Below are 57,543 nucleotides of genomic sequence, written 5' to 3'. Positions count from 1 at the left end.
CAGTGTCGGCTACCTGGAACAGGAGCCGCTCATCGATTCCTCGAAGACCGTGAAGGAAGTCGTCGAGGAAGGGGTGCAGGAAGCCGTCGACCTGATGAATGAATACAACGGCATCAACGAGCAATTCGCCAATCCCATGTCGGATGACGAGATGGACCAGCTCATCCGGCGGCAGGCCGAAGTGCAGGAAAAGCTCGACGCCATGGACGCATGGGACATGGATTCCCGGCTGGATATGGCGATGGACGCGCTCCGCTGCCCGCCCGGCGATACCCTCGTCCGGATCCTCTCGGGCGGCGAACGTCGGCGCGTTGCGCTTTGCCGCCTGCTCCTCCAAAAACCCGATATCCTGCTCCTCGACGAGCCCACGAATCACCTCGACGCGGAAACCGTGGCCTGGCTCGAACACCACCTCCAGCAGTATCCCGGTACCATCATCGCGGTGACTCACGACCGTTACTTCCTTGACAACGTGGCGGGCTGGATCCTCGAACTGGATCGTGGCGAAGGCATCCCCTGGAAAGGAAACTATTCTTCCTGGCTGGAACAGAAACGGGTCCGCCTGCAGCAGGAGGAGAAGGCGGAGAGCGAGCGCCGCAAGACCATGGAACGGGAACTGGAATGGATCCGCATGTCGCCCAAGGGGCGTCACGCCAAGTCCAGGGCCAGGATCAACTCGTACGAAATGCTCTTGCAACAGGACAATGAAAAACGGGCCCGCGAGCTCGAAATCTACATCCCGCCCGGCCCGAGGCTGGGGGACGTGGTCATCGAGGCCGCCGACGTCAGTAAGGCTTACGGGGACAGACTGCTCGTCGAAGGCATGAGCTTCACCCTGCCGCCGGGGGGCATCATCGGAGTGATCGGCCCCAATGGAGCCGGCAAAACGACCTTGTTCAGAATGATCACCGGCGCCGAACAGCCGGATTCCGGCACCATCCGGCTCGGCGAAACCGTCAAGCTCGCCTACGTGGAACAGACCCGCGACGTTCTGGATCCCGAGAAGAACATCTGGGAAGTCATCTCCGAGGGCCGGGACACCATTGAGCTCGGTACCCGCCAGGTGAATTCGCGCGCCTATACGGCCCGTTTCGGTTTCTCCGGAACGGACCAGCAGAAAAAGGTGGGGCTGCTTTCCGGCGGAGAGCGCAACCGGGTCCACCTTGCCCGGATTCTCAAGGAGGGGGCCAACGTCATTCTCCTGGATGAACCGACCAACGACCTCGACGTAAATACCATGCGGGCATTGGAGGACGCCCTGGAGAACTTTGCGGGCTGTGCCGTCATTATCAGCCACGACCGGTGGTTTCTCGACCGGATCGTGACGCACATCCTGGCCTTCGAAGGGGACAGCTCGGTCGTCTGGTTCGACGGCAACTACTCCGAATACGAAGCGGATCGCAAGGCACGCCTGGGAGCCGCAGCCGTCCAACCTCACCGGATCAGGTATCGCAGGCTGACCCGGGCCTAGAGGCGGCGCTTTTGCCTCCAGGGTTGAACGGGTGCGGGCTCTGCGCTCAAACGCGAACCATCCCAAGCACTTCCCTCATCTCCCGGGCTTCCTCTTCCCGGACGGGATACCTGCAGGGCGCTCCCTGGTAACTCCGGAACACCACGTGATCTTCGCCAATGTGCTCGATGCGGTTGGGCACCAGAGGCACTTTGCCGAGTCCGCCCGGCAGGTCGACCACCAACTGCGGCACGGCCATGCCCGAGATGCGGTTGCGCAAGCGGGCGACGATCTCCAACCCGCGGCTCAAGGGGGTCCTGAAATGGGCGGTCCCCCGCGTCAGGTCCATTTGCATGAGATAGTAGGGACGCACCCGCAGACCGAGCAGGGTCTGGAACAATTCGCCCAAAACGTGCGCGTCGTCGTTCACGTCACGCAGGAGCACGGTCTGGCTGCCCAAAGGAATCCCGGCGTCGGCAAGCAGGGCGCAGGCCCTGCGGGACTCCTCCGTGATTTCCCGAGGGTGATTGAAGTGGATGTTCAGAAACAGCGGGTGATGTCGCGCCAGCATAGTCGCAAGCTCGCCCGTGACGCGCTCCGGCAGAGCGCACGGAACGCGGGTGCCGATGCGCAGAACGGCGACGTGCGGTATGTGCCGCAGCTCCCCAAGGATCGTCTCCAGCCTGGATGGATCGAGGAGGAGCGGGTCTCCGCCGGAGAGCAGCACATCGTTCACCTGCGGGTTCTCGCGGATGTACCTGAGGCCGTCGCGCAGCAATTCCCCGGTCATGGGGAGCGGCGAGCTCCACCGTCGCTTGCGGGTGCAGAACCGGCAGTGAAGCGCGCATTCGTGGGAAACCAGCCAAAGCACGCGATTCGGATAGCGGTGAACCAGGTTCGGCACGGGTGAGAGTGCCTCCTCGGCCAGAGGGTCCTGCAGACCGGCGTCATCCGACAGTTCCATGGCGTCGGGCATGACCTGACGCCACAGCGGATCGCCCGTTTGCCGAATGAGGCCCTGGTAGTATTCGTTGGTGCGAAAGGGATACCGCCGAACCACCTCGGAGAGGGCCGCGCCGTCGGCCCCCGGGTCCCGACTCAATGCCTGCAAAGTGGAGATGATTCCGCAACTCTTCATGACCTTCCGCATTCCTCGTTTCCCTGATCGCTCAGCCGTTCCGGCGGCTTCGAGAGAGCGCCCGGGCGCCGACGTCCGGCAGCCTTCCCCCTGCAAAGCCATTGCTTCCGGCCAAGCCGCCCCTTCGCCCCCGCACATCCTTTAACCCTTTTTGTTTGTCACGCCAATGAATATCCGATAGAGTGCGATACCCGGCGCCCCGAACCGAAAGATCTCGACACGCCGGTCACGGATGAATACCGCCGGGAGCCGGGGCGATGGAAAGAGCGGGCATCTTCGATCGCGTCGGCCCGCGGTGCCGTTGGGACTTCGTCTCGAGCGGGGACGGGAAGCACGATCGCAATGCGGAGAAACAGCTCCGGCGAGGAATGAGGAATGAAGGACTGGGTCAAGGTCTACGGGAACCGGCGGGTGCTGAGCCTTCTGGGCCTGGGGTTTTCTTCCGGACTGCCGCTGGCCCTGACCGCATCGACCCTGCAGGCCTGGATGGCCACGGAGAAGGTGGACCTCCGCGTCATCGGGATCTTTTCGCTGGTGGGCCTGCCCTATACCGTCAAGGTGTTGTGGGCGCCTCTGATGGACCGATTCACGCCACCGCTGATGGGCCGGCGCAGGGGCTGGATCGTGATCACCCAGGTTCTGCTGGCTCTTGGAATACTCGCCATCGGCCTGTCTTCCCCATCCGCCGCCCCGTGGCTCACCGCGTTTCTGGCGTTGGGCATCGCTTTCTTCAGCGCCAGCCAGGACATCGTCATCGATGCATACCGGGCGGACGTCCTGCGCGAAAAGGAACTGGGAGCCGGCGCCGCCACGACGGTGGTCGGATACCGTATCGCGTTGCTCATTTCGGGCGCCCTGGCCCTGATCATTTCCGATTTTATCCCGTGGCACACGGTCTACGCCCTGATGGCGGCTCTTATGCTCCTGAGCACGACATTCACCGTCGTGGCTCCGGAGCCGGCCGAGGCGGTCGTACCGCCCCGGAGTCTCAAGGAAGCCGTGTGGGGTCCCCTGGTGTCCTATTTCAGGCGTTCCGGCGCCGTCGAAATGCTTTGCTTCATCATGCTGTACAAGCTCGGGGATGCCATGGCGGGAGCCCTGACGACGCCGTTCCTGCTGGACATCGGCTTCAGCAGAACCGACGTCGGGACGGTCAACAAATTCTTCGGCCTGATCAGCACCATCCTGGGCACCCTGGTCGGGGGCAGTATCATCGCCAAGATCGGCATCAACCGGTCCCTGTGGATTTTCGCCTTTCTCCAGGCCATTCCCCACCTTTCCTTCTCAGCCCTCGCCCTGGTGGGAAAGAACTATCCGCTCATGGTTGCCGCCATCGGGATCGAGAACCTCACCGGGGGGATGGGAACGGCGGCTTTCGTGGCCTTCATGATGAGCCTGTGCGACAAGCGGTTCACCGCGACCCAGTATGCGCTCCTCACTAGTTTCATGGCTTTGACCCGCGTTCTTGCCGGGGTCCCCACCGGATTCATCGTCCAGTCCCTGGGGTGGGCGATGTTTTTCGCCGTGAGCATGCTGGGTGCCGTGCCGGGCATCCTGCTCTTGCCCCGGTTCGCCCCATGGAACGCCAGGGAGCGTCGCGTCGAGCTCGCGTGAACGGGAGAGGTCCGGCGAGCCCGTCTTATTCTTTCCTGAGGGAACCTCTTGAATCCGTTCGGGAGATTATTCTTTTCACCGGTCAGTGAACGAAGTGCACGTTCCCCAGCCTGACACGCCTGAGGCCCGCGCGTCGGGCGGCAGCCATGCACGCGTCCGCCTGGGCGCGCGAGGTGCAGGGAAAGTCTTCCATAAAGAACTGCGGAGCGAATGCCAGGAGTGCGTAGGGAATGTCGGGATTGAGGCGGGCGATGAACGATGCGAGGCCGGCGACCTCTTCTTCTTCCACGTAGCCGGGGACCATAACCGTGCTTGCGATGAGCAACGGGGGATCGGGTCTCAACGGGACCCACTCGGCAAGCCGGGCGAAATTCTCCAGCACCCGTCGATTGTCGCACCCGCACAGCGCCCTGTGAATCCTGGGGTTCCAGGCCTTGAGATCCACCTTCACGCACCCGCCGGTCTCCATCGATATCCGCGCCATCGGTTCCAGCCAGGACGGGTCCATGCTTCCGTTGGTTTCCCAGCAAATCCTGAGGATACCCCCGGGGCGCTCCCGGCGAGCCGCTTCAGAAACCAGGAGGGCATAAGGGAGCTGGGGAGTGGGATCGCCGCCGAAAAAGCAGATGCAGCTCGTCCGGTCGGTCACCGCCCCGGTCAGTGAATTCACGGAATGCCACGCCCGCCTCGTTCCGGCGGTTTTCTTGAACGACCAGTTCTGGCAGTAGAGGCAGTTGAAGTTGCAGGCTTCGAAGAACACCGCCAGATTGTAGTACCCGACCTCGGTGCAACGGTCATTGGCGAACTCGGGATAGCCGGCCCCGGTTCCGCCGGGACAAACCCAGTCGGCGACGCAATTGGTGGGCAGGGGATCATAGTAGAAAGAGAGCCTGGCATGGGTACGGCCGTCGTTGTGAATGCTTGCGCTCGAACCGCTGCGTATTCCACAATACCCGGTATCCTCCCGGCCTATGCGGCACCGCCGGTAGCACAGATCGCAAGCGAATCCGCCGGGGTCTCCCGGCGCCCGAAGAGGCAGATTGAACACCTCCCTCGAACCCGCATGGATGGCTTCGAGCCTTGGCCGGCAGTCCTTCCAGCGCCTCCGGACGCAGTCGGGGCACACTTCGATGCCGCTTCCCACGCCGGACATGTCGCCGCCGCATACCGCGCACCTGGCATCGTTCTTCTCGAATTTCCGGGATTTCCTGGTAAACATCATGACTCAGCACTGCAGATCATTGTTCGCGACGGCACGCAAACCGACTAACATATCCTGGGAAGCTGCTCGCCGCGCAGCATGTCAACCAGCCGGTGACCGCCGATGCGGGTACGCATGAACACCCTTCCCGGATCGTCGGCCACCACCTCCCCGATGCGCCGCGCATCCTTTCCCAGAGGATGCTCCCTCATTGCGGCAAGCGCCGTTTCCGCCCCCTCGGGCGGCACGATCGCCAGCACTTTGCCTTCATTGGCCACGTAGAGGGGATCGAGGCCCAGGATTTCACAGGCGCCGGCAACGTCTTCACGAATCGGCAGAGCCTCCTCGAAAAGACGGACGCCCACATCCGACTGGGCGGCAATTTCATTCAGAGTCGTGGCCACTCCGCCGCGAGTCGGATCCCGCAGCACGTGAATTCCAGGGAAGGCATCGAGCATTTTCCAGACGAGGCCATTCAACGACGCCGAATCGCTCCGGATTTCGTTTTCAAACGCGAGCCCCTCCCTTTTGCAGAGCACGGCCATCCCGTGGTCTCCGATGGAGCCGTTGATCAAAACGGCGTCTCCGGCCCGGGCGTTCTGGCCGGCCACCTGGATCCCGGCGGGCACGACCCCGATTCCGGACGTGTTGATGAACACCTTGTCCGCCTTACCCCTGGGCACCACCTTGGTGTCTCCGGCGACGATCAGGACCCCGGCCTCGCGCGCGGCGCACGACATGGCCTCCACCACCTGTTCCAGCGTCTCGATGGAAAGCCCCTCCTCCAGTATGAATCCCACGGTGAGATAAAGCGGCTTCGCTCCACGCATGCAAAGGTCGTTGACCGTGCCGTGAACGGCGAGACTGCCGATGTTGCCGCCGGGAAACACTATGGGATCCACAACGTAGGAATCCGTCGTGAGAGCGATTCTGCCGTTTTCAACGTTGACCAGCGCGCTGTCGTTCAGCTCGAGCAGGAAATCGTTGCGGAACGCCCTTATGAAAAGCTCTCCCACTAGTTCGTGTGTGGCGCGCCCGCCGCTCCCCTGGTCCAATTGGATCGTTTTCGCCTGCATGTGTCACCCGCCCCCCGTCAACTGTCCGGCCCCGGCCGAACGTCCTGCACTCCGCCATCCAACCGCCGATCGCCGCCGTTATTTTCCCCTCGTTCGTCCGAAGCCCGACCCTTTCCTCCCGCGGGCCGCCGGGACGGCAGCGCATCAAGAGAACCGGTAATAGGCCCCGCACGTTCCTTCGCTGGAAACCATGCATGGTCCCTTGGGGTCCTGGGGAGTGCACACCTTTCGAAAGAGGCCGCATTCCGGCGGCGTCATCACCCCCCGCAACACCTCGCCGCAACGGCATCCGGCGTGTTCACGGACCTGGATCGCGGGCATTGAAAAACGCGAGCCCGCATCGAACTCCCGCCACCGCTCACGGATCCTGAGGCCGCTGCGCGGAATCACTCCCAGACCGCGCCAGGTGCAGTCCACCGGTTCGAATATTTCATCGATCAGGCGCCTCGCCGCAACGTTTCCCTCCCAGCTGACCGCGCGCCGGTACTGGTTCGCCACCTCCGCCTTACCGCTCTCGATCTGTTCGACCAGCATGCCGATCCCCTGGAGGAGGTCGAGCGGCTCAAAACCCGTGACCACACAGGGAATACGATAGTTGTCCACCACTTCCTGGTAGGCGCAGGCCCCGATCACCGTGCTGACGTGCCCGGGGCAGATGAAGCCGTTGATCTTAAGATCTTCGGCTTCCAGGAGCGCTCTCATGGCAGGAGGCAGAAGCTTGTGAGCCGAAAAGACCGAAAAATTCTCCAAACCCTGCGCCGCGGCCGTTCGGACGGCCGCGGCCACCGTCGGGGCCGTCGTCTCGAAACCGATCCCGACGAACACCACCTGGCGATCCGGATGCTCCCGGGCAATCCGGACTGCGTCGAGGCTGCCGTAAACGATCCGTACATCCGCGCCCTTGCTGCGCTCCACGTGCAATGACGAGGAGGAACCGGGAACCCGGAGCAGGTCCCCGAACGTGGTGATGGTCACCCCCGGTTGCTGCGCCAGCCAGACGCTCCGGTCGATGTCCTCGTTGGCCGTGACGCAAACCGGACAGCCCGGTCCGCTGATAAGTTGGATGCGCGCCGGGAGCAATTGCCTCAAACCCGAGCGAAATATGGCCACGGTGTGTGTTCCGCAGATTTCCATCAGCCGGGCGTCCCGATCGAAACGCCTCCTGCGCAGGGATTCGATAAGGGTCCTGGCCAGTTCGGGGTCTCTGTATTCATCGAGGTATTTCATTCCATAATGCTCCCGGTTTGCGGCTCATGACCGCCGACGAAGAAAATGATAACCCGCTTTTTCCGGCATTGGCAATGGCTTGAAATCCCATGGCCGGACTATCAGGAAACCGACCGAACCTCCATCGGGCAGGCCGGGTCCCGAGAGCGACAGTGTTTGGAGCACAGCCGCCATCCGGCGTTTTCACCCAACGGCAACGCTTTCGTTGCGCCGTTGCGGCGTTGCGTGAGAAAAATACAAGGCTTGAGCTCCCTCCCGACGCCTTTTATCACCGGCAAAAAACCGGCTCTCACCCTCTCGCGGCGTTGCGTGATCGAAACAAAGAACACTTTGTCTCACGCCACGGCGCTACGTCTTCAGCGCCCACACATCAGCCGTTGCGCTCCGATATGGGCCTGCCCGAGGGCGATGCACGCGTCGTTGGCCGGCACCTCCACGTGACCGTACACTTCCAGTCCCAACCGCCCCAGTTTCTTCTCGAGGTGTTCCAGGAGGTATATGTTCTGGAAAACGCCCCCGCTCAACACCACGCGCTGAAGCCCCGTTCCCGCGCAGACTTTCGCCGCGGCATCGGCGAGAAGCTCCACCAGGCCGTTGTGGAAGCGGGCCGAGATTTTGCCGCGCGGGACGCGGGCCCGCACATCCGCAATCACCCGGAGGACCATGGGCAGAGGATCGATGATCCAGTCTTCCCCTTCGCGCCTCAATTCGCCTTCGTAGGCTCCCGAATCGGGCTCCATGCACTGTTCGAACTCGATTGCGGCCTGACCTTCATAGTTCACCGCATCGCGGACTCCGACCAACGCCGACACGGCATCGAAGAGGCGTCCGCAGGAGGACGTCAGGGGAGAATTGACCCCGCGCTCGAGCATCTGCAGCAGCACACTAACGCTCCGGGCAGGCCATCGGTTGGTGAAATCCCGGAAAGCCTCTTCCGGATGAGGATCGAGACAGCGCAGGTAGCTCAACGCCATCCGCCAGGGCTCCTTGATGGCCTTGCTCCCGCCGGGCATGGGCACCCGGTGGAAATGGGCCGGTCGTTCGAAACCCGTGCCTTCCACGCGCAGGATCTCGCCGCCCCAGACCGTGCCGTCGGTGCCGAAGCCCGTCCCGTCCAGCGCCAGCCCGATCGCCGGGCCGTCCAGGCGCCGTTCGGCCATCACGGAGGCGATATGGGCATGGTGATGCTGAACGGCCAGGAGACGCACGCCGGTCTGTCTCAGTGCCCACTGGGTATTGAGATAATCGGGGTGCAGGTCGTGGACGATGCATTCGGGTTCGACTTCGAGGATGCGTTTCAGGTGCGCGATGGTGTGTTCGAAGGATCGCAGAGTCTCGAGGTTTTCCAGATCGCCGATGTGCTGGCTCAGAAATGCTTCCCGTCCGCGGGTGAGACACACGGTGTTCTTGAGCTCGGCTCCCACGCCCAGTACGCAGGGCACGGGGTCGCGCAGGAAGACGGGCACGGGCACGTAGCCTCGAGCCCTTCTCATGGGCCGCGGCGCCCCGTCGAGCACCCGGGTGACCGAATCGTCGCAGCGCATGTAGATGTCCCGATCATGGAGCAGCAACAGGTCGGCGATGCCCCTGAGCCGTTCGCGCGCATCTTCGTTGGTCATCACGATGGGCTCGTCGCTCTGGTTGCCGCTGGTCATGACCAGGGCCCGGTAGGGAGCCCCGTCAAAGAGCAGGAAGTGCAGCGGGGTGTACGGCAGGAAAGCCCCCAGGCAGCGGTTGTGCGGAGCGACGCTGTCGGCGATGTCTCCCCGCCCCGCATCCCGGCGTCGCTCCAGGAGCACAATGGGCCGCTGCGGGCTCCCGAGCAGTCCCGCCTCGCGATCGCTCAGGCGACAGGTGGATTCCACGGTCTCCAAATCCGGAAACATGACCGCGAAGGGTTTGTCCTCCCGGATCTTGCGCCCCCTGAGACGACTCACGGCCGCCTCGTTCCCTGCGTCCACGGCGAGGTGGAACCCGCCCAGGCCTTTCACTGCAAGAATGGCCCCCTCCCCGAGGCGGCGGATCGCCTCGGCGACGGCGGCTTCGCGTTCTCCGAGCCGCTCGCCTGCGGTCGTCTCGAGCCACACCTGAGGTCCGCATTCCGGGCAGGCATTGGGCTGGGCGTGAAATCGCCGGTCCGTCGGATCCTCGTACTCCTTCGCGCAGGCGGGGCACATGGGAAACCGGGCCATGGTGGTCTTGTCGCGGTCGTAGGGGATGTCCTTGATGATCGTGTAGCGCGGTCCGCAATTGGTACAGTTGATGAAGGGGTAACGGAAACGGCGGTCTCCCGGATCGAGCAGCTCGCGCAGGCAGTCGCCGCAAGTGCACACGTCGGGCGCGATCAAGGTGGCGCGAACGTCGAGCGACCGGCTCTTCACGATCCGGAAAGGCTCCATGGGGGCATAGGAGCGCTCGGAAACATCCATTTCGACAATTCGGGCAAGGGGCGGCGCCTTCCTCGGCACGTCGTCCAGGAATGCCTCGACGTCACCGGATCGTCCCGCCGCCTCGATTTCCACGCCGTCCGACTGGTTGCACACCCAGCCACCCAACCGGTGCATCGTGGCCAGCTGATAAATGAACGGACGAAACCCGACGCCCTGGACGATGCCGCGTATCCGCACGAGCACCCGGCGGCGGCCTTCCCCGGACTCCGCCTCATCCACCGGAGCCTCCACGCCCCGCGGGCCGATATTCGCTTGCAGGGAGTTCTTCACGACCGGTCAGCCCGAACGCCGGGCTTTGCGTTCGCGGATCTTGTCCTGAAGCCATGCGAACCACGGCTGCAAGCCTTCGCCCGTGCGGCACGAAACTTCGAAAATCCGCTGAGCGCCGTTCAACTGGAGGGCCTGTTCCCGAATCTTGGCGGGATCGCAGTCGATGTACGGGAGAAGATCGATCTTGTTGACCAGGAGCACCGAGGAAAGCTGAAACATGAGCGGGTATTTCAAGGGCTTGTCGTCCCCTTCGGCAACGCTCAGGATCATGACCTTGTCGTGTTCTCCGAGATTGAATTCAGCGGGGCAGACCAGGTTCCCGACGTTTTCGATGATGAGCAGGTCGAGACCCTTCAGATCGATGGCTTCCAGCGCAATCTGGATCATGTTGCCGTCCAGGTGGCACCCGCCGTCGGTGTTGATCTGCACGGCCTGCACTCCCTTGCGCTGAATCCGCTCGGCATCGAACGAGGACTGCACGTCACCTTCGATCACGGCCATTTTCACCCGGCCGGCGAGCCCTTCGATGGTCCGCTCCAGGAGGGACGTCTTGCCGGCACCGGGTGAGCTCATGAGGTTGATCACATATATGCCCGCCTCGTCGAACCGTCTCCGATTTTCCGCCGCCAGCCGTTCGTTGGCCTGAAGGATATTGCGAACCACGGGAACGTTAATCTGAGCCATCCTCTTCTCCTGTTTCCCCTTCAATGTTGACGATCGAGAGTTCTCTTCCGCTCACCAGGTCGGACACAGGGACGTCGCACCGAGGACACCTGAAAATTTGATCCCGGACCTCGAATTCAAGGCCGCATTCGCCGCACCGCGCAACGACCGGCAGGGTCACGATCTCGATCCGCGCCCCTTCGGCAATGCTGTCCCTGCTCACCAGCTCGAAACAAAACGTCAGGGCCTCCGGGACGACGGCGGCCATGGCGCCGACCTCCAGCTTGATCGCTCGCACGTTTGTGACGCCGTGCTTCAGGCTTTCTTCCATGACAATATCGAAAAGACTCTGCGCGATGGACAGTTCGTGCACGATAACTCCCCGCAGTTACGGGCAAAATGGAATCGATCAGGCTGCCGCCGAACCATAACACTCCGGGCGTCCGTTTGAAACAGATATTTGCCGGTCATCCCCGCCGGCCCGCCCCTCTTTACGCGGACTCCGCGCACGGCGTTCCGGGCCGCCAGGCATTTTTATAACCTATGGTGACTCTTTGGCAAGTCCGCAGACGACGGTTGGAGTGCGAAGACGACCGGGCGAGGCAGACGCATCCCCTGCCCCCGGTCGCGGGCATGGTGGGGGTGCCGACGGCTTTCCTGGTCCATAGCGACCTCGTGGGGGTCCGGAATGACGCGTGGGATCGAACGGCGGCGTGCCGACCTTTCGCCGGCCGGGAAAAGCCGGCGAGAAGCGGGTCGGGAAGTCTCGCGATCCGGCGGGAGTCAGCCCACCTGCCGGAGGAGAACGAAGTCGCGCAGCAAGGTGACGACACCGGGTGTCGGTGCGAAACGCAACTCGAAGCAGGGAATTTGCGCGACCAAGCGCTCGCAGGTGTCCAGTACTCCCGGCAGCCGATCCCTATCGTACCACGGGCAGGAAACCACGGGAAAAAGCCGTTTGAGCGCCTGCGCGGGGGACAACGGTTCCACGCGATGGGCCGAATCCCTGGCCAGGAAAAACAGCGCCCGAAGCTCCGCCCAGCCTCTCGCGGCCGCCCCCGCCTCGCCCGGCCAGGGTGTGCCGTAAGCACGCCACCGACCTTCCATCATGCGGAGCACGATCCGGTCGTCGCTCAGTGGTTTCGCTTCCGGAGCATTGGCGGCAATGATTCGGGCCATGGTGCTCTTCCCGGCCCCCGACATTCCCGCAAACACCAACCCCGCGCTGTCCAGGGAAAACCCCGCCGAATGAACAATGATGCCGCCGCGGCAAGCCATGTGGTTCATGAGCAGGATCTGGTCGAGCGGATAACGGACGGGATCGAACACAAGAGGCGGTTCCTCCGGCGCTCCAGGCATGACGTCGAGGCAGTGGACGCTCACCGTGCGCGTGCCGGAATCGGCCCGGACGAGGATGTGCTCCCGAGGCGGAAGTCCATTCCCGCTGAAGGAAAGAACGTAGCCCCCGTCCGCTCGATACATCTTCCACGTCTCGTCGTTGTCGAATACCTCTGGCAGTCCCTCGACACTTGGGGTCGAATCGGCAAAGACGTGTATCGAAATATCGCCGCGCGGACCGGTCCGGAGCCCCTCGAAATCGATAAACGGCCGATACGCGGGGTCGTCGGGGATCGCGATGCGGCAGCCGACGGCCGTAACCCGCACCTCGAGGCCGCCGATCACTTTCCGAACCTCACCAACTCTTGCCGGGGTTGGTGTGGGAACCGAGTCGGCCCGCCGGCTATGAACCGACACCGGAACAACTGCCTGCGCTGCAAGGCGAAGTGGTCGCCGCATACCCTCCGCTCACGGTCTTGCAGCCCGTGGCGAGAACTTCCCCGACGGTCAGATCGATGAAGGAGACGGTCGGTTTCTCATAAGCCTTCCTTGCCGGAGCGTCCCGGGCATCCGCTGGAAACGGCTGCCCGGGAGTCCGGCCGATCAAATCGTCTTTCATCCTCTCCTCCTACGCGCTCGAATCGCCTTGCAGGACCTGCAACCGGTGAGTTCCCAACTGGCACAGAAATCCCGACGGTATGCTCGCCGAGGCGTTTTCCAACTCGAACAAACCCGGGCAGTATCCGCACACCGGACGTTTCGCGCATTCAAAGCACGGTTGTCCTCTGACCGCTCTCAGCCCGGAGATCGCCGCCCCGGCCCTTGCGTGCGCCGCCCTGAAGCCTTCCGCAAGGGCATCGAACGCAAGCGAGCGAACCATCAGACAGGGGCGAAGCACCCCCCCGGGATCGATGTGAAACGCAGCACGACCCGCACCGCATTCATACAATGCCGACGGAGGCGACAACGCCGCGGCGCGTTCGAGGTATTTTCTGTAGCTCGAAATCCTCTCCTTTTCGGCCAGTTCCAGTTCCACCGCACGCCGCGGGTCGACCCGCTCGACAAGAGGGGCGGGAGTGCCGTCCAAACGAGGGCAAACCACCGGGTCCAACCGGAACCCGGTGCCGAAGTGCTTCGCCAGCGCTTCCACGGCGGGGATCTCCTGCACGTTGCTCCGCATGATCATCGTCTTGAGACCCGTCCGGATTCCGCCGTCCACCAGTCTGCCGATGCCTCTCAGACACCGTTCAAAGGATCCCGGCACCCGGGTGATTTTCTCGAAGGTCCCGCGCGTCGCCCCGTAGACGCTGACCTCGACCAGGTACGGGGGAACCTCCCTGAAGATTTCAATATGCCGTGCGTCGATCAGGCAGGCGTTGGTGAACACGGTGACGATCAGCCCCAGAGACCGGGCGTATCGGTAGATCGACTCGAAATCGGGTCTGAGCAGCGGTTCGCCCCCCGACAGGAGAACGTACAGGCACCCTGCTTCCGCCGCCTGCCGCAACAAGTCGCGAATCCGGGCGGCGCCCGCTTCCGGCCCGAGCGTTTCGTGGTCTCCATCGTGCGGCCCAAGATAACAGTGAATGCAATTCAGATTGCATCGATAGGTGAGATCGAAGGCTCCGAACAGCGGAATCCGATGTTCGACGGCAATGCGCGCAAGTTTGCGCAGGTGTTCGGCACCGTCGGGAATGGGAGATGAACGGCAGTCCACGACTGTCATGGCACCTCTTCGACCAGGTTGGCCGCGCTCAGCAGCCCCAGGAATTCTTCCAGGTCCGAGGCGGCATCCTGGGCCCGAACGATATAACGGTCCTGGAGCAAGCGCAGAATATCGTCGCGCGAATGCGTGCCGTCCAGCCGGCGCCAGATGAAATCGCCCACCTCGTTCAAAACGAACAGCCTCTGCATCTCGGCCGACCTGCCGCGGATGGGGACCAGCAGAACTTCGCCGTGAATGTCACGTCGAACGATGTTGTCCAGGCGACGCATTTTTCCTTCCGTCACGGCCTCACCTCCAGGGCAGGATCTCCCAGCAGTTCGAATGTCTCGAGGATGTACCGATGTCCCCCGCCGTTTGCGTAATTGCGCCCGGCCTCGGCGATGACCTCTCCCAGCGCGGCCCCGCCGATGCCGCCCAAGCCACACCAGAGACCTTCGTCAATCGCCAGCGACTCCTGGTTCTGCACCATCCCCGTCGGCGCCCAGACCGCAACGGCGCCTCCGGCCGGATGCTTGATCAGCGCCTCGGCAAGGCTGTCGTAACCGGGGATGCCGAACTGCCCGACGACGCAGGTCATGCCGAACAGCACGGGCAATCGGGGAGCGTTCGTCATGGAGGGGACGTCCGAGGCGGTGAGGATTCGTTCCCGGGCAAGGCTGTCCACCGCGGAATGTCCGATATAATTGATCGCGAGCACTCCCGAACTCAATGCTTCGAGAAGCTTGGAGCGCGCGGCCGAAGGGGACATGGTCGAGAGGTAGACCTTATCCCGGGTGAGCCAACTCGGCATGAGGGAAGCGATCCTGTCGCTGTCGCTCGGGAAGTCGCCCCCGCCGTCCGGGTCGTCGGCCACCAGCAGGGCCCTGCCGCGCCATGGTTCCCCAAGGCTCGCTTCGTACTGTTCCAGCTTGGCCACGTAGGCTGTGAGCTGGCTTGCGTCGGTTGCCGGGATACGGCCGAGCGCCACATCGGCGAGCCCGTCCTCGCCGGCGAAATCTGCCAGCCGAGCATCCGACGGTGCCAGGCCGTTGGGCGTATCCGCCATGAGCGGCGGGACCAGCGCATCGCGATAGCCCTTGACATTCTTGTAGTCGAAGCTGCCCTCACCGGCGAACACCACGAACTTCGGAGCGGGATTCCAGGAAGACGCCTGCGCCAGGAAATCCCGAATCGCATACGGGGTGACGATGCCCCACGAAAACGCGTCGTAAATCTGCTCGGTGGTGACGACCAGCGTCGTCAACCCTTTGGAGCGGCGCCGGTAGTCGGCCAGGGACGAGGCAGCCCCGCTGAGTTCCGGTGAAGTGATGACGATGTATTCTCTCCCCTTCCCGGCTTTGCGCTTCAGACCCGCCGACGTTCGAAGCCCAAGGTACGCGGGCTTTCCGGCAGCGGAAAGACAGACCGTCAAATAGGGCCGGCCCGCGGCCTCGGACGTGAATTTCACCCAACCGTTCCCCGCGCCCCCTCCGGTGGCCGCAGGGGTGAGGATACGCGGGAATCGCGGAACGGCAAGGTCCAGGACCAGGATCCGGGAGCTGGAGAACCCTTCGACCAGGATGGGCCCCGCCGCGTCGCTTCGAATCAGCAGCCGGTCGGACACGGCCCTGCATCGCCTTTCGTAGGAAAGGTCCAGGGAGTCGAGCGCAAAAAGGCTGTACGGCACATCGGAGTCGCGAACGGCGATCAGCTCGACCGAATTGTCCCCGTCCCGAAGGACTTCCGAGGGCACACCCAACGTCACGCTGTGCGGAACGCTTCCGGTCCAGGAATCTTCCCCGAGGATCGTTCCGTTCAACTTCACGATCGCGTGGTGCTCGTTGTGCACGCCGGTTTCGGTGATGCCCCGCAGGTTGACCGTGAGCGTTCCTCCCCCCGCCGCGCCGTCGGCTTTCACGGCGAATGAAGCGGCCTGGAGCGACGGGTCTCCCGCCACCAGGTATTCCCAGAGCCAGAAGTCGCTCTCCGGGTCGTGGAACAGCGACGTGAACAGCCGAACGTCCTGCTCCGCATGCAGCCGGTCGGTGAAAACGGTGCGGGGCGGGATCGATGCGATTCTCCGCGCCGGCAGCGAACGCATCGGAAGCCCGGCCCCCACCTTCAGAAAATAGACGTTGACGTCGGTGTAAATGCTCCGGATGCCTTCCCCGTAGAAGTAAAGCGATTCGCCGTCCGCCCCGGCCATGGTCGCGACGCGGCGCCCCCTGTTCGAAAGCATCACTTGCCGAGCGCGGATGCAGCCTCGAACGGTGTTCACGGGAAGTCCCAGAGCGGCGGCAATCTCCGTTGCATCCAGGCGGTAGAGACCGGGGTCGCGGACGCCGATCTTAAGGGAGCGGGGCGTGTTGCCGGCCGGAACTGCAAGGTTCAAATCCGCGCCGGCATTGAAACCGGGAATTCCATCCCGTTTGACCCGTGTGGGCGGGACCTTGCCTTGCCGTGCATAGCTCTGTCCATCGGGCAGCATGCCGTCCGATTCCGCGCCGGGCCCGTCGACGACCGGTTTGACGGAAAACGGACCGTAGATCCTGCGGGACCCGCCGAATTCGATTTCCTCCAGCACGTAGGAGAGTGTCTTCCCCGGGGATGCATCCAGGTCCGCGGCGTAGTATCTCCCTCCCTGAGGTTCCCCGAGCAGCGCGGGAATAAGGCCGTCATTGACCCGGGTTCGAGCCCCGGTGCGCGGCTCCACGCGGTAGAGATTGAATCCGGCGGTCTGGACCTCGGATGCCGTCTCCCATATAACAACCACCCGGCCGTTCCGGAGGTGTGCGGTGAAATCTGAAACCACGGCCTGTGTCGGGCTTCCCCACATGGGAGTCGTGATCGGGTCCGTCAGGCTCACCCCTCGGCCGATGTCCCCGCTTGTAAAAAGCTGAATGGGGTTGTGATCGTTGGCGCCTTCCCGCGTGGCCGGCATCATATACAGCGTGCTGGCGCAGAGGTCGGGGACGGTAGAATCTTGATAGGCACCCACACGCTGGAAATAGGCGCAGCTCACCGCCATGTCGACAAACGTGTACGTACCGCCTCCGCAGGCAATCCCGTCCACGGTGCGGACGAAACCCTCGCTTCTCGCCGTGTAGGTGCCCGCAGACGTTCCGTCGATATCCCACAGGTACTTTTTGACGATGCAATTCGGGTTGACACCGGTTTCTTTGCAGTCGTAGTCATCGCTCGTATAACTGTCCCAACCCGCGGCCGCCGTCTGCCCCGCTGCCGGCACCTGGAATTCGAGCCCGTGGGTGGTGTAGTCACCACTCTCTGAATCCCACGCCAGGGAGTACTGGGGGAGAGGATCCGTGCCGGGGGTTCGCAGATGCACCCAAACGGTGTCGTCGTATGTCCCGGAGCCGACGGTGCCGCTGTAGTTCATCCTCACGCGGAAAAACAGGAAGGGCTGAGATCCGCTGTTCTTCTTGACAAAGTAGAGGTTGGGACACGTGCCGTCGCCGACGAGCTGGATCTGCTCCCCGATCGCCGCATCGTTGTTGGGCTCGGTTTCCGTGCCCATTACTTTCCAGTCGCCGTCCTCCGGCCACGTGATGCCGCTGCACGTGTCGGGATACTGGCACAGCTCGGCGGCGGAAACGTGCGATACAAGCGGATGGAATCCAGTTGTGCCCACAAGAAGGATTATCCACAACAAATTCTGCACTATTCCCCTGATACTGTCTCTCAACATATCTCCCTCCCGAAATCATTTTCTGGCGGTCAATACGTGATGCAAACTCGAAAATGGCGGAGGGCACTCCTTTTTGTCATTGCCGTGAAAGGAACCGTCCCGGTTGTTCAGGTTGTCACTGCTCCAGTATTCCCCGGGAATGAGGTTCCTATTGGATTGCTCGACAGACTCTCCGCTGTCCGGTCACGTCGACTGTGACATGATCCGCTTCAGAATCTTCGCTGATGGATAGAGAACGTTGATCAAGAGCAGAACGAACCGATGTATCTCAGACATCAATATTTACTTTTTATTTTAATGCTGTTGACGACCCATTGTCAAATCCGTTCTTTGAAGCACTCGTTTTTTCTGATTTTCGGATCGGATATGGACCGGATGGTGCTTTTGAACTATGCGTCAAATAGGTGTAGGAGCGGCAGGGTGCTGATACGAACTGACCTGGATAATCAAATCCCCGGTGAGTGTGTTTTCATGTTCTGCAGGTTCCGCAGGCGTCGGGGGCATGCAGAATTTCGTGCAAAATGGCAATAATGTCGGGAGGGCGTAAAGCCCTCCTTTTGCAGGTCGGACCGGCTCACCCTCTCCGACGGTCTCTCAGGCGCGGGGGCGCGGCATGGCACCCCCCGCCGCAGCGTCAGGCGAACCGGTGTTGTGTAATCTTGCCATCAAACGCGAATCGCTCGGGGACCCAGCCCCTCGAGCAACGGTCCAAGAGGAGAACGGTTCGGCTCGATCGGGCATTCATCCAGCACAACGCCTGCGCGGCCACGATAGGTTACGGCCTGTTCGTCGTAACCCATCGATTTCCGAACGCCCGGGCGCTGAGGGCAGCGGTTCGCGCGTCCACTGCCGTGTCTCCGGGCAGCCCCTTTACCGATGTCTTCGACCTTTATTAGCGGGTTCTTTTGAAGTTGTTGTTAACATTTATAGTTTGCATCGCAAATTACCTTATGCTATGGTTTGGCCAAGGGTGTCGTTCGGCGGGTTCATGCGCCGAGAGCGACCTTTCGACCTCTTGTGAAAAAGCCAAACCTCCCGCGAGGGGGGGACGGAAAACCGCGGGTCTCACGTAGACGGCCGGGTTGCCTGAAAGACGGCAGCCCGGCTTTTCTGTTTGTGGACGGGGTGCTTCAAGCGTCGAACAGGCGGAGAGGTTACAAGGATGCGAACAAGGAATCTGTTAGGTCTGAAACGGTGAGAACACCCATAATGCAAGGAGGTGGACAGAGATGAAAAAGCAGATTACATGGGTTGCACTTTTTGCGGCATGCGCTTTCATTATCGGCGCGGGGACCGCAAACGCTCAACTCCTTGAACTATTTATTCCAGACATCCCGGCGGTTTGCGAACCCGTCGTCTGGGACCTCACGGCAGGGCAGCACAACAACGCAGGCACGGTTGAGGTCACAAACGATTCCACTTACCTCTACGTAACCTACAACCTGACATGGCCGGACGCTACATTCGGCACTCTCCATGTGTGGGCGGGGAACGACCTGAGCTCAATTCCTACGAACAATCAGGGAATCCCCGTGCCGGGCCAGTTCCCTTACCAACACAACGCCGCGGGCCTGACCAGTTATACTTTCGAAATTCCTCTGGCATCATTGAACGCCGTGGATGTTGATGGAAAGCCGGTGTGCGACTTGTCCTTGTATGTTTTCACGCACGCCGAGGTCTACATGGACAGTGACGGCGACGGGTGCAAGGAGTGGGAGACTGCCTGGGGCGGTGACCAGCCCGTGAACGTCGAAGAGCCGGGGCGCTGGTACTTTTTCGGCCAGTACGCGATCTGCTGTGGCGACTTCCCGCCCCCGCCGGTATGCTGGTCCGAAACCGCCTTCGCCAAGGGAACCCACGTATTCGCCTCCACCGCCAAGGCAAACCCTGAAGGGCTTCCGAGTCTCGATCTGACCAGGCAACGCTGGGGCTGGGCCATCAACCTCACGCAGCAGGTCACCGAAGAAGAGTACCCCATTTATGCGGGGGCAGGTTTGAACGACACCACCAAGGGGGTGGAGGTCGGAACACTCTACGTGACGTGGGACGGCTCGTCGGCAACGGTCAGGTATGCCTTGCTGCCGGACTACAAGCTCCAGGAAGTCCACTTGTACGCGTCCGACCTGAAACCGACAAAGATTGCACCGGGCCGGTACGGCATCACCAGGTACTATGACGCCGGCGCATCCGGTGACACATTCTCCGGGCTGACACTGACCGACACAAACGGTGACGGCGTCTGGATCATCGGGCACGCGGTGGTCTCCAAGGGCACCTGCCCGGAGGGCGCACTCAACTCCTCTGAGATCAACATGATCCCGGTACGGCAAACAGCTCCGGCTCCCCAGTTGCTGCAGAAGCCGGCGACGGCCCCCGCTACCCCGGTGTTGAACGAATTGCGGGCGGTTCCCGTTCGCTGATAAACGCCTGGTGGGGTAGATCGCTTGCTCGATCACTCCGGCATGTAACGGGAAGGGGCAGGTCAGGGACCTGCCCCTTTTTTCCTGGTGGTGGTAGTGTTGTTGGATGCCTGCCTGGCGGGATGCTGTACCCGGTGCTCGCAACACATGGAAACGGGTACGGCGACCGGCATTTTGCCGCATTCCCGGGAGTAACCCGCAATCCGATCGCAATAACCGTCGCCGGGCAAACAGACCTCTCGATTCATCGCCTCTTGAAAACACCGGTGTTCTTCCATGCCATCCCGGCGCACGGTATCGCCCGAGGAGAGAAGAAACGGCGGGGCGAAAGCCCGCTGCGTCCCTGTGCGCCTGGCCCGCCGCAGCTATTTTATGATGCTGAATTCCGCGCTCGTCGCCGAGGAACCGTTGGTCTTGCTCGCGACCTTGATCCGGTAGGTCCCTGCCGCCTGCTGCTTGCCGATCCTCCAGTTGTAAGAGCCGATCCCGCCGGTGCCGATCTTGGCCTTGGAACTGATCGCCGTTCGAGCGCCGGTAGCGGTGTTCACGGCCTCGATGGTCACATAGGGACCCGGGCTGCCCGTGTACGTCCACTTGACGAGCAGGGCCCCCCCCACCTTCACGATGGAGCCGGCGGTCGGAGATATGACGGAGGTTATCTTGTTCTCCGTCGCGGCGAAATTCAGGCTGGACGCTGCATCGGTGAAATCCAGGAACGCCGGGCTGAACGTGCAGCCCGTTTTTGATGGCGTCGCCCGGTATTCCGTCCCTTGCTGAAACCCGCTTTGTCTCCACCCGCCCTGGAAGTCGGTGACGACAGGGGCGGGGATCGTGCCGGCCCCGGAAACTCTGCTGAAACTGATGGTCACTCCCGAAAGTCCCACACTGCCGGAAACCGCCGTGCCGGCCACTTCGAAATCCGCCGCCGGGTTGATGGAAAACGGTCCGCTCGTGCCGTAGGCGGAACTGCATGCCGTGCTCGTGACCATTACCGAAAAGTTCGGCCCCTGAAGATCGGAGTCGACCAGCCACGAGAATGATCCATCCGCCAGGAGGGCATTTGCCTGGATCGTCCGGACGCGATTCCCTGCCTGGTAGAGATCGATACTCGCGTACGGGCCGATGCTCCCCGAGTCGCTCCAGGTGATGGCGTGCATCGTTCCCGCCTGCAAGGTGGCCGATTCGGCCGGAGAATCCACGGTGATGGCCCCGTTGCAGGCCGTCTTGGAGTACGCCAGGGTGGTCCCCCCGAATTTCACGCAGTTGCCGACCTGAGAGTAGGCGATTCTGAAATACCCCGATTCACCCCACGCGGCTCCCCAGCTGTTCTTCACGATGAAATACCCCACCGGGTCGGCGGCATCGGCATCCCGATAGCCCACCAGCGCCACCGCGTGATAGCCCACGAGGGGGTTGACCGTTTGATCGCAGGAAATGGCCTCGTAAATGCCGCTGCCGTAGTAGCGGTAGAAGTCATTGTAGACCGCGTAGGTCGCCACGAGAGGGCCATGGGTGTTCAGGGCGTTCTTCATCGCATCGACGGTGGCCGATACCCCGCTCCAGGCGTCGATCCGGAAGCGGGTTTGATCGCAGTCGGGGTAGGAACCCGGGTTGGGGCAGGTTGTGCTGCCGATGTTGTAGGCGTAACAACCGGAGGGGAATTCCCGCAGCAATCCCGTGGTGGCTGCATAGCTCGAGGCCGTGGTGACGTACCCGCCGTTGCAGCTGCCGGCGCCGCTGCAGGTGAGCATGACCTGCTCGGACAGATCGTAGGCACTGCCGGGATCAAGGGGTTCGATCGGATCGTTGTTGGCGATCTGGGTCGCGGACTCAAGGATTGCCGTCGTTGCGAAAGCCCAGCAACTGCCGCAGCTCCCCTGGTTCTTCACGCGGGACACGTAGTTGCCCGGGGCAACCCCGAACGCGTTGTCGGCGCCGATATTTCGCCAGTCCACGGCGGTCGCCAGGCCTGTGGGAACATCGCCTGCACCTTCGGCAGGCGGGACGGCGGCGGTGAACCCGTCCCTGAGGAGTCCGAGTCCCTTCCTTTCGGGGTTGAGGTGTCGCTCAGCAACCCACTTGAGATTCCTGTCTTTTATTCTTTTCTGCACATCGGCCAGTTCTTCGGCAAACGCACCTGCGCTACCGAAAAACGTGGCATAAAACAACGCGAAACAAGCCACAGCAAGTCGTTTCAAGTGCATACTCCCCTCCCCGGCACCCATGAGAGACCTTGTTCGCCCCTTCGTGCGAACTCCTTGCGGTTCGCACTCGAGGCTCATCAAATAATGTTTTTTGCCCTTTTTCGTGTGATGGGGAATAAAGTGCAGCATCTGTGCCATCCGGAAAGCCCGTTTGGAGGCTGTGCGCCGCGCAAACCGGAATCACGCGTGACAATGGCTCCGCTCGGGCGCGGCCGCTGTTCCGCAAAGCGGGTAAGACGTCCCGGCATTCGAAACCGTCATTGGAATGACACGGTTGTAACTCAAGAGCCGCAGGCGACGACCGGGCATTGCGGCAATGGCTGAAGGCCGCCTCGGCGGCGCGCCGCACGGTGTACGGGACGTGGCGTTGGCCGGCAGGCCCTGGATGCGAAGGTCGAGGTTGGGGAAGGCATCCGTCGGCCTGCTTGAGGCTGACACGCCCGGAACGCGCGGTTACGGGCGGCGTTGTGGGGGCGTGTTTGCAGAGCCGAAAGGGCATACCGGCGGAGACAGGGGCGGCGAGCGCCCCGGCCGGGTTGCGGCGGCGCACGGGAAAGCCCCAGGTGCGCCCCTGTTTGCTCCGGCATCCAATTCTCTGGTGAAATCGTTCAAATTATGGCATACAGACGGGCAGTGGGAGAACGGAGAAAGAGCGGCGGCCGGCGGGCTTCACGCCTGCCCGCAAGGCGGCCCGGAGTCCGGGAACGATACCGTTCCGAGGAAGGCACCGACCGATACCCAACGGCTTCACACGATCGGAGGATACCGACACATGGCTGGCAGGCGACAGGGAACGGTGGAGAGAATCACCAGCGAAACCAAGATCATGGCCGATCTCACGGTCGACGGGGAAGGAAAAGCGGAACTGCGCACCGGGGTTCCCTTTCTGGATCACATGCTGTCGCTTTTCAGCGTGCACGGCTTCTTCGATCTGAAGCTCCAGGCCGAAGGCGATCTCGACGTCGACGCCCATCACACCGTGGAGGACATCGGCATCTGCCTGGGAGGCGCCCTGGCGAAAGCCCTCGGGGACCGCAAAGGGATCCGGCGCTACGGACATGCCGTGGTGCCCATGGACGAAGCCTGCGCCTCGGTGACCCTTGATCTTTCCAACCGCCCGTTCCTGGTCTACCGCGTTCCCACGCTCGCGGCCCGGGTGGGGCGGTTCGAAACCGAGCTGGTGCCGGAATTCTTCCGCGCGTTCTGCCAGCACGGCGGCGCCACCGTTCATGTCCAGGGTCTGTACGGAAGCAACACGCATCACATCCTGGAAGCGATCTTCAAGGCACTGGGGCGCGCATTGGACCAAGCCACACGGTTCGATGAACGGCGCTCGGGCATTCCGTCCTCCAAGGGAACCCTGTAGGCGGGGCACGGGAAAGCGAGCGGGCCGCGTCGCGCGTCGGGGGAAATTTATTCTCGCACCCCGCCGGGCCAGATTTCCGGGAAAACCACGACTCCGAAAGACCTCACTGCCTGGAACCGAGGCTTATCCTTGCCGGCCGGTCCGGCGCCTCCGCATCCCGGCCATCCAGATTGTACTGGTACACCGTTTGGGTCGGGAAAGCGAATTCGATCCCCTCCGCCTCGAACCTTCGCATGATCTCGAGACAGGTCTTCTGCACCCACTCCTGGAACTTCCAATGATCGGCCGGGTGGTACCAGGCGAAGATCGACAGGTTGAGGCTCCAGTCGTTGAACGCATTGAAGTGCACTCGAGGCGGATACTCAGGGCGCATGCCCTCATGGTTCTCCAGGATTTCCCGAGCGATCCGCACGGCCCGTTCCACCTTTTCGGCCGGCGTGCCATAGGTGAGCGTCAGGTTCGTGTGCCAGCGGATATAGGGCCGCCGGCCGATGTTCTCCAGGGTCGAGTTGATGATTTTTTCGTTCGGGATGGAAACCAGGTGGCCGCTCAGCGTCCGAATCCGCGTGCTGCGAAACCCCACGTCTTCGACGAAGCCTTCGTGCTTGTCGATGGCGATGCGCTCTCCCACCTGGAACGGCTTGTCGAGCAGAATCGTCAGGCTTCCAAGAAAATTCGCAATGGAATCCTTTCCGGCCAGGGCGATGGCCAGACCGCCGATCCCCAGCGACGCGATCAGCGGGCCGATCTCGATCCCGGTCAGGTTCTGGACGGTCATGATGCCGCCGATGACGATGACGAAAACCCGGAATATTTTGCCGACCAGCGGCACCAGCATGTCGTCGATGCTGTTCTTGCGCGAGTTGGCCCAGCGCCGCAGCTGCATGTCCACCACGTGGATGAAGCGGTAGACGAACCAGAACAGCGCTATGGTGCCGCCGATGTCGGCCGCCTTGCCGGCCATGCGATGGATGACGGCGTACGCTTTCGAAGATTCGAAGGTGCTGAGGATCGGGGACAGCGCCCAGTAGATGCCGTAGACCCTGATGAAGAGGGACAGGGGTCTGGACAGGGCGTCGAGGAACAGCGGCCACCAGCCCAGTCCCGCCTCTTCATCGTTTCTTGCCTTCATCTGCATCGCGATCAGGTGGCGGACGGTACGTTCGACGGCCGCGACCACCAGGAGCAGCAACAGGCAGACCAGCAGCTTGAGCCACGTGATGCCCAGGAAAGCCTTGGCGTTGATCCACTGGCCGACCGTTCGGGAGGCCCCCTTCCCTGCTTCGTCGATCTTCTTGCCGAGCACCTGGCCCGCTTCGTCGATGGCCTCGGTGTTGATGGGCGTCGGAGCCTCCGTCGCACTCTGGTCTGGAGCGGGCTCCTCCTTTCTCTCCCGGCTTTCCGGTTTTTTCTCCCGATCCGGGGCTTTTTTCTCGGGCGCGGCCGCCTTGGAAGTCGCACCGGAAACCTTATTCTGAGATTCGGCCTGTTTTTGCTGGGCTTCGGCCCGCCCCGGGACGACGGACGCCAGTGCAAACATCCCCAAAGCCAAAGCCCAAACCGAGAACAACAGGGCAGCACGCCATTTTCTCGTCATCGCATCATCCTCCATCCCGGCAGCGGCACGGGACAGCGCCGCTCGCGCCGATTTGTTTCCGTCACGGTGTTTGCGCGACTATAGAGGATTGACCGGCCGATTTCAACCGGCCGGTCCGCGAAGAAGCATCCCCGCTCGCAAAGCTGTATGAAAGTGTGGAACCGGAAGGCATTTTCGTGCAAAGATAGTGTTGCGGGAAATCATCCTACCCGAGCGGCTTGGGTCGGCAGGCTCCCCCAGCTGCGAGGACATGGACATCAGCAACATCCGCCCGCGCGAGCACGATCCTCAGTGAGTGTCGCCCCCATGCCATGGGTGCGTGGGACATCCGCCCGCGACGCCCGCGCACACACGACCCCGCGGCGGTTGCTCGGCGCTCTTCGGGCGGGTGCGGATTCGATCGCCTGCACCGGGGTCTTCCGTCGATGCAGGACGCAATGAGCTGATACTGCTCCCGTAAACGGGATAATGGTGAATGTGACGGAACCGCCTTGACAGCCGGCACACATTGGCGTATGTTTAACAAGTTGTCGCGGGGTGGAGCAGTCCGGTAGCTCGTCGGGCTCATAACCCGAAGGTCAGTGGTTCGAATCCACTCCCCGCTACCAGAAGAAAAACAGGGGCTTAGAGAAAATCTGAGTCCCTTTTTCTTTTGGATGATTCGCGCATTTCCAACCCTATTTCCAACCTTGAGGAACAACCCCCCCCGTGAACACCACAACCGACCAAAGGTAATTGAAAGGGATTTAAAATCCCTTGGCGCTTGTCGCCGTGCGGGTTCGAGCCCCGCCCCGGGCACCAGTTTACAGGGATCTCGACTTTTTGATAGTCCGGGAAGGTCCGTTTTATCCCGCTATTATCCCGCTTTTTGAAATGACGGGCTCCATTCACAGGGGCATGATCGAACTTCGGGGGATGGCCCAGCGTGCCGGGTTCACTCCAAGCGAACGAGTCGCAATCAAGAAAGCGATTGTTGACGCTGTGGAAGAACGACGCGGGAATCCAAACCTAAAATCAAATCCGGTCAAATGCCCGGAATTGGAAAAGGGCGAAGAGACCCGCTCCATCGCCGCCAAGCGTGCCGGGTTCACGAGTGAGATGACGAGCCGCCGGGCGGAGCGCGTGGTCAATCGCGGCATCCCGGAGCTTGTCGGCTTGCGAGGATACCCCTAGAATCAACGATCCCCCGCCCGGACGTGTGTTCGGTCGTCCAGGCAGGGAAAATCGATTCTAGGCGTATTGAGGCACGGGTTGGATGAGATTGTGGGCTGCTGTATCCAGCGCCTCACGAAGAGTAGTCCCATCCCCATAGGTGTACCGCCCGACGACGTAGACGAGCCATTTTTCCTGAGTCCCGTACTCGTCTACGTTGATCGTGTGGACTATGCTGAGGTTCTCACCCTTGAGTATTTCGGGCACAGGGGGGCTCATTCCACCGACTTGCAATGTCTTTTCCATGACTCACCCTCCAAATAAAAATCGCGGAAGAGCTGTCAAGGCATTCCTGCCCGCCCATGCGTCACCACATGGGCACTCTTCCGCGCGTTTGATTGTCGAGCATGAGCACAAACGGCCATAACGGCGGCCTCCGGGATTTTTTGACATGCTCAGAATATCACATCCGGGAGGCTGTTCAACAACAAAGTGGGCTCAGGTTCACTCCTCTCTGAATTGATTCATTGTTGCCATTCCAGCCGCCGTGGTTTTCTGACGTTGCGTGGCGGATTCGGCATACCGTCGCAGCAGGGTTTTCCCTTCCGGCCCTAACCACTTGTAGGCCGCCATCATGGGAAATCCGTTGTAGACCGCAGCCCCACCTACGGCCATAGGCCCGGCAAAGAAAGACCCCGGAGTCGCAAGTGCGCCCAACTTTCTTGCCCCTTCGATGAGACCTCCATGTTTTGCTTCGGCAGTGGGGAGCATTCCTTCACCTTTGGTTATCATCTTCGTCCATGTGCCCATGCGCTTGTGGAGCCCCGGATTAAACGCCTCGATCTTCGGTCCAAGGGTTTCCCATTGTTTTGCCCACTTGGCCGGATATAGAATTTTGCCAGTTCGATCCATTGCGGCGTCAAGGCTGTTCTCCAGGAATCGCGCAAGGCCCATGTTGAACACATCTTCGGGCATCGCCGCCTTGATTGCCTGAAGCCCTTCGATGTCCCCGGATGTGAACGCGGTTCGGATGATTCGTTCCGGGGCTGGAAGTGCCATGGATTTTCCAACCCCGGGGATCTTCATCTGCGGGTCGTACTGGCGCATGAGCTTCACAAAGAGGGGATTGTTCGACCAGTTCTGCATGACATTTTTGTATGCGTCATCGGCTTCCTGACGGAGTGCCGCTAGTGCCGATCCCCTTGCATTGTCGAACGCCAGGAGGTCAGAGTTTATGCTGTCCCGCATGGCGATTTTCACTTCCGGGCTTAGAGCCCCGGCTTTCTTCCCGCCAAGCATCTTAGAGATTTCTTCCGTGGTGAGACTGCCCCGGTTCAACAGCACATCAAACCATTGCCTGTCAGCCGGAGAGCCGGTTTCATAGAGTTGAGCGGCAAGGTTCCTGGATTCAGGTAGACCGATTTGGACTCCGGGAGCGCCTTCCTCGAACGCCCTGTATGCCTGTTTTGGCTTCTGAGCGAGTTTTGAGAGTTCCTCACCCCATTTTTCCCCCACGGCAAGATTTGTTTCAAGAACCGGGGCAATTTCCTTTACGAACGCTTCCCGTTCTGCGAGTGCCCAATCATTGAATTGGCGTTTGTACCGATCCACCATCCACTTGCCGCCCGGTGTGGCCTCCACGATGCTCTGTAGCCATGGGCGGGACTTCACCACCATTTGTGGCAACCCGTACATCCGCGCCGTTTCTTCAAGCACATTGCCGACCACGGGAGCCGTGAATTTAGCGAGACCGGCCACACCTTCGCCCAAAGCCCCCGCCGCAGCGCCTTCCCCGAGTGCGCCCGCAGTACGCGCCGCAATGGTCGGGTCAAGACGGTCCGGGATGCCCATGAGTGGCAAGGGTTCCATATCCGGTGGAGCGTTCCCGCGTGCCGTGTTGTTCATCTGCGAAAGAAGGTCGCCCACCATCGCACCAGCCCCGGAGCCCGCAATGTTTCCCAGAGGCCCGAGCGGGGAGCCAAGGATTCCACCGACAACCGCACCCTTCATGCGCGGGTCATCTGGCAGAACGGCATTGATATCCGCGCCTGGAAACGGGGATGAAACAGCGTTCCATGCCGCGTTCTGCTCGTCGCCCACACCGAAGCCGCGCTCCAGGAACGATTTGGGCTGTTCGGGTTGTGGAGCCATGGCCGGTTGAGCCGATTCTCCATATACCTGAGTCCTGATAACCTGCGTGATCTGCTCTTCGGGCATATCGTCCGGGAATTCCAGTTCCATGTTCTTGTCCGGTATTTCGACAATCATGTTTTTCTTCCTTTCTGGTCTGGTGCACCATTAGAACCTCTCCAGCGCCTGCCGCTCCCGCTCGATTGCTTCAGCGGGCTTCGGCATGACTTCGGGGAGGTAGATTATGGGCTTGTTGTGTTCGGTCGGCATGGAAATGTCCACCCTCTTTACCGAGACCACACTGTAGTAGAGTGTGAGCGCCTTCAACCGGACACGCTCGTTTTCGGATCGGAAGGCCAAGCGCGCCAATTCTTTTGCCGCACTTGTGCCCGCAAGTTCGCCTTCCCGCCTGAAAGCCTGAATCAGCGCGTCGACTTCTTTTTCTCCGGGAAGTTTGCGTTTGCGCCCGGCTCCAGGTCTTGCCCCCCCGCGCTTGGGTTGTTCGATGATGTCTGTCATTGTGATGCTCCCTTTTTAAATGCGTTGCATTTCGCTGGACGATGGATTGCATTACCTCAAAATTTTAATTGCCAAATTGCCCCGCCACGTGGACTTTCTCAGCAAGGAAGTGGTTTCTAGCTCTGTGTCGCAACCGCTCTCTTGTCTCCGCGCTGTAGTTCGGGTTCTTCCCCATGCGGAACGGATGCAAACTGCAGGTCGTCGTCTCGCATGCCCGAACTTCGGGGTTGCTCTGAACACAGTCAAGGCATCGCGCCCGAATCGCCCGCAAGGGTGAGGGTTTCCTTATCCTCGGCATGTGTCCAGCACGGTAGGCATGAACGGGGCATGTCTCCGCCGGGCAGAGTCCAACCTCACGTGAGCTTTCGAGACAGCACCACAAACAATGGTGGCGAATCGCCTGAAGGGGAGTCATCGGACAACCTCCTTTCCGTTGCGGTTGGTAAATTTTGGGATTTCAAAGTTTTGAGTTTGTGCGAACCCACGAGGAGTACTAATGCCGGGGGGTGTCGGACCCCTCCCCCCAGGGGGGCAACCTGACATTTTTTCGAAACGCCAAGGTTCTCCAGGTGCCAACTCCACCACGGTCAGGGGCTTCGGAAGGCAGTCAAGAACCGCGTAGCCGTTCCCGCAGTCATCCAGGATCATCCGACCCACAGGTGAGCCTCGTTCATTCAGCAAACGATAAGTTGTCATGGCGATTTCCTTTCTCGAAGAGCCGAGCGGCGCGCAAGATGTTGTGGCCGTACTTCGCCAACAAGCTGTACGTCATGCGCTCCCCGCCCGCTCGATTGCCGCAGAACAGGAACGGCGTGCGATACCTTGTTGAGAACGCCGCGATAGTTTCCACCGCAGCGTTGACTGTCATCCGCGAACGAAACCGACTGGCCAGGATGTTCGAAAGCGGGGCTTCGATGACCACACTGAAGAAGTCGAGCGCCTTTGCCCGGCATAGCTCCTTCTCAAATCGTTCACGATCATGGCTCAAGCATCCGATCAGATCGTCCAGCGATTTTCGCTCGATTGCAACCCGATCCTCGAATCCCGCAAGGGAGTAATCGCCGGTCGGCAAGGTGCCCCGCTCGGTTTGCACGTCGTAGCCCTCGAAGCCGTAGGGCGTTTGTTCACGGGTGTCGATGATTAGGCGCATGGGTTCTTTTCCCAATCAACAGTTCTTGATTGTCCGAAAGGGCAGAAGCAGCCTTGCACGCTTTTCCCCAAAACTTCCCTACAAACATCCTCGATGATGCTCAAGAATTCGTCCATCATCTCCGGCGTCATCCACGTTTTGCTGTGTAGCTGGAAAATCCAATCGAGCAGCATTGCCGGTGTGGTGCATCTCTCCAGGTCGATTTCATAGACATGCCGCCCGTTGTGGTTTCTCACTTCGATGGTGAGGTTTCGTTTATCGAAGGTGACCATGGGTTGTTCCTTTTTTGTTTCCATCTTCGGAAGTTTCCAAACCCAAAAGTTTCCAGTTTCCACCCCTTATAGGGGGTGGTGGAAACTTACGGGTGAGTTTCCAAAAAGTTTCCAAAAAGTTTCCATTGGCTGTTCGCGTAATTCCTTGCCTGGAGCGGGTTTACGGGTTTTGCCGTGTGGCCGAGTTTCCAAAAGTTTCCAAGCAGGAAACTTTGGCCGAGTTTCCATAAAAGTTTCCATTTTTTCACCCCTCCAAGGCACCAAATCCCAACTGTGTCAGCTTGTTTTTTTCCGTCATCCAGTGGGCTTTGATGGCTGCCGCTCGAACCTTGGAAACCTGCCCCTTGCTCACTTTGAGCAAGTCGGCAACGTCGGTCTGGCACATGCCTTCGTCCAGGTTCTTCAGAATTTGCATCTTCGTGGCCTGTTGTGCCGACTTCCATGTCCATTCCTGCGTGTCCCCAATGGTATTCATAAGCTGGAATTCCGTGTCGGCAATCAGGGGTAAGTGTTCGGTTGGGATTCGGGACTTCGTGAAGCTGGCGATGAACCTTGCGCCTTGCTCTGCCAGATAGTCATGAGGCTTCTTCAGGGATATGCACACATCGGCGTGGTCTTCCCGGCCCGATGTGCCGCGTTGCTGTCCGGTCTTGCCCTCGTGGTGAATCAGGATGGTCGTGATTCCTGCAAATCGAAGCTGGAGCAGCCAAGCGCCTATGGGATCCCAGGCTTCTTTGGAATTTTCATCGATGCCGCCTGTCACAGAGGCTAGGTTGTCGATCACGACTATCTTGACGTCGAGGTCCAGCAGGCTCTTTTTGAAGCCGTCGCGCCACTTCTCATCGAGCAAGTTTGCCTTCGGAAGTCTGAGACTGTACGCGTAGGCATCCGAGTAGACGAGCAGCCTGGATTTCCTCCCGGCGGTTCCCATTTCGCGGAGTCGCTTCTGCACGTCCACTGTGGCCATTTCGCCGTCGAGGTACAGACAATTCACGGGTTCGCCCGGTGTCCACGGCCCGAACGGTTTCCCCTTTGTGACGGCATCGAGGGCTCCTAGGATGAACCCCGACTTGCCCACACCCCGCCAACCGACGATGAAAACAATGGACTGCTCATTGATCCATGGGTGCAGGTAGGATTTTTTCTCGGGAAGCTGGAGCGAGACAAAGGCGTCGGCGTCAAGGATAGCATCCTGGAAGCAAACCGGGTCCGGTTGCTCGGGTGGAGCCTCCTGATTGGGTTCGCTCCCGTTTCCCCGCGCTCGCTGTAAAAGTCCAAGCAGTGTGCCGACATCGAAGCTACGGCCCTCAGACGGACAGTGTGCTGTATCCGCGTCTACCGTCAGGGTTGCTCTGCCGCACGAGGGACAGGTGAATGTTCCGTCGGCCTTCAAGTTCCCCGGCCATGCCGCCAAGAGGGTGTCTGTGATGTTCATCGGCCCCCCCCCGTCGCCCGTCGCAGTTCAGCGAGTTCGTCACGGATTTCGGCCATGCTGGATTCAACCGTCGCCCGGAGTGCTTCGTTGAGGGTCGCAACCAGCATGGCAAGGAACATAAGCTGCCGGTCGGTCAGCATTTCCGCGCCCTTGCCGTAAGCCAAGAGTTCGTCGTTCACAGTCGGTCCCCCGCTCATGACTAGTCCCCCACGTGGACAAGGCAGCGTTCCATGAAATTCACGACATCGGAAAGGCGATACCGGACGGAACGCCCAATCTTCGCGTACCGGATGCCCCGGCCTTTGGAGCGCTCGTTTCTGAGCGTCGGCAGTGCGCGGCCAGTGAGGAGGGAAACTTCGTGCTCATTGAGCCAACGGGATTCTTGCAGGTCTTGCGGTAGGCTTGTCATAAAAAAACCTCCATCTGTCGATGCAGAGGAGGCTCTAGGCGTGCTCTGGCGATTTTTAAATGGGGAGGCCCACTAGGGCGTGCCCTTTAGTAACCGTATTTCTGAATATACTAGGGCTTCACTCGAATGATGTCAAGGATGCTCTTTTCATCCTGTTTGGCGTCCATGATACCGGTGATGATCTCCCCGGCCAAGTCTGAAGCGTTCCTTAGCGCACTATCCCTTAGATGGGCATAGCGTTGGGTCATTGTCGGGCTTTTGTGGGTCAAGAGCCGTTGAAGGGTGTAGAGGTCAACTTTGCCGCTCGATGCCAGCATGGATGCGTAGGCGTGCCGCAAGCCGTGCAGGGCTCTAAACCCTTTCGGGAGTCCGGCAGCTTCCTTGATTTTGTTCACGGATTTGTGGATATCAATACGTTGATGCCCACCACGCCCAGGAAAAACAAAACCGCTGTTGGTTCTTCGATGGCTTTGAAGGATCTTCCGCGCTTCTTCGTTCACCGGTATAGTTTGGTCGACACCGCCTTTCGGCCCCCGGATATGGATGAAGCCGCGTTCGAAATCAAGGTCCGACCATTTCAACCGGAATAACTCCCCCCGCCTCATTCCGGTGAAAAGAGCCATTTTCATAAGGTTTGCCGCTATGAGGTTTTCATCCTTCTCGATGGCATCCATAAGTTTTGCAAGTTCATCGGGGGTCAAATCCTCTGTTCGAAGATTGTTCACCTTGGGTAATTCGATGGCAAAGCCCGCGCCGGTACAAAGATTCTTTTTCACACCGAAGTTGATAATCCGGCGCAGCAATTCCAGGACATTCTTGACGGTTCCGGGCTTGAGTGGGTCAACGCTCTTCTTCACCGTTCCCGGTTTCGAGTCTCCGGGGGTTTTCTGAACGGCGGGCTTGCGTGCTTTCTTTAGCAGTCCAATTCGCAAGCGGTCGACATCGAGCGCCCCTAGTTCGTGCGGTTGCTTGTCGCCGAAGATGGGTTTTATGTGCTTCTCAAAGCGGTTTTCGTCCGTCACGATCCCTTTCAAGCCGGGTGTGCCGCGTTTGTATTCTTCCCATAGGCGGGTGATCGTCCAGCGGTTCGCTTCGGCTTCTTTTACGGCATGCTCTTGGGCTTCGCGCTCTTCCTTGATTTCCTTCCTGGAAGGACGTTTCCCCTCGATGCGTTCCGCCCGGATACCTGCCGCCCGCGCCGGGGTCATGTCGTCCACGAACTGCCTTCCAACCTTTTCCTCCAGGACTTTGCCGTCTTGCTTGAACAGGATGTAATAGACCTTCTCCGCTCCCTTTCCGCCGATGCGGTCAGCTTCTCGATAAAAGACTCCCGGATAATTCGTTTTGTGGCGTTTCATGGCTTCCCCCTTGGGTTTGCGGGGTTGGAAAATTCCAACCCTATTTCCAACCTTCATGATACATTTTAGTGTAAAAAGGGGTAAAGTCAAGGAAGAAGTCAATTTGCGAAATGGCTTACAGAGCCACGTTTTAGGAAGGTTACGGAAAGTGTGGTAAATATATCCCTTCGTTCTCATAACCCGAAGGTCAGTGGTTCGAATCCACTCCCCGCTACCAGAAAATCAAGGGGTTACGCCGATTCAGACGTAGCCCCTTTTTCGTTGGTGTCCATATTGGTGTCCATCCCGCCATTTACTTCTCCCTGATCGATCCACTTTATTTGCTTTCTGCCTGCTCGGGAGATACAAAAGGTTTGCTGGCAATGATCGCAGGCCAGACCGTCTCCAGCACCCCCTTTTGCCACTGAACCAAATAAGTTGGCAACGAGTTCTGTTGTCCCTTATTTTCGTAGGATATAAACCTTACGGGACCGAAGGCAGTCATCATGTTCGTTTTCACAAGGGCTTCACGAATGCCTCGCGGCGTAAGTTCCTTCGACCTTTTGAGCGCGTCTGCAAGAACGTAGATGGAAGCGTATGCCTCAGCACCATGGTAGTCTGTTTCGGTTCCGTATTTTTTCCGGTAATTGATGGAGTATTCCCTCGCTCCTGGATATGGGACTTGCGGTGTCCACAGAGTCGCCGAAAGACATTTTCCGCAGCACTGCCGGCAAGCTCGTAGAACTCCGGCAAAGTGAAACCGGCACCAGCACCAGCAAATACTTTGGGAGCAAAATTCAGCTCTTTGGATTGTTTCATAAGCAGGGCTGCTTCATGAACATAAGAGATCATATAGACCACATCAGGCTTGGCTGCCTTGGCCTTACCGAGCAATGGCTTGAAATCCACGGTGCCCGGCTCATAGCCTTCCTGCAAGACTATCTTCCACCCCAACTCAGTAGCGTGCTCGGAAAACTCAATGGCGCCCGCGCGACCAAACAGGCCACTGTCATGCAGTATGGCAACGCTTTTGTACTTCAGCTCTCCATGGAGAAACTCAATGAGGGTTTTGGAGTATTCGCTGATGGGCTGGTTGATACGGAACACATAGTCCCAATCCCTCTCGGTGATCATGTCCGCCGCCCCGGTCGTGACCAGGAAAGGTATGCGCAGGCGATTTGCCAAAAATGCCACGGCAAGTGTAACATCAGAAGAGTATCCGCCGGTCAGAGCGACCACTTTATCTTGCACGACCAGTTTTTCAACCGCTGATCGACCTGTTTCGATCCTAGACGCATCATCTGCGAACACGAGCTCAATCGGCCTGCCGTTTACTCCGCCAGCAGCATTGATCTCCTCCAGCCCCATATTAAAAGAGTTCTTTTCAATATTTCCGAATTTCGATAGATTTCCCGTCAGCGGAAGTACCACTCCTACCCTGATGGGAGATTCTTGAGGTCCTGCCATCGTGGCTTCTACCCAGGCTACAAGGGCCACAGCTACTATCAGACTGATGATTATTGTGAGCTTTTTCATTTGTCTCTCCCCTAAGGCATTCAACATCAGGCACTGCCTAATCTAGCTTTCATACACGACCAACCTTTCTTCACCCTGCTCTATACCCTCAGCAAGAACGCGCCAATCAAATAGCCGACCAGCGTGGCCGTTACGACGCCAATCCATCCGGGGATCATAAAACTGTGATTTAGAAGATATTTGCCGATGTGGGTTGTGCCGGTCCGGTCAAAGTAGATTGCCGAAAGATCGGTCGGGTAAAAGCAGAAGAAGAAGTACGCGTAACAAGCCGGTATCATTCCTATAAGGAGATTGATGGGGATGCTGAGTGCAAAACCTATGGGCACCATGATCAGCAGGGTTGCCGCCTGGCTTTTGACAAACGCGGAAACCGCAAACATCGCAACCGCAAAGAGCCATGAGTAATGGCTGACCATCGACTGCATGGTGTCAACCAGTACTTTTTTGTTCGTTTCTATAAAGGTTTCGCTCATCCAGGCTATGCCCATGATCGCAATTACTGCCACCATTCCCGCCCTGAACACCGAAGAGGCGGCAATCTCCGCTGCCTTGACACGCGAGTAGAGCATAATAACAGCACCAGTCGTGAGCATGACGATCTGCACGATGATGGTCATTGAGACCGGTTTATTGTCAATAACGGGTGCCAGCTTAAACATTGCGACAAGAACTATCGCAATAACCCCCGCAAAAAAGAGCAAAACAGAAAGCTTTGCCTTCAGTGATATGCTTTCATCCAGGAGGGTTGCCCCCTCCTCCAACTGAGCGCGGAAGTCCGGATCTTTCATCCGCTCCTGGAACTCGGGATCCTTGTCCAGGTCTTTGCCACGTCTAAGGCTCCAGAGCGCAGCCACAAAGATGCCTATAGCCGTTGCCGGGATGGTGACGGAGAGAATGTTCACCAGGGTGATGTTATGCCCGACTTTGAGGGCCATAGCCAGAAAACTGGTTACCGCCGCTGCGATCGGACTTGCCGTGATGCCCATTTGCGAGGCAATGGAAGAGACCGCCATGGGGCGTTCAGGGCGGATTCCGGTCTTATAGGCAACGTCCGCAATAATTGGCTGCAACATATAGACGGCATGGCCGGTTCCGACCGCCATGGTCAGAAAGTAAGTGCAAAAAGGAGCGAGAAAAACGATGTTATTAGGATGTTTGCGCAGCAGCTTTTCCGCCAGTTGCACCATGTAGGTCAGACCGCCGGCTGCATGGAGGGTGGAAGAGGCCGCCACCACGGCCAGGATGATGAGCATAACATCAATTGGAGGAGAGCCCGGCTTCATTCCGAAGGCAAAGGTGAAGACGGTCACGCCGGTACCTCCGATGAGGCCGAGTCCAATTCCACCAACGCGAATACCGATGTAGATTGCTAGCAAAAGAACAGCAAATTCTACCCAGAACATAGTTTGTCTCCTCTCCTTTCGCCTGTGCGTTCAGATTTCCCGAATTCTTTGAGGTTGCCTCCTGCCGTCACCTTTGGATCTCGATCAATCTTTCATTACATTAACAAGCCTATCAGCAACTTCATTGCTTGTAAATATTTGGAATATTTAGTTTATTTATTTCTTAAAGATGATTTTGTTCATTTTGCTCACGATGCGCGGAATAGGTCCGGGGCGCCCTGGGGCGCCGCCCGGGAGGTGAATGGTTCGAAATAAGCGGTGGAATCAAAAAGGAGTGGAGAAAAGAAGGTGAGGGAGGTCTCAGGATTCAGGTAAAGACTGAGTGGATCGCAAAATCCCGCTGGGATTTTGCGGCCGGAGTTCCGGATAAGCTCAGGTGACTCGGAAATAACGCCTTTCGGGGCGGCCAACTACACCATAGAGGAGGTCCGCAGCCAGGAAGCTCTCACTTACCAGGTATTCGAGGTACCTGCGGGCTGTGGAGCGGCTGAGGCCTATTTGCTCTGCCACTTCCTCGGCGCTGAAGTCTTTGTCGGAAGATGATTCAAATACCTGCCTGATTTTACGCAGCGTGAGCCGGTCAATGCCCTTGGGCATTTCCGGGTCTTCGAATCGTCTGCCTATTTCGGGGTGAAACAGCCGGTCGATGTCTTTCTGGTCTAGGGACCCTCCTGCCCTCATGCTGCGGAAGTAGTCCCGGTATCTTTCCATCGATGCTTGGAAGCGAGTCAGGACGACAGGCTTAACATTATAATCAAAAACACCGCCGCGAATTGCTTCCTTTAGCGAGTTCATCTCGCGGGCGGCAGTGATAAGAATCACGTCGGCCGGGACTGCCCGTGCTCTCAGTTTCCGGAGCAAATCCAACCCGTTTCCTTCGGGGAAAAACAGGTCAAGCAGCACCAGGTCGGGGGCAAGAACCTCGGCCATATCCTCCGCGTCGGCTATCGTGTTCGCTATCCCTACGACCTCGAACCCGTCGATTTTCTCGGTGAAACGGCGGTGTAACTCGGAAATGCGCAAATCGTCCTCAACGATCAATACCCGGATGGGCTCTTTTGTTGCCATCAAACCGTTCCCTTTTGCCCGGACAGCATGTTCTTGTCGTACAGTCCGGCGCAATTTTTCGGGATAGTGACCGTAAAAAGCGCCCCGCCCAGTTCACCCGTGGAGAAAGTAACCGAGCCTCCGAGCGCCGCAACAGCTTTTTGAACGAGATAGAGCCCCATTCCGCGTCCCTGACCGATGCTTGTGGTAACTCCCTTTTCAAACAATCTGTCCGCAATTTCAGGGGGGACTCCCGGGCCGGAATCTTCAACCTCGATAATCAAATCCAAGCCCAGGTCGGTAAAGAAGAGCCGGACCTCACAATCTTGCCCGTACGAGCGCACCGCCTCGAAGGCGTTGTCCAGCAGGTTGCCGATTATCGTGACCAGGCTTCCCCGCTCGATCTCGGCCGGCAGATCGGAAAAGGAACTGTCAGGCTCAAGTTTGAGTTCTACCTTGAGTTCGCGCGCCCGGTTGAATTTCCCAAGAATCAGGCCGGCAATGACGGGATCGGGGACCGCTTCAGCCAGTGTCTTTACGAGGTCTTGATACCCGCTCGACTCGGTAAGAATGAGATCAAGCGCCTCATGGTGCGCTCCGATCTGGATCAGCCCCGCAATTGTGTGCAGCTTGTTCGAGTACTCATGTGTCTGTGCACGCAGCAACTCAGAGTATTCCTGCATGTGCAGGAGCTTTCGCGCAAGATTGTCGATTTCGTCTTTGGGGCGAAAGGTCGCGACCGCTCCGGACCCATTACCGGATACTTCGAAGGGGAGCACGTTGACCACCATCGTGCGTTCTGCGACAGAAATCTCCTGGTCCAGTATTTTTTCTTTTTGCAGGAGCGCATTCTCCATTTCACCGCATGGGCAGAGATCGGTCAGAAGACACCCTGCCAGTTCCTCATCGGGGGACTGTCCCAGATAGCGCCGTGCGGCCTGATTTACAAATCTGAGGCGCCCTGCCCTGTCAACGGCCACAACCCCTTCGCGAATGGCCTCAATTATCGCATTTCGTTCCTCGAACAATGTGGCGATCTCGTGCGGTTCAAGCCCGAAGATGGCGGATTTGAATTTCTTGGCAATGACCGCAGCGCCGAAAACTCCAAAAAACAGGACGACCGCCGCATATCCCAGAATTTTCCGCTGTTGGACGCCGACTTGTTTCTCTATTTCCGTATCCAGGTACCCTACAGCCACGAAGCCGATTACCTCCCCCTGATCTCCGAGTACCGGGACAAAGGCACGCGTCGAAGGTCCCAACGTCCCCACAGCCTGTGAGACATAGGCGCTTCCCATCTCCACGACGGGATGAAAATCGCCCCCCGCAAAGGTCTTCCCGATATTTTCCGGATTGGGATGGCTGTATCGGGTCCCCTGGCGATCACAGACGACGACATATTCCGCTGCAGTGGCCTGGCGAATTTTCTCCGCGAGTTCCTGAACAGCCGCGGAATTTTTGGTTTGAAGACCTTCGCGCATTACCGGGTTGCGGGCTACCGATTGTGCCAGGACGAGTGCTTTCTGACCTATTTCGCTCAGCAAAATACGGCGGATTGAATCGGTTGAAAGCAGTCCGATAAAAACGACCAGGAGACAGAGAAGTGCGATGACCAAAAGGGTCAGCTTGAGCTGCAAGCCAATACGAATCAGGCCGGATAGTTTCGGATACCCGGAAATCAACCGATTCCTCCCCGATGGCAGACCCATGGTGAGTTTAGAAACCAGCAAGCCCGCAAATGAGAACGCATTTGTGCTAAGGCTGCATAGTACCAGTTTTAAGCTTGGGTGGCAATTCTGTGCCACGGGACATTCTGTGCCACGGGGCATGTGCTGTGGTGCATCGGATTGCTGTAGAAAAGGGGGCAACCGTAAGTCAAACTATATCTCCTCATTGTACGTAACAAAACAGATGATTGATCCCAGAACGATCTGTGGCGTTATATGCCTGTTATTGTTGGTGAAAAACAGAAAGAAGGCAGAAAATAGCCCCTGAACTTTTTTCAGAAGAGATAAAACCGCGTCAATGCCAACCCGCCCCTTCGAAATTCGGTTTCACATTTGTCAGGGGGCGAGTCCAAAATCTTGCCAGACAGACTTTGGAGAAGCTTTCGGCCAAGCTTCGAGAACGAGGCCTGCCTGGAACTGAGTTTGCCGAAAACTGCCTTTCCCATCTGTATCACCGCAACCGGCGCCCCAACACGCTCGAGCTCAATTACACGTCCATCAGGCTCTTCCTGGAGTTTCTGAAAAAGGAGAGGCTGACTCACCTTGAGGGGGTGAGCGGAAAGCATCTCGAGGCCTTTGTCGAGCACGAACAGGACCGGGGAATGAAGCCCATTTCCATTAATGGGCGGCTTGACTCGGTGAAGGCATTCCTCCGGCATCTCATCGAAATGGAAATTTATGGGTTTGGATGAGAATCTAAGCCCTTTTTCTTTTTTTTGCGCTGACCGGAATCTTCCCGCGCCGTTTCGAGTGACACATTTCTGACAATGAGCATGCACTTGGAACCACACCAATAGTCTCTATTTGTATGACCGTTTGATGGAATCACGTGCCGGGCAAGACAGTCACCTGATATTTCCGCTGAACATGGTCTTTTGAGATTGACAGGATTCGATATCATTGAGATCTTCCTGGGTTGTACCCCGGAAGCGAGTCGGGACCGTGCAGATTTTCCCACGAGGATTGGTACTTTCATTGAAACAACCCAATTCGTTAAAGGTCATTTCGAAATATGACGCCATACGATGATGAGAAAGTATATGGCGCAAGGCCAACCGGTGTAATACTCATCCTCCTGGGAATCTTGACGATCGGAATCGGGACCGGCGTAACCGTTATCGCCAGCGATACTCTGCTTGCATTCCTTCTGATGGGCCTGCCCACATTGTTCCTGGCTTTGATTGAGCTGCTCACGGGCTTTGCGACTTTTGCCGCTCGCATTGAAATGAGTCGAAATGACCTGACCATCGCCGCACCGGCGTGGCGTGCCTGTCCCTTGCCGCCCGTGCGACGGTTTCGCCTCCGGTGGGACGAAATTCGTGCAGTCAGGCATCGTGCGGAAGTCTACCACCTGCTGCCTGGAGAAGGCCTGCCCTTCCCCGTCGATGTATACGCCGTCGATACCGAAAAAGGAACAATCGTGCTGGGAGGCAAATCCCTTCGGGGTCTCGCCGAAGCCATGAGGGAGATCGCCCTGCGGTCGGGCCGCGGCATGCGGGAAGAAGAACCCGTTCGGGCAGGGATCTTTCGCAGTCTCGTCAAAGGCCCGCCGGCATGGCCTTGAGCGGTGATAGCGCACTTCGTCTGAAGATACCCCGGCCCGACACATTTTCACATTTCGCTGTGCGCCCCAGATTCTGGAGATTTGTGAAAAGTGTAGGTTTGACCCCGTAGTCCCGCCTACTTCTGCCGCTCCAGCAGGCTTCGAAAGCGGCCCCCCTCTTTGTGCGCGAGCGATTCCCACGTACCCGCCTCGGCCACCCGCCCGCCATCCAGCACCACGATACTGTCCGCTCTTCGGATCGTGGAAAGGCGGTGGGCGATAATCACCATGGTCAATTCCCCGTGAAGCCCCTCGATGGCCTCCTGGATGCGCTGCTCGTTTTCCGTGTCCAGGGAACTCGTTGCTTCATCCAGAAGAAGCAACGTCGGCTTTCGCAGCAGCGCCCGGGCAAGGGCGATCCTCTGCCGCTCCCCCCCGGAGAGCCGGATTCCCCGATCGCCGAGCACGGTATCCAGGCCGTCGGGCAGAGCCGACACGAAGTCCTCGGCGGCGGCAAGCCGGATCGCCGTCCAGATCTCCTCTTCCGTGGCGTCCCGTTTGGCCCACAAGAGGTTGCCGCGAACCGTGTCGTGAAAAAGAAAAGTCTCCTGAGGAACATAACCGATGGAACTGCGCCAGTTGTGCACCCATTCGCCCTCGAGCGGCCTGTCGTCGATGAGAATCGTGCCCTCGGTCGGGTTGAGAAGCCCCAGGATGAGATCGGCGAGAGTGGTTTTACCGCTCCCGGAAGGACCGACTATCGCCATCGTTTCGTGCGCCCGGATCACAAGATCGACTTTGCGCAGGGAAAGACTTTCCATGCCGCCGTCATAAGAAAAGGACACCCGGCTGAATCGGACGGAGCTTTCGAGCCGCAGGGGCCGAACCACCGAGGGAGCAGGCGATTCAGCCGCAGCCTCGAAACGGCTCAGCATGATGCTCGCCTCCCGGAAGGCAGGCAGGGAATTGCTGATATGCTGCATGAAATGCTGTATGCCGGATACCTTCGGCGAGAGCCGCGCAAACACGAAGACCACGAGCAGGAGGCTGGTCGCCGGGATCGTAACGAATTTTGCCGCCAGGTAAAAGAAGGAGCTCAAAGCCACTATGGCCCCTATCTGGTGATACATCCTGGTGGCGGCGTCCACCTGGAAGAAACGGGTGGCCTTTGCCGCGAGTTGGCTCGTGATGGCGGAGAAGCTCCCGGCGTGCTCGCGTTCGAGGTTGTAGCTCTTGGCGATTTTCATGCCCCCGAGGTGCTCGGTCGCCAGCCAGTACATGTCCTCCACCTTTTTCTGCAATTCTTCGCTCAAACGGTGAGCCTGCTTGTTGAGAGGCTGCAGAATCAGGAAGATGATCGAGACGCATGCCAGCGTGAACATCGTCATGATCCACGAAACGGTCATGGCCACGCAGATGTATATGACGGTAAGAACGATCGCCGCAATGAGCTCGAGCAGTCGTTGGGTGGCCAGCCCCGCCCGGATCAAGTCGTTGGTCACGACGCGAATCACGTCGGCCCCGCTCGTCTGCGTGAAGCACAGCCAGCCCACTCGCGCAAATGCCGCGTACAGACGGTCCTGCATGTACTGCGTGTAACCCATGATCAGCCGGGCATTCAGGCTTTCCTGGTACCGGCCGATCATGGCATGCACGCTCAGAATGACCACGTAGACGGACAAGACTGCCGGCAACGTGAGAGGCAGCCCGCTCGTATCGAAAAGCTCCCTCACTAGAAGGGAAATTCCGTCGGTCTTCTCCGCTCCCCCAAAACCGATCAGATGCAGGAAGGGTATCAGCATGATCAGGCCGACGCCTTCACTGAGACCGAGCAGAACCATTATAAGGAGGGATATCCAGGCCTTTGCGCCGGCATACCGGAGGAAGGACAGAAGGTAGGATTTTGCAGTTGCACTGCCTGACGGTTGCATGCCGATCCCCGTGCCGGGAACAGGGCCGCCGGGCAAACGCCCCGGCAGTCTATTTGCGCTTTCTTTGGAATTGACGCGTCAGCTGGAACAGCCAAAGATTGAGGGGGGCACAGCGATTCCACGCAAAGCCCGCTCGGCGCCATATGCCGTGATCGAGCCTGTGTACGCGTCCCTTCTGGAAAACCAGGACGGCCCTGCCCAGAATGTCTCTTCGCGTAAACGGCCCTTCACAATTTTTCTGCGCATCGCCGCGCAGGAAATACATTTCTCCTTCAATCCGGACGATGCGGTGCACGACGTAGCGCTCCCCTTGGGGCATGAGAGCGCGCTGCGCCAGGACCACGTCTCCCGCCACCGGCGGAGAGCGGATGGGTTCGATTTCCACCACATCCCCGCCGCGGATGAAGGGGAACATGCTGCTGCCCATGGCGGTCATGCGCACGCGCTGATTGCTTTCAAGAGCGGCCAGGACCAGCGGCATGAATTCACGAGCGGGGATGATCATGTGCCGGGCCCCACGCAATGGTGCGCCTTCGATTCGAGCCGACCACGAAATGCAGCCCCGATCCTCTCGAAAAGCCGTCGGCGACAGCCGGCGAATACGCCGGGCGGGCTATTCATAGCGACTCTTTCTCGCGCGGGCGATTTCGCACAGGTACGGCACGGCCTCGGTCAGCGTGCCCGTCTCCGACATCGACCATGCCGGGCATCGCCCACAGTAGGAAAAGGCGTCACAGGCACTGCACTCCGATCCGGCCGGAGGCGCGGAATCAACGAATTCCTGCACCTGTTTCCACGCCTCGGGAAAACCGATCTCCAACGGCCGGGCGGCCGGGTGGGGCAGAAGCAGGCATGCGTTCATTTCTCCCGCCGCATTGACCGCGAACGCGGCTTTTCCCGCCTGGCAATAGAAATTGTCGTGCCTGCCGGCGGCCGTTTCCCTGAGCGCCGCCTCCGTCCATTCGTCCGCCGTGGCGCTGTCCGTGGCCTCGAGCTCGATGCATTCCTCGGCGGACAGGCGGCAGTCTTCCACATCCGAGTTAGACCCGTCCGGACGTCGGGTGAGCAGCCAGGACGCGGAGAACGGCACGCCCCAGCCGTGCGCCATGCCGCGCATGGCCTCCAGTTCCCACACGTTCTGCCTCGTGACGGTGGTTTTTAGCCCGAAAGTGATGCCCTGAGACAGGAGGGCTTCCAGGCCGGCCCTGCAGGCGGCAAAACTGCCCGGCCTGCCGGTGACCGCCTCGCAGGTCGCCGCGGTCGCTCCGTAAAGGGTGATCTCGACGCGGCTCGGGGGTGCCTGGGCCAGGCGCGACGCGATGTCCTTCGTAATCAGCGTGCCGTTGGTAAAGAGGGCAAGGGACAGGCCCATACGTGTAAGTGGCTCATATATCTCAAAAAAGTCGCGACGCAAAAAGACTTCCCCGCCTGTGAGAAGCAGGAAGACCATGCCGTGATCCACCGCCTGGCGGGCCAACTCCAACCACCCCGAAGCCGGAAGCTCCCTTGCGGCCTCCGCCATGTCTCCCGCGGATTTGCGCACGTAGCACATCCGGCAGGACAAATTACAGCGCCCGGTCAGCTCGAAGGCCCCGTGGGCGGGTTGGCGGTGTACGGCGGCCCGCCTGAGCATCTCGCTGACCAGCGCCCCGTATTGTGTAGGTGTCTGGGTCATGTCTTCAGCAACCCCAACCGCCCGAGCTCGTTCAGGAAAGCCTGGACATCGCCACGGGCACTGTCCTCGTCGATGTCGAACTCCTTCACGACCTCCGTCACCAGATACTCGAGGGAACGGTCCTGCGCGAGGAGCTCCCATACGATACGCCCCGTTGCATTGAGGGTTATCAGGGCGTTCATATCCAGCACCTTCGCACCGAGCGGCACCAGAATGTCCTGGCCCCCTACATTTCGCAACGAGAAGTCTTCACTTCTTTTCATGTCCGAGTCCTCTGCAGTACACCAAAACGCCCGCGACAAATCCCTTTGCGCAGGCGTTCCCTCGGGCTGACTTGATGACTACCGGCGGTGGGACTCACTCGGTGAGCCCACAAACTTTGATCGTGCTGAAATTGCAGCCCAGCACCCGCTCCTCCAGCTGGACCTGGACGACGGTCGCCTTGGGCGGCTCATAGGACTTCTTCCGGGATCCTTGATCTTTCATGGCTGTCCACCTCCTTTATGGTGCATTACGGCATGTATGGCAGAAGGGATACACGTGCGGCAATTATATGAAATCATATTCTCTTTTGTCTGTCAAGTTAAATTTGAATGTGCTTGACAGTGTCCACAGCGGGTGATAACTTGATTCCGAGTGGCCTTACCGATTTGATATCACAAGATATTTCAGCCATCAAACAGACGGCCCCTATCGCCTGAAACATGCTCTGGACCGTGACGTTGCCCGGTGGAACCGCGCGCGCCGGTCCGGCCGGCAGTCACGTCCTTCGGCATTCGCCTCGGTGGAACGCCTGAATCAGACCCGCTCATTCGAGGAGAAACTCTATGAAAAGAGCCCCTTGGATTGTCCTGTCGGCGCTCCTTTGCCTGCTGGCGGCTTCCTCCCTCGCCTCCGCGCAGGACTCGACAACGCCGAATCTCGTCGGCGTTTGGCGCGCCCAGGTCCCGACCCCCTGGGGACCGGCAACGGGCGAGACCGCCCTGATGCCCGACGGCCGCTTCACCAAGACATTCAGGGCCGGCCAGGTCTTCACCTGGGACACCGGCGTGTACACGGTCGGTTCCGGATACATACACTTCGATATCACTGACCACGAGCCCAAATGGTACAACGGTGTGCGCATGCACTGGGTCAAGAGCGAGACGGTGTTCTTTCAAATGGTCGGCCCGGACCAGATGCTCTGCGAAGACCGCATAACGGGCAGCCGCTGGCAGGCTTACCGCGTCCGATGATACGGATGAGGACCGGGCGGGCGATCCGGGCGGCCGGGCCGCCTCCGCACTTGTCTCTCAATGGCGGCAGCGGGTTCACGGGTCGCTCGGGGAACTCTTGTCAAACAAAATCCCGACGGCGTTCCCTCGGCATTGCTCTGGACGAGGGCCGGCGCGGCCCGAAGCCCTTCGATTTCCGGATGGCCAACCGCCCACGGCGCTTCCCGGCATTCCTCGGTCAATCACCCGTCTGACTTGGGAACTCTCATGTACCCTGCGTTCATCCCTCGGAGAAATGCAACTTTTCAGGATCGAACTTGTCAAAATATACCGAGGGTATCGCCGGCAGGCGCTCAAGCAATGCGCAGCGCGTGTCGGCGAAGGTTTCGAGTGTCGAAACCGACGCATTCGACATGATTCTTCATCCAGGCGCTCGAACGAGCCAAGGAGCGAAAGATGAATGGACGGGTTCCCGACGAAGTGAAGCCCGGCATTATAGGAAGGTTCTTCCGGGCTGTTTGCTTATTGATCGTGTTCCTGCACGCATTGCACGGAACGGCCCTTGGTGATTGCGGCCCTCTGACGAAAGCCGCGGACGACCGGTTTGCCGGGGCTGAAGATTCCTATGCGGCGGGCAGGTATCGCGAAGCTTTGGAATTGCTTGACCAGGCGCTCTCAACGGACATTTACTGCCGCCCCGAGAAGGCGCACTTGGAACTGATCGGGCTGGCCGCCACCTACGAGGCTCTTGGGGACTACGCCATGGCCCTGGAAACCCACCGCCGGGATCTCGAGCTTGCCATCCGGATCTTCGGGGCCGACAACCCCGATACGGCGGTGTCACACAACAACCTGGGGAGAATGCACCGCTACATGGGACAGTACCCCGAAGCACTCGCGCATCTCGAGAAGGCTTTGGTCATACTCATCCGCAGCAGTGGACCGGACCAGCCCGACACCGCCGTATCTTACAATAACGCGGCTTCGGTCTACGAAGAGGCGGGCAATTACAAAAAGGCGCTCGAATACTACGAGAAATCGCTGAGCATCAGGCTGAAGGTCTTCGGACCGGAACACCCGGCCACGGCAACCGCCTTCAACAACCTGGGCGGGATCTACAAAGCCATGGGCCAGTACGAAAAAGCCCTCGAAAACCTCAACAAAGCCTTGCCCGTCTATATAAAAACCTACGGTCCCGAACACTCCGGCACAGCCATCACGTATAACAACATAGCATCGGTTCACAAGGCCCTGGGCCAATACCCCGAAGCTCTCGAACACTACCGAAAGGCGCTCGAAATCGATCTCAAGACCAGCGGTCCGGATCACCCGGCCACCGCGGTGACTTACAACAACATTGCCTCCACCCACGAGAGCATGGGGGAGTTCGAAAAGGCACTGCCGTATTTCGACAAGGCACTGTCGATCCAGTTGAGCAGGCTTGGCTCCGATCATCCCGCCACGGCGAGGACCTACAACAATCTGGGGTCGGTTTACCAGTCCACCGGCGAATGCTCCAGGGCGATCGAATACTACCGAAAGGCGCTGCCGGCCGCGCTGCGCTCCGGCGACGCCCAGCTTCAATGGAATGTGCTCGCCGGAATGAGCTCGACCTTTTCAAAGCTCGGCAATCCGAACGTCGCCATCCTCTTCGGAAAACAGGCGATCAATGCAATTCAGGCCATGCGGTCCTCCATGGCGAGCATGGACATGTCTCTCCGGACAAGCTTCATCCGCGACAAGGAAAACGTTTACAAGCGCCTTGCGACACTGTTGACGAACATGGGCAGAATTCCTGAAGCGCAGCAGGTGATGGACCTTCTGAAGGAAGAGGAGTTTTTCGAGTTTGTGCGAGGAATGGAGGTCCCGAAGGCCGGCGAAGGGATCGGCTACAGCGAGGCCGAAAAACCCTGGGTTGAAAAATTCGCCATGATCAGCGATCAAATTGCGCAGAGAGGCGCGGAGTATGCGGAAATCAGGAGAAAAGCCAAGAGCAGCGAGCTCACCGAGGAGGACAGGAAGAAGCAGAAGGAAATCCTGTCCGACCTGGAGACAGCGAGCCGCACCTTCGAGGCTTTCATCGACAGGATCTCCGCGGAATTTGAGAAAACCGCCGGGGAAAAAGCCGCGGAGCTGACGGAAAAAAGCCTGCGCGACCTGAAGTCCTTCCAGTCCCTCCTGAGGTACCTGGGAAACGGGACGGTCGTCGTCCACTATCTCGTGACCGAAAAGAAACTGATCGTCATACTGACGACTTCGGAAACACAACTGGCAAGAGAGACAAACGTCAGCGCCATCGAGCTCAATCACATGATCTCGGATCTCAGAAAGGATCTCCTGTGCCCGTCGAAAGACCCCCGGCCCGCTTCCAGGAAGTTGTTCACGGCTGTCCTGGGCCCGATTTCCCGCGACCTGGAGCAGGCGGGCGCCACGACACTTCTGCTTTCGCTTGATGGAGCACTCAGATACATTCCTTTCTCCTGTCTTTACGACGGCCGGAAGTACCTGATCGAGCGCTATACGCCCGTGGTTTTTACGCCCGCCAGCCGTGACAGGCTGAGGGATTCCCCTTCCCTATCCTGGCAAGTTGCCGGGTTCGGGGTCGCGGACAAGGTGAGCGACCATTTCAGGGCCCTGCCTTCGGTTCGATATGAATTGCACAGTATTGTCGGGCAGGAAGGCAAAGGCGGCGTTCTCCCGGGTATCGTGAAACTCGACGGCGAGTTCACGGTTGACGCCATGCGCGAGGCGCTCCTTCGCGACTACCCCGTGGTGCACATTGCCAGCCATTTCGTCTTCCAACCGACAGCCGAGGAATCCTTTCTGTTGATGGGCGACGGGTCTCAGCTGACTTTGGACAAAATCAAGCACCAGGGCTTCCGGTTTGACGAGGTGGACCTGCTGACCCTTTCGGCATGTGAAACCGGACTGGGCGCACGGGATGCCGACGGGCGGGAAGTCGAGGGTTTCGGAGTGCTTGCACAGCGCAGCGGGGCAAAAGGGGTTATCGCGTCCCTATGGTCCGTTGCCGACAGGAGTACAGGACTGCTCATGAAGAAAATGTACGAAGCGCGCGCGGGAAACCCCTCCACAAACAAGGCCGAGTGCCTGCGCCGGGCTCAGCTGGAATTGCTCCGGGGAGAAGAGGAGAAAGAGCCATCCAGCGAGCCGCCATCCCAGCAAGAGGCCGGGCAGTCGCGCGATTGCGGCGGGAGGAACAGCCCGTCCTTTGAAACACCTCCGTCGGCACCTTACGCCCACCCTTATTTCTGGGCGCCCTTCGTTTTGATGGGGAATTTCAGGTAGGAAAGCGCCGGGGGCCGGGAAACCCGCCCGCCTCGATACCCCGGCGAAAGCGGTCGCCTCCGCTCCGGAGGGAATCATGAAGCGTCCGCGCGATGTCGGGGGCTTGCTGCAAACGATCCGCGCGTTCAGAACAGAGTCCAGGAGACCAGTCCGCCTTCCTGAAAATTGAACGCTATTCCCGATGTCTCGTAGACCAGCGTGAATCCCGACAGGGACTCCAGGTTCCTGTCCGGATCGCCATATCGTGCAACGACGTCTTGCTTGGAACTCCCCATGCCGATGTTCCTCGCCGTTCTTCCGGAAAAATCCCTGAATGCCAGGATCAGCCCGATCTCCTTGTTCTGCGAGACGGTCATCAGGTGGTTGGCGAACCGGTTGATCTTGTAGGGATAACGCTCCAGGGGCACGTTTTCCGTCTCCGGAGTCCCCCAGTCTTTTGGGACTTCCTCGTCATACGCGCCTGTCTGAAGGCCCAGTACGTTCTCCCGCTCGTGTTCGACGCCTTGAGGGGAAGAATCCGCCGGACCTTCGACACCCAGGGTTTTCCTTGCCGCGGCCGCCCACGGAGTCTTCCTGTCCAGCTTGAGATATTCCAGCCAGTGTCTCCTGCACTCACTTTCATCGCCCCGTTCCAGTGCCAGCCGTCCGAGGTTATACAGCGCCAAATCGTAGGCTGGGTCGATCTTGAGTGCCTCGAGGAAACAGCCTTTGGCTTTCTCGGGGTTTTCCGTGTGGAAGAACGCCACGCCAAGAGTGTTCAGCGCCTCTTTTCGAGCCGGGGCAATTCTGAGGGAGTCCTTCAACATGACCACCGCCCTGTACGCATCGCCCTCCTCGCCTCTCAGAATAAACGCACAGGCCAGATTGTCATATGACCTGACGTATCCGGGATCCTGGCCGATGGCCCGCTGATACAACTCAATAGCCTCCTTCAGATGCACTCTGAACAGGTACTCGGCATCCTCCGCCCCCCGTTGAGCGATGTCGCCGGCCCGGGTCCGCGGATCGATGGCGACCGACATTCTGAAAAGGGGGGGCGCCCCTCCCGCCTTGCCCGCATAATACTTCATGGCCAGTTGATGGTGGCTCGCGGCAAGATTGTGGGCGACCTCGCGGCTCGGGAAGTAGGCAAGAAACCTCCTGAATGCGGAAACCGCCCGGTCATACTGCCCTGTCCGGTAAAACGCCAACCCCAGTTCGAACATCTCCACGTTTTTCAGAACCTGCCGAAGGCGAGCCTTTACCGTTCCCGCCCTCTGCTCCGGGGTGGGGTGATCGGGATCCTTGGGCGTATTGACGGAATAGGCCGGGTCAACAGCTTGCAGCCACTCGACGAAGAAGCTGACCTTACCGTCATCCACCACGGCCCTGGTGTCGAATCCGGCCATGGCCGCGTAGATGATCCCATACTCATCGGCCTGGAGCTCCTTTGCCAGGACTTGATCCGTCGAGCCGGCTATCGCTCTCAGCTCGGCGAGAGTCTTCGCATCGGCCGGGTTCCCGGCTTCTGCCGTCTTCAGGGCGTTGAAGAACTTCATGTGCCAGAAATCATCTTTGAGCAGATGCGCCAGTTCATGCCCGAGCACGAAAGCCAGACGGTCATCGGCAGCTTTTGTGTTCCCGGAACAGATGTCAAGGGTTCTGCCGGAAATGATGACCGCCCCATCGGGTATGGCTATGGGGAGAGAAATATTTTTGGGTTCGGTCTTCGAGATGAAAAGCCTCGGCACCACACCGGGCCGACTCCCGACGGCATTGACCAGGCGGCTGAAGATTTCGTGCGCTCTCTTTGCCCGAGCATCGGTTTCCGGCCTTATCTCTTCATACTGGCGCTGCCAGAAATCGATCGTTTCCATGGGGTTTTCATAGGATTGGGCCCAATCGGGAAAAACCGGAACGGCGAATAGAACAACGAAAACGAGTGGCAAGGCGCGCATCCCGTTTCTCCTTCAGTGCAACCGAGTCACCGGCAATATGCAGTCAGGCGCGCTCCGCGGCCTTCCGCGGGAAGCCTGAGTGACGACGTCAGCTCAGCAGCTGCTCGATCTGTGTGACAAGCTGAAGAACCTTTTGCGTATCCTTGTCCGTGATGTCTGCCTTACCGGATATGGCGGCGATTTCCTCCAGGGCGTCGACCACTCCCTTCGGGGCGTCCATCCGCTTGAGCTCGGAGGTAAAATAGCTCAGCGTCGCCGGCTGCCTCAAGAGCTCCCGGTCCCCCGAGGCGGCGGTCAGGCTCATGTTCACCAGCCAGGCGCCCGCTCTGAACAGAGTGAGCTTATCTTCCGATTGGGCCTTGGCGTATTCTTCGAAAAAGGGCTGGAACAGGGAGAGAACAGTAACCAGATACTCTGGAGGATATTTCGCGTTTTCGATCATATTGCGCGCTTTTGTAATGAAACCGTAAAGCGAGGAGGGAGCGCCCATCTTCACAAACTCACCTTCGATGACCTCGAGCCGTTGCGACGCGAGTTCCCCTTTCCCGCCGGTCACATAAGCGAGCGCTTCCGTATAGAGAGCTCCGATAAGGAAAAACCGCGCCTCGTCCGATCTGGCCGCAAATCCGTAGGTCGAGGCCCTGCTTTGGAGCGGGGAATGCTGTTTGGCCATATCCCCTATATTCCCGGTGGACCTTATGCCGGATTGAAACGCATGGGAATTGAAATAGGGCATGGGGCCGTCCGACTTATAGGTATTCGGGTCAAAACCATCCTGCGAAAGGACCACCGCAGGAACCAGCAGCAACAGAACTGAGCATATCATTGCGAGCTTCATCCGTTTCATTCTTGCCTCCTACCAGACCAAGCGATACGTTTTCAAACCGAAATTCACCGGCTTGTTATTGAAATTCAAAAGGACTATCGAGTACTGTTCCGGATAATTCGAGCTCACGAACAAAGGCAAATACTGCTTGTGCTTCATCCTGGCGAACCCCTTCGTTCTATTCTGCGAGTCCAGCAATACCATACAAATATTTTCCGAAGGCGATTCGACCAGAAACCCATAATCAGTCAATGCAAGGCTTTGAAAGCCAGCTTTCCAGGCTCCGGGGTCAACTTCATTCCCCTTCTGGCGCGCGGGCTGGATCTGGCCGGTCACTCCATCCAACTGCTGAGCCTTGTTCACGATCAATTCGACATTGGGCGGGAAAATCTGCTCCAGGGACAGAAGTCTGTTGAACTGCGGGTCTGCGAGCAACTTCTTTGCCTTGTTTATGGGAATGGCATAGAAGAACCCCGTGCTGCCGCCGTAAGCCGGGTTCACCATGACGGCCGCATTGATTCCTATCACCTCGTTCCCGCGGTACAACGCCCCCCCGCTGTTGCCGGACGTGATCGTTGCGGTGTGGTTGATCCTTTCGGTCTGCTTGAGATCATTTCTGACCACCTGGCTGACACTTCCCTCGGTGATGTTGAGTCCCATGCCGAGGGGGTTGCCCACGGCCAATACCTTGTCCCGGGGTTCAACCGTGTTGGAGTCGCCGAGCACGCATGAGGGAAAGCTCTTCTGGCCGCTTATTTTCAATATGGCTATATCGTTTGGAAGATCGTAGACTTTGATATTCCGGATCTCGAACCGCGAACCTTCCTGAAACAGGGCCTCACCCTTGAAGCTCTTGCGCGCGACATGGTAGTTTGTAACGATCGTTCCTTCCTCATCGACCAGGAAACCGCTCCCGAATGAGCCGGCCTCCATGAGCTCCACCCCGTTGCCGTTCGGCTTTCCATTCGCGTCCTGCTTGAGCCCGGACGCGAAATCGAACTGCGTCATCTTCAATGCGACATTCCGAGCCCCCAGCTCCTGGTTCGATGGGAAGTCGGCCGCCTGTCCACCGCCGTGAAAACTCGAATGGAAGATCAGCGCCGAAACGGCCAGCACCATCACGATAAGAAACCTGTTCATTGATCGCCTCCTCGCCACCTGTGCAAACGTCCGGTTGTGATGTTGCCTTTCCATTGAATTTGACAGTACCGGAAAAGAAAAGTTCCTGTGTACCCCATAGGAATTTCTTGCCGTATTGACGAATGTCCCGTCGGTTCAAGAGCACACAGCGTGAGATCCGCTCCGGAGTGGCAAGAGCATGTGAAGTGGGTGTCCGAAAGGGTTGTTTTAAAACCCTAAAATCATCCTTACGCCCTGTCAAACACAAAAACCGGCCCGCAAAAAAATTCTGCCTCGAGGTGAAAAAATTCGGGAACCTTTCCGGGGCTCCCTTGTCAGAACGGGTAAAGGGCAAGCAAGCAAAATGGAGGGCAAGGTCATGCAACCAAATGAAACAAGAAGATCACGGAATAGGAAAAAGTCAACTTCACTGACGATGATCTTTAAACAACATCATATGAAAGAGGAATTCGGCTACTCGGAAGATTGCGGTTGGGAACTTGAGCTTCCTGGAACACTTAATCTTCTGAAAGAAAATAGAGTGAGAAACGTCGCGAGCATGATATTCGCGCTCGTACTCATGATCGCAGCTGCAACAATGACGGTCCCGGCGGTAAGCGCTGCCTGCGCCTGAGGCTCCGCCGAGTGCGAGTGTGGAAGAGCCGTCGAAGAGAACATGAGTGTCCTGAAGTGAAAGAAATGCCCCATAAAGGAGGAAATGGAGATGAAAACCCAGGAATCGCAAAAGAAACCCTACGAACCGCCCAAGGCCGCCGTTGTCCGCGTACAGCTCGAGGAGCGGGTGCTCGGATGCCTGTTCAGCACCATCAAGTACTGCGGGCTCACCGAATAGGAACGGAACGACTCATGTCATCGGGACAAGGTCCCATAAAGGAGGAAATGGAGATGAAAACCCAGGAATCGCAAAAGAAACCCTATGAACCGCCCAAGGCCGCCGTTGTCCGCGTACAGCTCGAGGAACGGGTGCTCGGATGCCTGTTCAGCACCATCAAGTACTGCGGGCTCACCGAATAGGAAGGGAACGACTCATGTCATCGGGACAAGGTCCCACAAAGGAGGAAATGGAGATGAAAACGCACGAATCGCAAAAGAAACCCTATGAACCGCCCAAGGCCGCCGTTGTCCGCGTGCAGCTCGAGGAGCGGGTGCTCGGATGCCTGTTCAGCACCATCAAGTACTGCGGGCTCACCGAATAGGAACGCACTGACCGCGCTCTTCGAGATGGCCCGATAAACGCCCGCGCAAGGCAACTTGTCGCGGGCGTTTTGTCGTTTACGGCAGGGGATGTGTGTGTGCCCTCCCCCCAACAGACCGGTCCCCGTGCAAGTCGGATTCCGGAATCGGCGGCGCACCTTGGAGCCGCCATAAGTCATCGTGATAATGTTCAGCTCGGGGCAGCCCGGAGTCGGGCTTGAGCACGCCATCTTCCCGGCAGCCGCGGCCGCAAGAGGCACCGGGAATGATTCCGAATCCCCTTTGAAACCTCTACCAGATTTCTCCCAGCATCTTCCGCGCGATTTCGTCGGGTTCGATCGTGTAAGCACCACGGAGGAGAAGACCTCTGATCGCCTCTATTCTCGCGAGCGGCGTTTCTCCATTCTTTATTTCTTCCGTTATCTTAATCACATGGGCCGCAATGCACGTCTCATTGCCGCCTGCCGACACGATTTCTTTCCCATGTCGGGCCTTTCCGTCGACCTTCTCCACCGGCAGGTTCGCACGGGAACCCGGAAGATCCGGGTTTTTCTCCGCTCTCATCAGTATACCTTTCAGCCGAAGTTGCGCCTATTTTCCCACCACCGCCAGTGAATAACGCCGCAATTGCCCCGGGGAGTCACGATCCGTCTCCGTAACGATGTGCAGGACCTTGTAGCCGTGTTCTTCGACATAGTGATTCACCGATTCTTCAAATCGTTTGCCGTCTATGCTGAATCGACAATGTCTACAACCGGTTGCGGTGTTGGTGCTTATGTGTACCGCATGCGATATCCCGGTTCGAATGCGTTCGTTCTCCATCCGACTTCCTCCTTTCAATAGTTTGTCCTTTTCGCCGATTCCCCCGGGACACACCGTGCCGCACTCAGGGCAATCAGGGACAAGTAGACCATCGAGTGCGGGTAATCCTTCCTCCCGTCAACACCGCAGGATGCGACGGCGAGAGAACAGGTTCCGCCCTCCGCAAGACCATGTGCCGCTCCTGAATTCAGCTTGTCCGGCGTCACAGGGACGGAACGGTTGCGGCTCTTTGTGTCGTCATGGATTCCACCGCCGCCGGGATCCTCGGCCTTCACCGGGTCACGGGCCAGTGCCGCTGAAGCCCGGTATACGTCGGCAGCGATTGTGAGAGCAATCGCGACAATGACCACGAAGGCCGCCATCCAGGCAAAACACCAGAGATCAATGAGGGGGAAAGGCAGCGGTCCATTTCCAGCCAAGCTTCACCTCCCGAAACTTACATGATCTGAACTGAGGACAAGCAACGCACATCCGGCGTCGCCGGCTGAAAATGCGCGGTTGAAATGTCGTGGAGAGGCATTATGACCGAGACTCCCGCCAGGGTCCTGGACCACGGCAATCCTTCGCATGAATCGAGGGTCACGAGGATCGCGCAGTTGAATTGAGCAATATGTATGCCGCGCCCGTGAAGTGACCACGCAGCGGGACAATCATCGGTTTCCATCCAGCTATTCATTTGAAAAGACTTGGAAAGATTCTGAGTCGGAAGTCGGCGGGGGATTGAGCGTCCCAAGGCATTCCCGTTGCGGCAGGCCGGTTCTTTCGGGAAGAGTGTAGGGAATACGGTACACTCGTGTATACGGTCCCCTACACACTGGGATCGGAGATTGAGTGGTCGTGTCGGAAAACTCTCGTACCATGGGCTTTCGACACGCGGGATATTCTGATCTCACAAAGGCGCAACCGGCTTGAAGAATCTTCTCCGACCGCGCTTGAACACCCAGGAAGGTTCCAGGTTCAGCCGGTCAACGAATCCCGCATACCGTCAGGAACCCGGCCGGCCGCACAGGCAGGACTCCAGCCCTGCCCGCGCCAGGGGGCTTTCCGGGCGCAGGCGGCGGGCCGAGCCGTAATTGGATGTACACCATGGAGAGCGGAGACAAGCCGTCTGAGCCGATTCAGGCCGTCGATTCACGCTCTCGATGCGCAAATACTCGTGGCGCTGAATATATATGTAATCCCAGAGATCAATAGGTCACTTTCGGCTCGAAGAAAAAGAAAGCCCCCCTCACTTGGATCACTAGCCTCCGGTCGCCCAGGCGCATGTATTCCTGGAAACCCGGGAGGCCGCAGTCGGTCCTGATCACCTCGATCAATTGATCGGTCAACTCCAAATCCTTTGGACCGATCTTGTAAACCCGCTCCAGGTAGGCACTCAGTTTCTCCTTTGTCCTGCTGAACCGGATGCCCTCACAGGCTTTCCCGTCAAAGACGATTCGGGCTCCGCGTATATCCAGCGGCTTCGCGAGCATCGCCTCAGCTTCAGCGCGATCCATGGAGGCGCCCGGGCCCGAACTTGCAGGGCCTTGAAATCTTCGCCGTGATTGTGCAATATCATTCATAAGGTGGAGTGGGGGGGGCTCTCCCGAGCGGTAACGCCGCCGGGAGGGATGAATCACAGCGCGGAACGCATCGGAATGGTTTTTCTGTCGCGCCCGCGAGGCCCCTCGAACGAAAACGATCATTGCTCTTGAGCCTCTTCCCCGCAATCCGGCGACCACCGAGAGGCGCGGGCTCGCCTTGACGATCCGGCGTCGCCCCGAAACCCGCTGGTTTTCGCAACAGGCATTGGCCGTCGAACCGCAGGCACCGTTTGAAGATCGCACGCTCAAGCACACGGCCGATACGCTTCCCCGGGACCATGGAGTCTTCCCATGCCGGAGTACCAGCCGGAACTGACCGATGAATACTTCGATTACCTGGCCCAGCGTTTCCCGGTGATGTGCGCCAGCGACGAATTCCACTTTCTTCCCCGGGCGGTGGCGGCGAGCCGGCACTACGACCGGCTGGACGACTTCGACCGCGCCGGAATCGAGGAATGCATCGCCACGATCGAGGAGTATCGGCGCAAATTCGGCCGTCTGGCCGCCGTCGAGAGCGATCCGGAAAAGCTCACCGACCTCGAGATGCTCGATTCCAGTATTGCCGGCATCCTGATCGAACTGGACTCCAAGGAGGTGTGGCGGCACGATCCCCTCCTCTACCTCAAAATCGCCTTCATCGGGCTCGATCATTCGTTGACCAAACCTACCCCGAGCCACGATGAACGGCTGCAAAGAACCCGGGCGCGCCTCCAGGCGATTCCCCGCCTGCTCCAACAAGCTGCGGAAAATATCGACCGGGTGGCCCACAGCACACTCCAGGCCGCGCTCGCCATGCTCGTCGATTGCCGGAGCTATCTTTCCGAAACCGC

52 protein-coding genes, 1 tRNA gene, 1 pseudogene and 1 riboswitch (2 of these 55 only partly in view) are annotated in these 57,543 nt (G+C 59.0%); of the genes and pseudogenes, 15 read left to right on the top strand and 39 right to left on the bottom strand.

Annotation, left to right across the window (positions count from 1 at the left end; all coding sequences use genetic code 11):
- A protein-coding gene (gene ettA / locus SFUM_RS20710) for an energy-dependent translational throttle protein EttA (RefSeq protein ID WP_011700798.1) crosses the window boundary here: on the top strand, positions 1-1,471 show its 3' portion. The gene continues 215 nt to the left of window position 1, outside the view; only the last 1,471 of its 1,686 coding nucleotides appear in the window; its start codon lies beyond the left edge, outside the window; its stop codon occupies positions 1,469-1,471.
- A gap of 46 nt (positions 1,472-1,517) precedes the next feature.
- Here ettA and SFUM_RS20705 read toward each other — a convergent pair whose 3' ends face one another.
- Positions 1,518-2,600, bottom strand: a complete 1,083-nt coding sequence (locus SFUM_RS20705) for a KamA family radical SAM protein (protein ID WP_011700797.1) — start codon at positions 2,598-2,600, stop codon at positions 1,518-1,520.
- Between the two features lie 363 nt (positions 2,601-2,963).
- Here SFUM_RS20705 and SFUM_RS20700 point away from each other — a divergent pair, with 363 nt between their 5' ends.
- Positions 2,964-4,202, top strand: coding sequence for an AmpG family muropeptide MFS transporter (locus tag SFUM_RS20700; protein ID WP_011700796.1), 1,239 nt, complete (start codon positions 2,964-2,966; stop codon positions 4,200-4,202).
- A gap of 82 nt (positions 4,203-4,284) precedes the next feature.
- Here SFUM_RS20700 and SFUM_RS20695 read toward each other — a convergent pair whose 3' ends face one another.
- The 11 genes from SFUM_RS20695 to SFUM_RS20645 form a co-directional block, all read right to left on the bottom strand.
- Positions 4,285-5,424 carry a radical SAM protein gene (locus tag SFUM_RS20695; protein ID WP_011700795.1) on the bottom strand — a complete coding sequence of 380 codons (1,140 nt, stop codon included), beginning with the start codon at positions 5,422-5,424 and terminating at the stop codon, positions 4,285-4,287.
- Positions 5,425-5,468: 44 nt separating this feature from the next.
- Positions 5,469-6,479: a hydrogenase expression/formation protein HypE gene (hypE, locus tag SFUM_RS20690; protein WP_011700794.1), complete on the bottom strand. Its 1,011-nt coding sequence runs from the start codon at positions 6,477-6,479 to the stop codon at positions 5,469-5,471.
- A gap of 144 nt (positions 6,480-6,623) precedes the next feature.
- Entirely contained in the window at positions 6,624-7,706 is a 1,083-nt protein-coding gene (hypD, locus tag SFUM_RS20685; RefSeq protein ID WP_011700793.1) for a hydrogenase formation protein HypD, read from the bottom strand.
- A 356-nt stretch (positions 7,707-8,062) separates the two neighbouring features.
- Entirely contained in the window at positions 8,063-10,375 is a 2,313-nt protein-coding gene (gene hypF / locus SFUM_RS20680; RefSeq protein WP_011700792.1) for a carbamoyltransferase HypF, read from the bottom strand.
- A gap of 57 nt (positions 10,376-10,432) precedes the next feature.
- Complete coding sequence (hypB, locus tag SFUM_RS20675) at positions 10,433-11,110, bottom strand: hydrogenase nickel incorporation protein HypB (RefSeq protein ID WP_011700791.1); 678 nt, start codon at positions 11,108-11,110, stop codon at positions 10,433-10,435.
- Positions 11,097-11,462: a hydrogenase maturation nickel metallochaperone HypA gene (gene hypA / locus SFUM_RS20670; RefSeq protein ID WP_011700790.1), complete on the bottom strand. Its 366-nt coding sequence runs from the start codon at positions 11,460-11,462 to the stop codon at positions 11,097-11,099. Before hypA ends, hypB begins: the two co-directional genes overlap by 14 nt.
- 410 nt (positions 11,463-11,872) lie before the next feature.
- Positions 11,873-12,772 carry a hypothetical protein gene (locus tag SFUM_RS20665; RefSeq protein WP_041441170.1) on the bottom strand — a complete coding sequence of 300 codons (900 nt, stop codon included), beginning with the start codon at positions 12,770-12,772 and terminating at the stop codon, positions 11,873-11,875.
- A gap of 58 nt (positions 12,773-12,830) precedes the next feature.
- Positions 12,831-13,046: a hypothetical protein gene (locus SFUM_RS20660; RefSeq protein ID WP_041441168.1), complete on the bottom strand. Its 216-nt coding sequence runs from the start codon at positions 13,044-13,046 to the stop codon at positions 12,831-12,833.
- Positions 13,047-13,055: 9 nt separating this feature from the next.
- Positions 13,056-14,153, bottom strand: coding sequence for a radical SAM protein (locus SFUM_RS20655; RefSeq protein WP_041441166.1), 1,098 nt, complete (start codon positions 14,151-14,153; stop codon positions 13,056-13,058).
- Entirely contained in the window at positions 14,150-14,437 is a 288-nt protein-coding gene (locus SFUM_RS20650; RefSeq protein ID WP_041441164.1) for a PqqD family protein, read from the bottom strand. Before SFUM_RS20650 ends, SFUM_RS20655 begins: the two co-directional genes overlap by 4 nt.
- Positions 14,434-17,838 (bottom strand): C25 family cysteine peptidase, encoded by a 3,405-nt coding sequence (locus SFUM_RS20645; RefSeq protein WP_011700786.1) that lies wholly within the window; start codon positions 17,836-17,838, stop codon positions 14,434-14,436. Before SFUM_RS20645 ends, SFUM_RS20650 begins: the two co-directional genes overlap by 4 nt.
- 659 nt (positions 17,839-18,497) lie before the next feature.
- On the opposite strand from SFUM_RS20645, the gene SFUM_RS23055 reads away from it, so the two are divergent.
- Both SFUM_RS23055 and SFUM_RS20640 read left to right on the top strand, forming a co-directional pair.
- Positions 18,498-18,734, top strand: a complete 237-nt coding sequence (locus SFUM_RS23055) for a hypothetical protein (RefSeq protein WP_150109594.1) — start codon at positions 18,498-18,500, stop codon at positions 18,732-18,734.
- Positions 18,735-18,853: 119 nt separating this feature from the next.
- Positions 18,854-18,928: riboswitch (cyclic di-GMP riboswitch) on the top strand.
- Positions 18,929-19,067: 139 nt separating this feature from the next.
- Positions 19,068-20,258: a hypothetical protein gene (locus tag SFUM_RS20640; RefSeq protein ID WP_011700785.1), complete on the top strand. Its 1,191-nt coding sequence runs from the start codon at positions 19,068-19,070 to the stop codon at positions 20,256-20,258.
- A gap of 365 nt (positions 20,259-20,623) precedes the next feature.
- Here SFUM_RS20640 and SFUM_RS20635 read toward each other — a convergent pair whose 3' ends face one another.
- Positions 20,624-22,456: a C1 family peptidase gene (locus tag SFUM_RS20635; protein WP_167321387.1), complete on the bottom strand. Its 1,833-nt coding sequence runs from the start codon at positions 22,454-22,456 to the stop codon at positions 20,624-20,626.
- Between the two features lie 778 nt (positions 22,457-23,234).
- Between SFUM_RS20635 and hisB the strand changes: the two genes are divergently transcribed.
- Entirely contained in the window at positions 23,235-23,828 is a 594-nt protein-coding gene (gene hisB, locus SFUM_RS20630; RefSeq protein WP_011700783.1) for an imidazoleglycerol-phosphate dehydratase HisB, read from the top strand.
- Between the two features lie 103 nt (positions 23,829-23,931).
- On the opposite strand, the gene SFUM_RS20625 is transcribed toward hisB, so the two are convergent.
- Positions 23,932-25,425: a mechanosensitive ion channel family protein gene (locus SFUM_RS20625; RefSeq protein ID WP_167321386.1), complete on the bottom strand. Its 1,494-nt coding sequence runs from the start codon at positions 25,423-25,425 to the stop codon at positions 23,932-23,934.
- A 531-nt stretch (positions 25,426-25,956) separates the two neighbouring features.
- Here SFUM_RS20625 and SFUM_RS20620 point away from each other — a divergent pair.
- Positions 25,957-26,033: transfer RNA gene (locus tag SFUM_RS20620), tRNA-Met, on the top strand.
- 622 nt (positions 26,034-26,655) lie between these two features.
- Here SFUM_RS20620 and SFUM_RS20610 read toward each other — a convergent pair.
- The 13 genes and pseudogenes from SFUM_RS20610 to SFUM_RS20550 form a co-directional block, all read right to left on the bottom strand.
- A complete protein-coding gene (locus SFUM_RS20610; protein ID WP_041440457.1) occupies positions 26,656-26,883 on the bottom strand; it encodes a hypothetical protein in 228 nt (75 codons plus the stop codon).
- Between the two features lie 198 nt (positions 26,884-27,081).
- The gene (locus tag SFUM_RS20605) at positions 27,082-28,845 is read right to left on the bottom strand and encodes a hypothetical protein (RefSeq protein WP_011700780.1); all 1,764 of its coding nucleotides are present in this window, start codon (positions 28,843-28,845) and stop codon (positions 27,082-27,084) included.
- A 30-nt stretch (positions 28,846-28,875) separates the two neighbouring features.
- Positions 28,876-29,226 carry a hypothetical protein gene (locus SFUM_RS20600; RefSeq protein WP_011699269.1) on the bottom strand — a complete coding sequence of 117 codons (351 nt, stop codon included), beginning with the start codon at positions 29,224-29,226 and terminating at the stop codon, positions 28,876-28,878.
- A 670-nt stretch (positions 29,227-29,896) separates the two neighbouring features.
- Positions 29,897-30,376 carry an ERCC4 domain-containing protein gene (locus tag SFUM_RS20595; RefSeq protein WP_011699270.1) on the bottom strand — a complete coding sequence of 160 codons (480 nt, stop codon included), beginning with the start codon at positions 30,374-30,376 and terminating at the stop codon, positions 29,897-29,899.
- Positions 30,367-30,648 (bottom strand): hypothetical protein, encoded by a 282-nt coding sequence (locus SFUM_RS20590; protein WP_041441157.1) that lies wholly within the window; start codon positions 30,646-30,648, stop codon positions 30,367-30,369. The genes SFUM_RS20595 and SFUM_RS20590 overlap by 10 nt, the downstream gene beginning before the upstream one ends.
- Before the next feature lie 244 nt (positions 30,649-30,892).
- Complete coding sequence (locus SFUM_RS20585; protein ID WP_011700778.1) at positions 30,893-32,083, bottom strand: AAA family ATPase; 1,191 nt, start codon at positions 32,081-32,083, stop codon at positions 30,893-30,895.
- Positions 32,080-32,262 (bottom strand): hypothetical protein, encoded by a 183-nt coding sequence (locus SFUM_RS20580; protein ID WP_150109591.1) that lies wholly within the window; start codon positions 32,260-32,262, stop codon positions 32,080-32,082. The genes SFUM_RS20585 and SFUM_RS20580 overlap by 4 nt, the downstream gene beginning before the upstream one ends.
- 340 nt (positions 32,263-32,602) lie before the next feature.
- On the bottom strand, positions 32,603-33,850 hold the full coding sequence (locus SFUM_RS20570; protein ID WP_011700777.1) for a tyrosine-type recombinase/integrase: 1,248 nt from the start codon (positions 33,848-33,850) through the stop codon (positions 32,603-32,605).
- A 316-nt stretch (positions 33,851-34,166) separates the two neighbouring features.
- Complete coding sequence (locus tag SFUM_RS24230; protein ID WP_492226202.1) at positions 34,167-34,481, bottom strand: ABC transporter substrate-binding protein; 315 nt, start codon at positions 34,479-34,481, stop codon at positions 34,167-34,169.
- Positions 34,482-34,594: 113 nt separating this feature from the next.
- Positions 34,595-35,296: pseudogene (locus SFUM_RS24225) on the bottom strand (ABC transporter substrate-binding protein); the annotation flags it as partial.
- Positions 35,297-35,445: 149 nt separating this feature from the next.
- Positions 35,446-36,768 (bottom strand): anaerobic C4-dicarboxylate transporter, encoded by a 1,323-nt coding sequence (locus SFUM_RS20560; protein ID WP_011700775.1) that lies wholly within the window; start codon positions 36,766-36,768, stop codon positions 35,446-35,448.
- Between the two features lie 372 nt (positions 36,769-37,140).
- The gene (locus SFUM_RS20555; protein WP_011700774.1) at positions 37,141-37,836 is read right to left on the bottom strand and encodes a response regulator; all 696 of its coding nucleotides are present in this window, start codon (positions 37,834-37,836) and stop codon (positions 37,141-37,143) included.
- Entirely contained in the window at positions 37,836-39,497 is a 1,662-nt protein-coding gene (locus SFUM_RS20550) for an ATP-binding protein (protein ID WP_011700773.1), read from the bottom strand. Before SFUM_RS20550 ends, SFUM_RS20555 begins: the two co-directional genes overlap by 1 nt.
- 416 nt (positions 39,498-39,913) lie before the next feature.
- Here SFUM_RS20550 and SFUM_RS20545 point away from each other — a divergent pair, with 416 nt between their 5' ends.
- Positions 39,914-40,234 carry a site-specific integrase gene (locus SFUM_RS20545; RefSeq protein ID WP_011700772.1) on the top strand — a complete coding sequence of 107 codons (321 nt, stop codon included), beginning with the start codon at positions 39,914-39,916 and terminating at the stop codon, positions 40,232-40,234.
- 320 nt (positions 40,235-40,554) lie between these two features.
- A complete protein-coding gene (locus SFUM_RS20540; RefSeq protein WP_011700771.1) occupies positions 40,555-41,106 on the top strand; it encodes a hypothetical protein in 552 nt (183 codons plus the stop codon).
- Positions 41,107-41,222: 116 nt separating this feature from the next.
- Here SFUM_RS20540 and SFUM_RS20535 read toward each other — a convergent pair whose 3' ends face one another.
- The 5 genes from SFUM_RS20535 to SFUM_RS24055 all read right to left on the bottom strand — a co-directional run bounded on the left by SFUM_RS20535 (position 41,223) and on the right by SFUM_RS24055 (position 45,177).
- The gene (locus SFUM_RS20535; protein WP_011700770.1) at positions 41,223-43,016 is read right to left on the bottom strand and encodes an ABC transporter ATP-binding protein; all 1,794 of its coding nucleotides are present in this window, start codon (positions 43,014-43,016) and stop codon (positions 41,223-41,225) included.
- Positions 43,017-43,065: 49 nt separating this feature from the next.
- Positions 43,066-43,521 (bottom strand): S24/S26 family peptidase, encoded by a 456-nt coding sequence (locus tag SFUM_RS22205; RefSeq protein ID WP_011700769.1) that lies wholly within the window; start codon positions 43,519-43,521, stop codon positions 43,066-43,068.
- Between the two features lie 108 nt (positions 43,522-43,629).
- Positions 43,630-44,691: a radical SAM/SPASM domain-containing protein gene (locus tag SFUM_RS20525; protein ID WP_011700768.1), complete on the bottom strand. Its 1,062-nt coding sequence runs from the start codon at positions 44,689-44,691 to the stop codon at positions 43,630-43,632.
- The gene (locus tag SFUM_RS20520) at positions 44,688-44,954 is read right to left on the bottom strand and encodes a PqqD family protein (RefSeq protein WP_011700767.1); all 267 of its coding nucleotides are present in this window, start codon (positions 44,952-44,954) and stop codon (positions 44,688-44,690) included. Before SFUM_RS20520 ends, SFUM_RS20525 begins: the two co-directional genes overlap by 4 nt.
- Positions 44,955-45,048: 94 nt before the next feature.
- Entirely contained in the window at positions 45,049-45,177 is a 129-nt protein-coding gene (locus SFUM_RS24055; protein WP_279614596.1) for a hypothetical protein, read from the bottom strand.
- A gap of 341 nt (positions 45,178-45,518) precedes the next feature.
- Here SFUM_RS24055 and SFUM_RS20515 point away from each other — a divergent pair, with 341 nt between their 5' ends.
- Complete coding sequence (locus tag SFUM_RS20515; RefSeq protein ID WP_011700766.1) at positions 45,519-45,926, top strand: hypothetical protein; 408 nt, start codon at positions 45,519-45,521, stop codon at positions 45,924-45,926.
- A gap of 435 nt (positions 45,927-46,361) precedes the next feature.
- Complete coding sequence (locus tag SFUM_RS20510; protein WP_011700765.1) at positions 46,362-49,211, top strand: CHAT domain-containing tetratricopeptide repeat protein; 2,850 nt, start codon at positions 46,362-46,364, stop codon at positions 49,209-49,211.
- Between the two features lie 125 nt (positions 49,212-49,336).
- Here the strand turns inward: SFUM_RS20510 and SFUM_RS20505 are convergent, their stop codons facing one another.
- The 3 genes from SFUM_RS20505 to SFUM_RS22200 all read right to left on the bottom strand — a co-directional run bounded on the left by SFUM_RS20505 (position 49,337) and on the right by SFUM_RS22200 (position 53,114).
- Positions 49,337-51,148 carry a tetratricopeptide repeat protein gene (locus SFUM_RS20505; RefSeq protein WP_011700764.1) on the bottom strand — a complete coding sequence of 604 codons (1,812 nt, stop codon included), beginning with the start codon at positions 51,146-51,148 and terminating at the stop codon, positions 49,337-49,339.
- Positions 51,149-51,236: 88 nt separating this feature from the next.
- Positions 51,237-51,995 (bottom strand): hypothetical protein, encoded by a 759-nt coding sequence (locus tag SFUM_RS20500; protein ID WP_011700763.1) that lies wholly within the window; start codon positions 51,993-51,995, stop codon positions 51,237-51,239.
- Between the two features lie 9 nt (positions 51,996-52,004).
- Complete coding sequence (locus SFUM_RS22200; RefSeq protein WP_011700762.1) at positions 52,005-53,114, bottom strand: S1C family serine protease; 1,110 nt, start codon at positions 53,112-53,114, stop codon at positions 52,005-52,007.
- Positions 53,115-53,472: 358 nt separating this feature from the next.
- Between SFUM_RS22200 and SFUM_RS23420 the strand changes: the two genes are divergently transcribed.
- The 4 genes from SFUM_RS23420 to SFUM_RS24045 all read left to right on the top strand — a co-directional run bounded on the left by SFUM_RS23420 (position 53,473) and on the right by SFUM_RS24045 (position 54,310).
- Positions 53,473-53,727 (top strand): hypothetical protein, encoded by a 255-nt coding sequence (locus tag SFUM_RS23420; protein WP_167321385.1) that lies wholly within the window; start codon positions 53,473-53,475, stop codon positions 53,725-53,727.
- A gap of 84 nt (positions 53,728-53,811) precedes the next feature.
- A complete protein-coding gene (locus SFUM_RS24050) occupies positions 53,812-53,946 on the top strand; it encodes a hypothetical protein (protein WP_279614595.1) in 135 nt (44 codons plus the stop codon).
- 14 nt (positions 53,947-53,960) lie between these two features.
- Complete coding sequence (locus SFUM_RS23220) at positions 53,961-54,128, top strand: hypothetical protein (protein ID WP_011700760.1); 168 nt, start codon at positions 53,961-53,963, stop codon at positions 54,126-54,128.
- A gap of 53 nt (positions 54,129-54,181) precedes the next feature.
- On the top strand, positions 54,182-54,310 hold the full coding sequence (locus SFUM_RS24045) for a hypothetical protein (RefSeq protein ID WP_279614594.1): 129 nt from the start codon (positions 54,182-54,184) through the stop codon (positions 54,308-54,310).
- A gap of 289 nt (positions 54,311-54,599) precedes the next feature.
- Here SFUM_RS24045 and SFUM_RS20485 read toward each other — a convergent pair whose 3' ends face one another.
- From SFUM_RS20485 to SFUM_RS20470, 4 genes are all read right to left on the bottom strand, one after another.
- A complete protein-coding gene (locus SFUM_RS20485; protein ID WP_011700758.1) occupies positions 54,600-54,872 on the bottom strand; it encodes a flagellar biosynthesis anti-sigma factor FlgM in 273 nt (90 codons plus the stop codon).
- A gap of 27 nt (positions 54,873-54,899) precedes the next feature.
- A complete protein-coding gene (locus tag SFUM_RS20480) occupies positions 54,900-55,130 on the bottom strand; it encodes a hypothetical protein (protein WP_041441144.1) in 231 nt (76 codons plus the stop codon).
- Positions 55,131-55,144: 14 nt separating this feature from the next.
- Positions 55,145-55,549: a hypothetical protein gene (locus SFUM_RS20475; protein WP_011700756.1), complete on the bottom strand. Its 405-nt coding sequence runs from the start codon at positions 55,547-55,549 to the stop codon at positions 55,145-55,147.
- A 768-nt stretch (positions 55,550-56,317) separates the two neighbouring features.
- Positions 56,318-56,626: a hypothetical protein gene (locus tag SFUM_RS20470; RefSeq protein WP_150109589.1), complete on the bottom strand. Its 309-nt coding sequence runs from the start codon at positions 56,624-56,626 to the stop codon at positions 56,318-56,320.
- Positions 56,627-57,004: 378 nt separating this feature from the next.
- Between SFUM_RS20470 and SFUM_RS20465 the strand changes: the two genes are divergently transcribed.
- Positions 57,005-57,543, top strand: the start of a protein-coding gene (locus SFUM_RS20465) for a DUF885 family protein (RefSeq protein WP_011700754.1). The gene runs 1,096 nt beyond the window's last position; 539 of the gene's 1,635 nt are visible here — the first part of the coding sequence; the start codon lies at positions 57,005-57,007; its stop codon lies off the right edge, out of view.

It is taken from the genome of Syntrophobacter fumaroxidans MPOB, from assembly GCF_000014965.1.
GTDB lineage: Bacteria > Desulfobacterota > Syntrophobacteria > Syntrophobacterales > Syntrophobacteraceae > Syntrophobacter > Syntrophobacter fumaroxidans.
The sequence above is the reverse complement of the archived record's forward strand: the minus strand, read 5'-3'. Positions and strand labels throughout refer to the sequence as shown.

Coding starts and splice junctions, on each gene's coding strand:
- SFUM_RS20585 (WP_011700778.1), bottom strand. CDS start 32,083: ATGAACATCACAGACACCCTCTTGGCGGCATGGCCGGGGAACTTGAAG.
- SFUM_RS20570 (WP_011700777.1), bottom strand. CDS start 33,850: ATGAAACGCCACAAAACGAATTATCCGGGAGTCTTTTATCGAGAAGCT.
- SFUM_RS20595 (WP_011699270.1), bottom strand. CDS start 30,376: ATGCGCCTAATCATCGACACCCGTGAACAAACGCCCTACGGCTTCGAG.
- SFUM_RS20520 (WP_011700767.1), bottom strand. CDS start 44,954: ATGAAAAGAAGTGAAGACTTCTCGTTGCGAAATGTAGGGGGCCAGGAC.
- SFUM_RS20705 (WP_011700797.1), bottom strand. CDS start 2,600: ATGCGGAAGGTCATGAAGAGTTGCGGAATCATCTCCACTTTGCAGGCA.
- SFUM_RS20470 (WP_150109589.1), bottom strand. CDS start 56,626: ATGGATCGCGCTGAAGCTGAGGCGATGCTCGCGAAGCCGCTGGATATA.
- SFUM_RS20625 (WP_167321386.1), bottom strand. CDS start 25,425: ATGACGAGAAAATGGCGTGCTGCCCTGTTGTTCTCGGTTTGGGCTTTG.
- hypB (WP_011700791.1), bottom strand. CDS start 11,110: ATGGCTCAGATTAACGTTCCCGTGGTTCGCAATATCCTTCAGGCCAAC.
- SFUM_RS24050 (WP_279614595.1), top strand. CDS start 53,812: ATGGAGATGAAAACCCAGGAATCGCAAAAGAAACCCTACGAACCGCCC.
- hypE (WP_011700794.1), bottom strand. CDS start 6,479: ATGCAGGCGAAAACGATCCAATTGGACCAGGGGAGCGGCGGGCGCGCC.
- SFUM_RS20500 (WP_011700763.1), bottom strand. CDS start 51,995: ATGAAACGGATGAAGCTCGCAATGATATGCTCAGTTCTGTTGCTGCTG.
- SFUM_RS23220 (WP_011700760.1), top strand. CDS start 53,961: ATGTCATCGGGACAAGGTCCCATAAAGGAGGAAATGGAGATGAAAACC.
- SFUM_RS20480 (WP_041441144.1), bottom strand. CDS start 55,130: ATGGAGAACGAACGCATTCGAACCGGGATATCGCATGCGGTACACATA.
- SFUM_RS20555 (WP_011700774.1), bottom strand. CDS start 37,836: ATGGCAACAAAAGAGCCCATCCGGGTATTGATCGTTGAGGACGATTTG.
- SFUM_RS23420 (WP_167321385.1), top strand. CDS start 53,473: ATGCAACCAAATGAAACAAGAAGATCACGGAATAGGAAAAAGTCAACT.
- SFUM_RS20485 (WP_011700758.1), bottom strand. CDS start 54,872: ATGAGAGCGGAGAAAAACCCGGATCTTCCGGGTTCCCGTGCGAACCTG.
- SFUM_RS20655 (WP_041441166.1), bottom strand. CDS start 14,153: ATGACAGTCGTGGACTGCCGTTCATCTCCCATTCCCGACGGTGCCGAA.
- SFUM_RS20535 (WP_011700770.1), bottom strand. CDS start 43,016: ATGCAACCGTCAGGCAGTGCAACTGCAAAATCCTACCTTCTGTCCTTC.
- SFUM_RS20540 (WP_011700771.1), top strand. CDS start 40,555: ATGACGCCATACGATGATGAGAAAGTATATGGCGCAAGGCCAACCGGT.
- hypD (WP_011700793.1), bottom strand. CDS start 7,706: ATGAAATACCTCGATGAATACAGAGACCCCGAACTGGCCAGGACCCTT.
- SFUM_RS22200 (WP_011700762.1), bottom strand. CDS start 53,114: ATGAACAGGTTTCTTATCGTGATGGTGCTGGCCGTTTCGGCGCTGATC.
- SFUM_RS20640 (WP_011700785.1), top strand. CDS start 19,068: ATGAAAAAGCAGATTACATGGGTTGCACTTTTTGCGGCATGCGCTTTC.
- SFUM_RS20645 (WP_011700786.1), bottom strand. CDS start 17,838: ATGTTGAGAGACAGTATCAGGGGAATAGTGCAGAATTTGTTGTGGATA.
- SFUM_RS20560 (WP_011700775.1), bottom strand. CDS start 36,768: ATGTTCTGGGTAGAATTTGCTGTTCTTTTGCTAGCAATCTACATCGGT.
- SFUM_RS20605 (WP_011700780.1), bottom strand. CDS start 28,845: ATGATTGTCGAAATACCGGACAAGAACATGGAACTGGAATTCCCGGAC.
- SFUM_RS20610 (WP_041440457.1), bottom strand. CDS start 26,883: ATGGAAAAGACATTGCAAGTCGGTGGAATGAGCCCCCCTGTGCCCGAA.
- SFUM_RS20515 (WP_011700766.1), top strand. CDS start 45,519: ATGAAAAGAGCCCCTTGGATTGTCCTGTCGGCGCTCCTTTGCCTGCTG.
- SFUM_RS20525 (WP_011700768.1), bottom strand. CDS start 44,691: ATGACCCAGACACCTACACAATACGGGGCGCTGGTCAGCGAGATGCTC.
- SFUM_RS22205 (WP_011700769.1), bottom strand. CDS start 43,521: ATGATCATCCCCGCTCGTGAATTCATGCCGCTGGTCCTGGCCGCTCTT.
- SFUM_RS20590 (WP_041441157.1), bottom strand. CDS start 30,648: ATGGTCACCTTCGATAAACGAAACCTCACCATCGAAGTGAGAAACCAC.
- SFUM_RS24055 (WP_279614596.1), bottom strand. CDS start 45,177: ATGAAAGATCAAGGATCCCGGAAGAAGTCCTATGAGCCGCCCAAGGCG.
- SFUM_RS20600 (WP_011699269.1), bottom strand. CDS start 29,226: ATGACAGACATCATCGAACAACCCAAGCGCGGGGGGGCAAGACCTGGA.
- SFUM_RS24045 (WP_279614594.1), top strand. CDS start 54,182: ATGAAAACGCACGAATCGCAAAAGAAACCCTATGAACCGCCCAAGGCC.
- SFUM_RS20505 (WP_011700764.1), bottom strand. CDS start 51,148: ATGCGCGCCTTGCCACTCGTTTTCGTTGTTCTATTCGCCGTTCCGGTT.
- SFUM_RS20510 (WP_011700765.1), top strand. CDS start 46,362: ATGAATGGACGGGTTCCCGACGAAGTGAAGCCCGGCATTATAGGAAGG.
- hisB (WP_011700783.1), top strand. CDS start 23,235: ATGGCTGGCAGGCGACAGGGAACGGTGGAGAGAATCACCAGCGAAACC.
- SFUM_RS20695 (WP_011700795.1), bottom strand. CDS start 5,424: ATGATGTTTACCAGGAAATCCCGGAAATTCGAGAAGAACGATGCCAGG.
- SFUM_RS20660 (WP_041441168.1), bottom strand. CDS start 13,046: ATGAAAGACGATTTGATCGGCCGGACTCCCGGGCAGCCGTTTCCAGCG.
- SFUM_RS20700 (WP_011700796.1), top strand. CDS start 2,964: ATGAAGGACTGGGTCAAGGTCTACGGGAACCGGCGGGTGCTGAGCCTT.